This window comes from Micromonospora sp. NPDC004704 (assembly GCF_053601675.1).
In genome coordinates this window covers 286731-343422 of sequence record NZ_JBSGCD010000005.1, presented here as the reverse complement: position 1 = coordinate 343422, position 56692 = coordinate 286731, and the positions used below count along the sequence as shown (strand labels likewise).

Genomic DNA, 56692 nt, shown 5'->3' with positions numbered 1-56692 from the left:
GCGGCCGGATCGCTGGGCGCGTGCCGTACCCCGGCGAGCGCCCCGATCACCTGGGTCTCGCTGCCGGCGCCGGAAAGGGTGGTGACGCTGAACAGGCAGTCCTGCGCGGCGAGCTGGTTCACCACCTCGGTGCTGCGCGGCGCCACCCCGACGATGCCCCAGTCGCCACCTGCCCGCGCGATCGCCTCCTCGGTGTAGACCGCCTGGTGGGCCCGGTGGAACGCGCCGAGACCGAGGTGCACGATGCCGGCCGGAACCGTACCGGGCCGGACCAGCGGGCGGGCGGCGGATGGCAGCCGGCGCAGGGCACCGAGCCCCAGCGGCGACGCGCCGACGGTCACCGCCATGCCGGGCCGTCCGGGAAGCTGAACTCGGCGATCGAGGCGGGCTTGATCGTGGCGCTGTAACCGGGCAGCTCCGGCAGCAGGTAACGGCCCTCGCGGGTGCGTACCGGGTCCTCGAAGTGCTCGTGCAGGTGGTCGACGTACTCGACCATGCGGCCGTCGAGCGAGGTGCCGACCCGCAGGTAGTCGAAGATCGCCAGGTGTTGGACGTACTCGCAGAGGCCGACCCCACCGGCGTGCGGGCAGATCGGCACCCCGAACTTGGCGGCCATCAGGATCACCGAGAGGACCTCGTTGACCCCGCCGACCCGGCAGGCGTCGATCTGGCACACCCGGATCGCCTCGGCCTGGAGGAGCTGCTTGAAGATGACCCGGTTCGCCGCCACCTCGCCGGTGGCCACCCGTACCGGTGCCACCGCGCGGGCGATCCGGGCATGCCCGAGTACGTCGTCCGCGTGCGTCGGTTCCTCGATCCAGTACGGCTCCACCTCGGCCAGCCGCTCCATGTTGGCGATCGCCTCGTCCACGTCCCAGACCTGGTTGGCGTCCATCATCAGCAGCGCGTCCGGGCCGATCTCCTCCCGGATGATCCGGGCCCGCCGTACGTCGTCCTCGATTGGGCCGCCGACCTTCATCTTCATCGCCCGCCACCCGTCGGCGTACGCCGCCCGGGTCAGCGCCCGGACCTTCTCGTCCGGGTAACCGAGCCACCCGACCGACGTCGTGTACGACGGGAAGCCGCTCTCCTCCAGCTCGGCCAGCCGCTCCTTCAGCCCGACGAGTCCGTTGTCGAGGATGGCGGTGGCGTCGGCCGGGGTGATGGCGTCGCTGATGTGGTGGAAGTCGATGCTGGCGACAAGTTCCTCGGTCGGCATCTCGGCCAGCAGCCGCCACATCGGCTTGCCGGCGAGCTTGGCCCGCAGGTCCCAGACGGCGTTGACCAGGGCGCCGGTCGCCATGTGGATGACGCCCTTCTCCGGGCCGAGCCAGCGCAACTGCACGTCCGCGCTGAGCGAGCGCCAGAACGTCACCGGGTCCTCGAAGATCTCCTCCACCGTACGGCCGACCACGTGGTGGGCGAGCGCTCGGATGGCACCGCAGGTCAGCTCGTTGCCCCGACCGTTGGTGAAGGTGAAGCCGGCGCCGAAGACCCCGCTCGGGTCGTCGGTGCGCAGCTCGACGTAACTGGCCGAGTAGTCGCCCCGGTTGATCGCGTCCGAGCCGTCGCCGGCCGCCGCGGTCGGGAACCGTACGTCGTGCACCTCGGCGGCGGTGATGGTCACCGTCATTGCAGCTTCTCCCCGATCTTGAAGACCCGCTTGGGCAGGTGGTACGCCAGGTCGACGATCGTCTCGGCGGCCTCGTCCAACGGCAGCCGCTCCTCGGCGACGAGCCGGGCCAGGAACCCGGCGTCGATCCGGCGGGACACGTCGTGGCGTACCGGGATGGAGCAGAACGCACGGGTGTCGTCGACAAAACCGGCGGTGTTGTAGAAGCCTGCGCTCTCCGTGACCGCCTCGCGGAACCGGCGCAGCACCTCGGGCGAGTCCAGGAACCACCACGGCGCCCCGAGATAGAGCGCGGCGTAACCGCCGGCCAGCGGGGCCAGCTCGCGGGTGAAGGTGTACTCGTCCAGGGTGTAGACGACCAACCGCAGCCGGGGATCGTTGCCGTACGCGTCGAGCAGCGGGGTGAGGGCGTGCAGGTACTCGGTGGCCTGCGGGATGTCGCCGCCGACGTCGCGCCCGTGCCGGCCGTACAGCCAGCGGTTGTGGTTGCGTACGGCGCCGGGGTGCAGTTGCATCACCAGCCCGTCCTCGATCGACATCGCGGCGAACTCGACCAGCATGTGCGCCCGGAACGCCTCGGCGTCCTCTGGTGTGGCGGTGCCGAGCCGGCCCCGGTCGAACAGGGTGGCCGCCTCGGCCTGGCTCAACCGCAGGGTCAGCGCGGTCGGGTGACCGTGGTCGGACGAGGTCGCCCCGGCCGCGATGAACGCCTGCCGGCGCACCCGCAGGGCTTCGAGGTAACCGGCGTACGTCGCGGTGTCCGTACCGGCGACGCCGCCGAGGCGTTCGACGTTCTCGGCCCAGCCGTCGAACTCCATGTCGACCACGTTGTCCGGCCGGAACGTGGTGATCACCCGTCCGCCCGGTCCGCCCCAGCCGTCGGCGGCCAGCTTGGCGTGCCGGCCCAGGTCGTCCAGGGGCGACTCGGTGGTCGCCAGGGTCTCGATGTTGAACCGCTCGAACAGCGCCCGGGGGCGGAACTCCGGCTCGGCCAGCCGCGCCGCGATCTCGTCGTAGATCTCGTCGGCGGTCGCCGGCCCGAACGCGGTGGTGACCCCGAAGACCTGGCGGAACGTCTGCTCCAGCCAGAGCCGGGACGGGGTGCCCCGGTAGAGGTGCCAGTTCGCGGCGAACCGGCGCCAGATGGTCCGGCCGTCGGTCTCCACCGGCGCCCCGTCGACCGTGGGCACGCCCAGGTCGGCCGGGGGGATGCCCTGGCTGAGCAGCATCCGGGTCAGGTAGTGGTCAGGGACGATGATCAGCCGCGCGGGGTCGGGGAACGGAGCGTCCTCGGCGAGGATGGCCGGGTCGACGTGCCCGTGCGGGGAGATCAGCGGTTGGTCCTTCGCCAACGCGTACAGCTCCCGCGCGATCGCCCGTTGGGTGGGCTCGGCCGGGAGGAGCAGGTCGGCTCCTGGTAGTGGGGGCACGGAAGCGGGCTCCTCGTGATCAGGGAATGGTGAGCAGGTCGGCAACGCGGACCGGCTGGCCGGTCTCGAAGGAGCGGTTCGCCGCCAGGCCGGTGAGCAGCGCCAACGCGCCGTCGCGGGCGGTGGCACCACGGTCCATCGGGTCGGGGTGCCCACCGAAGAGCACCCCGGTCATCCGTACGTCGGCACCGCCGTGACCGGTACGGGTGTAGCCGGACACCGGCACCTGTCGGGCCTGCTCCCAGAACGGTCGGACGGTCAGCTTCGCCCACCCCTCCTCGATCGCGGCCTGTACGCCGTGCAGCGCGGCGCCCTTGAGTTCACCGGCCGCGTACGGGCTGACGAAGTCGCTCTCCACGACCTCCAGTTCCAGCCGCCCCTTGCTCCCGTTGACCATCACCCGGTAGCCCTCCCAGGGCGCGTACGCGGTCAGGTGGTAGGTCATGGTGGCACCGTTGGAGTACCTGGCCAGCACCGACATGTCGTCCTCGATGGTGACGCCGGGCGCGAAGACGTTCTGGTCCCGGTGGTAGCCGTCCTCGGCCTCCGCGTCCAGATAGAGCGCCCGCAGGCGGGGGTGGCTGGCCAGGTGCAGCGCGAACGGGTCACCGGCGGCGGCCGGGGAGCCGTGCGCCCGGTCGTAGTCGCGGGCGTACCCGTGGCGTTTGCCGTTCTCGCCGTAGAAGAAGAGCCGGCCGGAGGCGTAGACCTCCTCCGGCACCGCGTCCAGCCACCAGTTGACCAGGTCGAAGTGGTGGCTGGCCTTGTGCACCATCAGGCCGCCGGAGTTGGCCTTCTCCCGGTGCCAGCGCCGGAAGTAGTCGGCGCCGTGGCGGACGTCGAGCAGCCACTCGAAGTGGACCGAGCCGATCTCGCCGATCTCGCCGGCGGCGAGCACCTCGCGCACCTTCTCGTGCAACGGGTTGTAGCGGTAGTTGAACGCCACCGAAACCTTTCGGCCGGTGGTGGCCACCGCGTCGAGGATCCGCTGGCAGCGGGGCACGTCGATGGTCATCGGCTTCTCGGTGATGACGTCACGACCGGAGCGCAGCGCGGCCACGATGTACTCGTCGTGCACCCGGTCCACGGTGGTCACCAGGACCACGTCGACCCGTTCCTTCTCGAGCATGGTCGTGTAGTCGACGGCCAGGTACGTCGGCACCGAGTCGAAGCCGAGTTCCTCCAGCCACTCGTTGTGCGCGTCCATCCTGGCCTGGTTGACGTCGGCGAACGCGACCAGCTCGGCGGTCGCGGGGTGGTCGAGCACGAGCGCGCGGACGAACATCTCGGCCCGCGCGCCGGTGCCGACGACGGCGTAACGAAGTCGTTTTCCGGGTTCTGTGGACATCCCGCTCGGCCTCCGTGTGACTGCCAAAGGCCGGTGGTGGCCTCGGTGTGACTGCAAAGGTTTGCAGCCGAAGTAACCACGTGAGGACTCTCGTCGTCAACGATCGACAACAAACCGGCGTATTTTCTCCGGATTTACGAAGGTATGGCGGCATCGAAGGATGCTCGCCGCAACAAACCCGTAACCAAGACCCGTTGACACCGGAGCAACCGTTTGCATTAATTGGCGACACCCAATGTGATGACGAGCACAACCGTCGGCCACCGGACACCGGCCGGCGTGGAGAGCGAAGGGACTCGCGTGCCAGCCACCATCCGAGACGTCGCGCGTGCCTCCGGCGTGCACATCTCCACCGTGTCCCGCACGTTCTCCGCCCCGCACCTGGTCAACCCGGAGACCCGTCTCCGGGTGCTGGCCTGCGCCGAGCACCTCGGCTACCGACCCAACCGCGCGGCCCGCGCGCTGATCACCGGCCGTACGCACAACATCGGCCTGATCGTCGCCGACATCGCGAACCCGTTCTTCCCACCACTGATCAAGGCGGCCGAGAGCCAGGCCCGGCACCGCGACTACCACATCTTCGTGGCCGACACGAACGAGGACCCGGCCGCCGAGGAGGACCTGGTCCACGCGCTGGCCAAACAGGTCGACGGCATCCTGCTGTGCAGCCCCCGCATGAGCAACAGCCTGATCGAGCAGCTCAGCCGCGAGGTGCCGCTGGTCGTGATCAACCGTCAGGTGACCGGACTACCGGCGGTGGTGATGGACGTCGGACAGGGGGCCAGGCTGGCGATCGAGCACCTGACCGGGCTCGGACACCACAACCTCGCCCTGCTCGGCGGCCCCCGCGGATCCTGGACCAGCCGTGAGATCCGCCGGGCGGCCACCGCCGCCGCCCGCTCCGCCGACGCGGCGCTGACCGTACTCGGCCCCAACCCGCCCACCGAGGGTGGTGGCATCGCCAACGCGGAACAGGTCCGCCGGGCGGGCGTCACCGCTGTCCTCGCCTACAACGACCTGATGGCGATCGGCCTGATGGAAGGGCTCGACTCGCTCGGGATCCGGGTGCCCCAGGAGGTCAGCGTCGTCGGCATAGACGACATCGCGCTGAGCCGACTGGTCCGGCCGAAATTGACGACGGTGGCCACACCAACAGCGGCCGCCGGCCGGACGGCCGTCGACATGCTGCTCCAACACGACAGTGCTGCCGCCCATCGCAACCGGGGTGGCAACAGGACCGTCGCAGCAGACGACCGTCGTACCACCGCACAGGTAATGCTCCAGACCGAATTGGTCATCCGCGACTCGACGGGGCCCCGCCCACCGGCCGTTCCCGGCCGGACCAGCCCCGCGGCCACCACCACAACCGCTGACCCGGGCCCGCACAGCCCTGCGGACCCGGTCAACGCGGCCGCGGTCAACCCCGAAGCTGTCGCCTCCTAACGCCAAGGAGTGAGCGCACATGCACCCCGCAACACCCCCGATGGCGGACGAACGTGCCGCGCATGATCACCGTACCCCGTTCCCCCGTCGCGGCCTGATCCACCGTCTGGTGGCCGCCGCCATCGTCCTACCGCTCGTTTTCGGCACCGCGGCCTGCGGTGGCGACGAAGACGACGGTCCCGCCGCCCCGAACACACCGGTCGAGTTGTCGGTCTTCTGGTGGGGCGGTGAGGCGCGGGCCAAGCTCACCGAGGACGCCCTCGCCCTCTACACCAGCAAGCACCCCAACGTGACGTTCAAGAAGACCTGGCAGGCCAACCAGGGCTACTTCGACAAGCTGGCCACCCTCACCGCGAGCGGTGACGCGCCGGACATCTTCCAGATCGACGACAACTTCCTCACCGAGTACGCGTCGCGCAACGTCACCCTGGACCTGACCAAGTACAAGGACGACAAGAAGCTCGACGTCACCAAGCTCCCGGAGAGCCTCTGGCAGTACGGCGTCGTCGACGGCAAGCTGGCCGGCATCGCCGGCGGTGAGAACACCCAGGGGCTGGTCTACAACAAGACCCTGCTCCAGAAGCACAACCTGCCCGAGCCGACCACCGGCATGAGCTGGGCGGACTTCATCACCTGGGCGGAGAACGTCTCCAAGACGGCAAAGGTCCCCGGCACCATGGACCCGAGCGCCGACTACAAGGCGTTCTGGGTCTGGCTGCGCCAGCAGGGCAAGGACCTGTACAAGGGCAAGGAACTCGGCTTCACCGCCGACGACGTGACCAAGTGGTTCGACCTGTGGAAGGGCGCCCGCGAGCGCGGTGCCACCCCGACCGCCGACGTGATCCACGAGGGCAACGCCACCGACATCACCAAGCAGTTGGTGGTCACCGGCAAGGCCGCGACCTCGTTCGTCTGGGCGAACCAACTCCCCGAGCTGAAGAAGGCCACCAAGGACGATCTGGGCGTCGTCGCCTACCCCGGTGACCCGAGCGCACAGTGGGCACGGGCCTCGCTCTACTACTCGGTGGCCCGCAGCAGCGAACACAAGGACGTCGCGGTCGACGTACTGAACTTCCTGGTCAACGACCCGGAGGCGGGCAAGATTCTGGGCACCGACCGAGGGCTGCCGTCCAACCTGGACGTACGCAAGTCGGTCAGCGAAGGGGTCACCGACCCGGCGATGAAGCTCTCCATCGACGTGGAGACCGAGCTGGCCACCAAGTTCGGCCAGTCCCCCCAGGTGCCGCTCAAGGGACACAGCAAGATCCGGGCCGAGCTGATCAAGGCGGCCGAAGAGGTCCAGTACAACCGCCAGTCACCGTCACAGTCCGCCGGCGCGTTCCTGGAGATCTGCAAGAGCGCGATCGCCTGACGATCGGCGCACCACTCGGAGAGGAGCCGGCTCGTGGCGCTGACCACGGCGCCCAGCTCGACTCCGCGCGCCACCGGCCCCGTCCGGACCCCCGCTGACCAGCGCGGGTCCGGACGGATCTGGCAGCGCGAGGGTCTGGCCGGGTACGTTTTCCTGTCGCCGTGGTTGATCGGCCTGATGGCCATCACGGCGGTCCCCATGCTTCTGTCGCTCTACCTGAGCTTCACCAACTACGACATCCTCACCCCCTGGTCGGAGATCGAGTGGGTGGGGCTGGCCAACTACGAACGGATGTTCACCAGCGACGCGTCGTACTGGCACGCCGTGCAGGTGACGCTCTCGTTCGCGCTGATCGCCGTACCACTGAAGCTGGCCGCCGCCCTCGGCGTGGCACTGCTGCTCAACCGCGCCTGGCGCGGCGTCGGGCTGTTCCGCGGCCTGTTCTACCTGCCGTCGCTGCTCGGCGGCAGCGTGGCGCTGGCCATCGTCTGGGTCAGCATGTTCAACCGGGACGGTGCGTTCAACTCGTTCCTCAGCCTCTTCGGGATCGAGGGCAAGCCCTGGGTGAACGACCCGGAGTGGGCCCTGGAAACCCTGATGGTGCTGGCCATCTGGCAGTTCGGCGCACCGATGGTGATCTTCCTGGCCGGCCTCAAGCAGGTGCCGACCGAGCTGTACGAGGCCGCGTCGGTGGACGGGGCCGGCAAGGTCCGGCAGTTCCTCAGCGTCACCCTGCCGATGCTCTCACCGGTCATCTTCTTCAACCTGGTGCTCGAGACGATCAACGGCTTCCAGGGCTTCACCTCCGCGTTCGTGCTCAGCAACGGCACCGGTGGGCCGGTCGACTCCACCCTGATGTACACGCTCAACCTCTACATCAAGGGCTTCGTCGACCTGGAGATGGGCTACGCCTCGGCGATGGCCTGGGTCTTCCTCCTCGCCATCGCGGTGATCACGATCGTGCTGTTCAGCACCGGCCGGTTCTGGGTGCACTACTCCGACGGGGAGGGCCGCTGATGGTTACCCAGACCGAGGCCGTGGTCGCGACCCCGGCAACGGCGTCGACGCCGACCAGGCGCCCCAGCGGCACCGGCCGGCACCTCGGCCGCCTGCTCATCCTGGTCGCGATCCTCGCGGTCGTGCTCTACCCGCTGTTCTGGATGATCGGTACGTCGGTCAAGTCGCCCGAGGAGATCGTCAACAACATCGGGCTGCTGCCCCGGGAGTTCACCCCCGGCAACTACCCCGACGGCTGGAGCAACTTCGACGTCAGCTTCGGCCGGTTCTTCCTCAACAGCGCGATGGTCAGCCTGCTCACCGTGCTCGGCAACGCGGTCTCCTGCCTGCTCGCCGCGTACGCCTTCGCCCGGCTGAAGTTCCGGCTGCGCGGCTTCTGGTTCGCCATCATGATCGGGACCCTGCTCCTCCCCGGTCACGTGCTGATCGTGCCGCAGTACATCCTGTTCCGGACCTTCGACATGGTCGGTGGCCCGTGGCCGTACCTGCCGTTGGTGGTGCCGCAGTTCCTGGCCACCGAGGCGTTCTTCGTCTTCCTGATGGTCCAGTTCATCCGCGGCATCCCGCGCGAGTTGGACGAGGCGGCGAAGATCGACGGGGCCAGCCCGTTCGGCATCTTCCGGCACGTCATCCTGCCCCTGAGCCGCCCGGCCCTGGTCACCACGGCGATCTTCTCGTTCATCTGGACCTGGAACGACTTCTTCCGGCAACTGGTGTACCTCTCCGACCTGGAGGACTACACCGTGCCGGTGGCGCTCACCCTGTTCATCGACTCGACCAGCCAGAGCGCGGTCGGACCGATGTTCGCGATGTCCGTACTCTCCCTGCTACCGGTCTTCCTCTTCTTCGTGGCCTTCCAACGAATGCTGGTGGAGGGCCTGAACACCAGCGGCCTGAAAGGGTGAATCGGATGGGTGAGGTTGCTGGGCGCGGGGCGGGGTGGCCGGAGGAGCCGGGCGGGTCGGTGGCCCGGCGGCCGGACTGGCGCGACACTCTGCGCAACGCCAGTGACCTGGCCCTCGTCGGCATCCTCACCACGGTGGCCGCGCTGCCGGTGCTGACCGCGGGTGCCGCGGTCGCCACCGCCAGCGCGGCCGTGCACCACTGGAGCGAGAACGAGAGCTGGCCGGGATTCCGTACGGTCGTGCGCGGGTTCGTACGCGCCCTGCTGCCCGGTGCCCTCGCCACCCTGATCGCTGCCGGGGTCGCCGCCCTGTTCACGGTGAACCTGCTCGCCCTCGGCCGGGGTGTCGTTCCCGGTGGCCCGGCGCTGATCGTGGTCACCGTCCTGCTCGCCGGGGCGGTGACCGGATTCGCCGGGCTGACCGTGGTGCAACTCGGTCGGCAGGACGCGCAGGGTTGGCGGGAAGCCGTCCGGCAGGCCGGGCGGACTGCGGTAACCCGACCGGTCGTACCGATCGCGCTGACCGGGGTGCTCGGGCTAGTGGCCGTACTCTGCGGTCTGATCCTGCCGCTGATCACGCCGATCCTGGCCGGCTACACGCTGCTCGCCCTGCACGCGACCGTACGCCGGATCGAAGGATCGTCGTCCGCCAGCCGCTGAGCACCTGGCCACCACCGCCATCCCCGATTCGATCGATGCGGGAACCTGCGTCGCTCACTAGGCTGCCGGGCAGGCATTTATCAGCTCGGAGGCACGGGTCATGGCGCAACAGTCGGTTTCCACGTCGAACGCCCACGACCTGTCCGGACTCCGTAACTATCTGCTGGTGGCGGTCGCCCTCGGATTCCTCTTCGGCTGCTGGGCGGTGCAGGAGACCGCCATCGACCGGGCCCGTACCTGTCCGGAGAGCTGCCTGCGGCCGGAGGTCGCGCAGGTGGTCGGCACCGAGACGGTCCGCCCCCACCCCGGCGGCCGGGACGGCGAACCGACCCGCACCCGGCTCATCGTCGACGTACCGGGCGGAATCGGCCGGACCGAGATCTCGATCCCGTACGGCACCGTCGGGCCCGCTGCCACCGAGGTACCGGTACGCCTCTGGCGGAGCACGATCATCCAGGTCAACGGCACGGACGTGCATCCGGGCTGGCAGACCCCGACCCGGTTCGTGACCGTGATCCTGCTCTTCCCCGTCTTCGCCCTCTGCGCGTTGAAGCTCGCCATCCGGCTGGTGCTGCTGCTCGGTTCGCGCCGGCAGGAAGTCGGACCGGAGACGCCCACCGGAAGCCGGGGCGTACTGCGCGGCACCCTCGTGAGTGCGGTGGTCGCCGTCGGCTCGATGGTCGCGGTCGGCTCGATGGACGGCTACCCCGCCTGGTGGCCCGCGCTCGCGCTCGGCGCCGGCCTGCTCGTCTCGATGCTGTGCCTGCGCCGCGCCACCCAGCGCGCCGCCGCCACCGTCTGAGAGCTCCGACACCCCACCTCCTGCTGCTCCTCTCCGCGCAGGTCCTCTCCGCACCGGTCCTCTCCGCACCGGCCCTCTCCACGCTGGTCAAGGGCCCTTCCGTCACGCCCTGTCGACCTGCGGCCAGCCGGTGTAGCATTTCGCCGGACACTATGTCCGACGTACCGTCGGACAGCATGTCCGGCCCATCGGGGGGCAGCGGTGCGGTAGGCCCCGCGATCACGCTCGACCGAGCGAACAAACAGGGAGTACGGATGAAATACCGCCTTCTGGGGCGTACGGGGGTTTGGGTCTCGGAGATCTCGCTGGGAGCCATGACCTTCGGCGGCAAGGATCACCCGATCTTCAGCGGTCTGGGCGGTTTGCAGCAGGACGACGCGGACCGGATGGTCGGCACCGCCCTGGACGCCGGGGTGAACTTCATCGACACCGCCGACGTCTACAGCGAGGGCGAGTCCGAGGAGATGCTCGGACGGGCGCTCAAGCACCGCCGCCGTGATGTTGTCCTGGCCACGAAGCTGCACGCGCCGACCGGTCCGGGCCCCAACGACAACGGCCTGTCCCGACTGCACGTGATGCAGGCGCTGGAGGACAGCCTGCGCCGGCTGGGCACCGACCACATCGACCTCTACCAGATCCACAACTTCGACCACATCACCCCGTTCGAGGAGACGCTGAGCGCCCTCGACGACGCGGTCACCCAGGGCAAGGTCCGCTACATCGGCTGCGCCAACCTCGCCGCCTGGCAGATCAGCCGGGCGCTGGGGATCTCCGCCCTGCACGACCAGGCCAAGTTCGTCTCGGTCCAGTCCTACTACTCGCTGGTCGGACGGGACGCCGAGCGGGACCTGCTCCCGATGGTCGAGGCCGAAGGCCTGAGCATGACGGTGTGGAGCCCGCTCGCCGGTGGGTTCCTCGCCGGCAAGCAGGACCGCAACGGCACGGTGAACGACACCGGCTCGCGCCGGGCGCAGGAGGGCTTCGCCGACTTCACGCCCATCGACTACGAGCGTGGGCACGACGTGCTCGACGTCGTACGGGCCGTTGCCGCCCGGCACGAGGTGAGCTGCGCCCGGGTCGCACTCGCCTGGCTGCTGGCGCAGCGCGGAGTCACCAGCGTGGTTGTCGGTGCCCGGCGGCTGGACCAGCTCGAGGACAACATCGGTGCCAGCGAACTGACGCTCACCGAGCAGGATCTCGCCGAACTCGACAAGGTCAGCGCACTGCCTCCGGCGTACCCGAACTGGATCCAGACGGCGTTCGCCGGAGCCCGGATCCCCCGCTAGGCAGGAGCCCCGCGCCGATCTTGCACTTGTGGTGGCACACAAACCCGCATCAATGCCCCAATCTGGGCGCCACAAGTGCAAGATCGGCGGCGCGGGCGGGGGCGGCGCGGGCGGGGGTGGGGGTGGGGGGCGGCGCGGGCGGGGGCGCGGGGGTGGGGGTGATGGGCTAGTTCTTGACGAAGGTTCGGAACCGGAGGTCCGACTCGCCGGGGCAGACGATCACGGAGCTGTTCCAGGAGCAGGCCGAGGGCCGTACGCCCTTCAGCTCGCCCAGTTCGACCGGCTGGTTCGAGCTGACCCTTACGCCGGCAACGCTGACATCGGTGGAGGCGGAGGACGGCTCGTCGGCGAACAGCAGCAGGTTGCCGCCGTCGACCCGGACCGCGATCCCCTCCTTGCTGATCACCTGGGTGCCGTCGGGGCCGTAAACGGTGGTGGTGTCCAGGGTCCCGCTGCCGACCGCGACATGGTCACCCACCGGCAACAGCTCGTCGGCCTTGGCCGCCGGCTTGCGCCAGAGCTCTGCCTCCTCGGCCCCGTCGCCCTTGGCCGGAATCGACAGCAGCTCGGTCGTCTCGATGTCGAAGTTCTCCCGGTCCAACAGGCAGACCCGGTCCCGACCACAGGCAACCAACCGGTCCGGATAGTGCTGCGGGTCGGCGGTGTAGAGGCTCGTCGGCTCCCCCATCCGCTCCAGGTCGTACGCGGTGACCCGGTACGCCCCTTCCTTCGGCGCGATGTACAGCCGGCCGTCGTGCGCCACCACCAGGTCGGTGTAGTCCGCCGCGCCCTTCGCCGTCCTGAGCACCTTGCCGGTGTTCACGTCCATCACCCGCGCCGAGCGGTCCGCGCCGATCTGCACGATCTGCGGCTCCTTCCCGCCGACGGGCGCCTGCACACCGGCCAGACTGGCCGCCCCGCCCAGGTCCTCGGGGACGGTGACCGGATAGACCGAGGTCGGCGCCTTGCCGTACGTGTCCTTGGGGCTCGGTTCGTCCCACCGAGCCTTCCCGGTGCCCAGGTCGAGCCCGATCACCTGCTCGGACACCCGATCCACCAGCACCAGCGTCCGGTCGAAGTACAGCACCGAGTCGTCACCGTGGATGGTGCGCCGCCACCTCTGGTCCCCGTCGGCCGGGTCCAGCACCACCAACTCCCGCGACTGGGTGGCGCTGGACTCGTCGGTGAGCAGCACCAACCCACCCGGCAGGGCGGTGATCCCGTCCCACCGATCGGAGCTCACCTCCGTGGTCACCTGCCACGCCCGGGTGCCCGTGCCGGCCTTGGCGGCGATCACCTGCAGTCGCTTGTCCTCGCGCTCGTAGGCGACGTAGGCCCGGTCCCCACTCAGCGCCGTGTAGGTGTAGAACGGCCGCTCCTCCCCCAACGGGATGCTCTCGCCGATGTCCCGGAAAGGCTCGAACGCGATATCGGCATAGCCGTCCCGGGTGAAGTAGAGCACCGCCGCGGTGACCACCCCGGCAAGCGCGAGCACGGCGCCCGCACCGATCAGGACCGCGCGCCGCCCACGCAGCCAGGGCACCCGACCAACACCCCCGGTGTACGCCGAGCCGCCCGCCCGAGGATCACCCCCCGCGTACGCCGTCCCGCCCGCACCCGCCGCTCCCGATCCCCCCGCACCCGCTCCCGACACCGGCACAACCGAACCCACCACCGTCGGATCCGACGCGTTCGACCCCGCCACCGCCCCCACGGCCCCGGAACCAACACCCACCCCCACAACCGAAGCATCATCGGCCGCCGGATTCCCGCCCCCGACCGTGCCACCGCCCCCGACACCACTTCCGTTCCCGCTCCCGCCACCGCTCCCGTTCGCACTCCCGATCGCATTCACGCTCAGCTCGGCGAGGGCTCCCTCCGCCACCGGTAGCTCCGGCTGCTCCAGCACCGTCGGGGCCACACCCAACTCGGCGTGCAGCAAACGGGCCACCAACGGCACTCGGGACGACCCGCCGACCAGGAACAACCCGGCGAGCTGGTCCGGGCGCAGTCCACTGTGGCCGATCACCGAAGCGGCCTCGAAGACCGCGCGCCGCAGCAGCGGGGTCGCCAGCCGCTCCAGCTCGTCCCGGGTCAGGTGCACCGCCTGCTCCACCCTGGGCACTGCCACCGGCGCGACCGTCGTACGCGACAGCATCTCCTTCGCACCGCGTACGTCGTCCCACAACTGCCGCCGGTTGCGCCAACCGGTGGTGCTCTCCGGCTGCGACAACTGCCGCCACACCTCCGGCTGCGTGGCGCCGACCAGCCGACCGAGGTGCTCCACCAGCGCCGCGTCCAGGTCGAGCCCGCCCAGCTCCGGCAGCCCGCCCGAGCCGACCACGACAAACCGGGCTCGACCAAACTGGTCGAGCCCCTCGTTGCGTACCACCGCGATGTCGAGCGTCCCGCCGCCGAAGTCGAAGACACCGATCGCCGCACCCACCGGTACCGGACGCCGCAACACGTCGGCGAAGTATCGTGCCGCCGCCACCGGCTCCGCCACCAGCAGCGTGCCGCCACCACCGGCACCCGCCCCGCCGTCAACCGCCCGTACCGGTGGCCAACCCGCCCGAGCAACCGCCGTGGCCAGCGCACCCCGGCGCCGCGCACCCCAACTCGCCGGGTACGTCAACACCGCCGGCGGCAGGAAGCCGACCGCCTCGACCGCCGCCTGCGCCACCGCCCGGAGCAGCCCGCCGAGCAGGTCCACAGTGGCCACTTCGGCGTCACCGAGCAGAACACCCGGCTCGTCGATCCGCCGTTTCGGGTTCGGGTCGAAGCGTCCCGGATCCGCCTGGGCCAACCGCTGCGCGTCCCGCCCGACGTGCAACAGACCGGCACCGTCGAGAAAAACCCCGGACGGCATCACCGGCTGCCCGTCGAACAGCAGAGGCCGGGTACGCCCGTCCGGCCAACGCAGGACCGCGACAGTGTTGGACGTACCAAGGTCGACGCCGAGTGCGTAGCCGCCGTCCTGCCCTGCCATCTACCGACTCCTAGGGGCCCGAGAGGATTACCCGGCCCCGAATGCTACGGCCACCCCGCAGCCCCACCGCCCCACCCACCAGCAGCCCCCACCCACCGAGCAGCCCCCACCACCCCAGCCGCTGACCAGCCCCACCGCCCCGGCCAGCCACGAAAGGGTTGGGCCCGCCGTGACCGGCGAGGGGATCAAGCCTGACGGCCCTCGCCGGGCACGGCGGGCCCAACCCCACCGCACGCGCACACCAACCCCCGCCACGCAGAAAACGCACGGCGAGCCAAAACCAAGATCAGAGAGCAGCCCGCCGCCGAGCCACCTCAGCCAACGTCACCGCCGCCGCCACACTCGCATTCAACGACTCGACCTCGGACATCATCGGAATGCTCACCCGCAGATCACAGGTAGCCCCGACCAGCCGCGACAACCCGCGCCCCTCCGAGCCGACCACCACAACCAGCGGCCCGACCGCAGCCTCCAGGTCGTACAGGTCGGTCTCGCCGTCGGCGTCCAGCCCGACCACCATGAAGCCGGCCTCCTGGCACGCCTTCAACGACCGGGTCAGGTTGACCACCTGGCTCACCGGCACCCGGGCCGCAGCCCCGGCGCTGGTCCGCCACGCGGTCGCGGTGATGCCCGCGGCCCGGCGTTCCGGTACGAAGATCCCCTGGGCGCCGAACGCGGCCGCCGACCGGATCACCGCACCGAGGTTGCGCGGGTCGGTCACCCCGTCGAGCGCGACCAGCAGCGGCGCGGTCTGTTCGAGCGCCGCGGTCATCAGGTCGTCGAACGGCTGGTACGCGAACGGCGGCACCTGGATGCCGACGCCCTGGTGCAGAACCCCGCCGGTCATCCGGTCCAGCTCGGCCCGGCTGATCTCCAGGATCGCGATGCCCCGGTCGGCGGCGATCCGGACCAGTTCGTTCACCCGGTCGTCGATCTCGATGCCCTGCGCGATGTAGAGCGCGGTCGCGGGTACGTTCGCCCGCAGCGCCTCGACCACCGGGTTCCGCCCGACCAACAGCTCCGGTACGTCCTTGGCCGGGTTCGACTTGCGCCCCGGCGCGACCCGGGGTCCCCGGCTCGGCTGCTTCGCGCCACCCCGGCCACCGGCACCCCGGCCGGCGCTCGCGCCCCGGGTCGCCCCGGCCGCACGGCTGCCCCGACCGGTGCCGCCGCCACCGGCGCCCCAGGTGGTGTCCTTGCTGCCCGGCTGACCGATTTTCGGGGCGCGACCCTCCTCGGCCGCGGCCCGGCGCTCCTTGTCCTGCTTCCAGGCGGTGCGCTGCGGCAGCTGCTCGGTGCCCGAGTAGCCCTTGTGCCAGGGGCGTTCGTCGGCGGGCAGGGTACGGCCCCGGCCGGCGAGCGAGGCCCGGTTCTTGCCGCCGGATCCGGCGGGAGCGCCCTTCTTGGCGGTCACCCGCCGGCCACGCCGCTGTGAATTGCCGGCCATCAGTCCTGTTCTCCGATCGTCCAACGGGGTCCGTGGGGGGTGTCCTCGACCACAACACCAGCGTGCCTGAGCTGGTCGCGCACCCCGTCGGCGGCGGTCCAGTCCTTCCGGGCGCGGGCCTGCGTCCGCTGTTCGAGCGCCAGCGCCACCAGCGCGTCGACGACGTCCCGCAGCTCGCCGTCCTGCCCGTTACCGGCCCAGGCCGGATCGAGGGGGTCAACGCCGAGCAGGTCCAGCATCGTGCGGACCGCCACCAGCGTACTGCGGGTGGCGTTGTTGTCGCCTTCGGCCAGCGCGTTGTTGCCGTCACGGAGGGCGTCGTGCACCACGGCCAGGGCGGCCGAGGTGTTCAGGTCGTCGTCCATCGCGGCGGCGAAGGCGGCCGGTACGGCGCCCAGCTCGGCCGGGCCGACCCGCTCCATCGCCCGCTGGACGAAACCCTCGAGCCGGCGGTACGCGACCGCGGCCTCGCCCAGCGCCTCGTCGGAGTAGTCGATCCGGGACCGGTAGTGCGGCGACGCGAGGTAGTACCGCAGCTCCACCGGGCGTACACCGAGCGCGGTGACGTGCGCCAGGTCGAGCGCGTTCCCCAGCGACTTGCCCATCTTGGCGTCACCGAGGTTGAGCAGGCCGTGGTGCACCCAGTAGCGGGCGAACGGGAGCCCGGCCGAGCGGGACTGGGCCAGCTCGTTCTCGTGGTGCGGGAAGACCAGGTCGAGACCGCCGCCGTGGATGTCGAACTCGGCGCCGAGGTAGCGGCGGCACATCGCCGAGCACTCGATGTGCCAGCCGGGCCGCCCTCGCCCCCACGGAGACGGCCAGGAGGCATCTACCGGCTCTTCCGGTTTGATCCCCTTCCACAGGGCGAAGTCGCGGGGATCCCGCTTGCCCCGTTCGAGCTCGTCCGCCCCGGCCTGCACCGCCTCCAGCTGCTGGCCGGAGAGGAAGCCGTAGTCGGGGTCGGACTTCACGTCGAAATAGACGTCGCCCGAGTCGTCGCCGGCCGGATAGGCGTGCCCGTTGTCGATCAGTGTCTGGATCAGCTCGTGCATCTCCGGGATGTGCCCGGTCGCCCGAGGCTCGTACGTCGGCGGCGCCACGTTCAGCGTCCGGTACGTCTGCGCCAGGATCACCTCGTTGGCGTACGCGATCGCCCAGAACGGGCGGTCCTGCTCCCGGCACTTGACCAGCAACTTGTCGTCGATGTCGGTCAGGTTCCGGATGAAGGTCACGTCGAGACCGGCGTACGTCAGCCACCGGCGCAGGACGTCGTAGTTGACGCCGGAGCGAAGGTGGCCGATGTGGGGTGGGCCCTGGAGGGTGAGACCACACAGATAGACCCCCACCTTGCCGGGCTGCCGCGGGACGAAGTCCCGCACCGATCGGGTGGCGGTGTCATATAGGCGTAGCGTCACCGCACCAGGGTAACGGTCACCGGTTACGGCCGTTGTACGCGCGGCAGCCCTCAGCCGTGATCCGGGACCGGCATCGCCGTACGCTGCCTGGTGTGGAGGCGACGGGTCACGCGGGTGAGACGGCACAGACCCTGGACCGGGGCCTGCGTCTGCTGCACCTGGTCGCCGACGCACCCGGCGGATTGACGGTGACCGAGGCGGCGACCCGTCTCGGGGTGGGTCGGGCGGTGGTCTACCGACTGGTCGGCGCCCTCACCCAGCACGGCATGGTTCGGCGCGACTCCGCCGGGCGGCTGCGCCTCGGGGTCGGGGTCCTGCACCTGGCCCGTCGGGCCCAGCCACTGCTCGCCGAGGGCGCGCTGCCGGCCCTGCGCCGGCTGGCCGAACAGGCCGGCGCGACCGCCCACCTGACCGTGGTCGAGGGGGCCGAGGCGGTTGCCGTCGCGGTGGTCGAACCGAGCTGGACCTCGTTCCACGTGGCGTACCGCACCGGCTCGCGGCATCCGCTCGACCGGGGGGCCGCCGGGCAGGCGATCATCGCCGGGCGCGCCGGGCAGCCCGAGCCGGTCGCCACCACCGGCGAACTGCAACCCGGGGCGTACGGGGTGGCCGCGCCGGTCCTCGGCGTACCGGGGCTGGAGGCGAGCGTCGGGGTGGTGGCCCTCGCCCCGTTGGACGTGCTCACCGTTGGCGAGCAGGTACGCACCGCCGCCCACGCCATCGGCCGGGCCCTCGCCTGAAGGGCCCTGCGCTCAGGGGTGGGTCATCCGGAGGACGTCCAGGGCGTCGTCGAGCTGCTGTTCGGTGAGCTTGCCGGCCTCGACGTGGCCACGGGCGAGCACCACCGCCTTGATGGTGGACTCGCTGGCCAGCGCCTCCTTGGCGATCGAGGCCGCCTCGTCGTACCCGAGGTAGCGGTTGAGCGGGGTGACCACCGACGGCGAGCCCTCCGCGTACGCCAGGGCAACCTCAGCGTTCGCGACCAGGCCGGCCACGCAGCGGTCGGCCAGCAACCGGCTCACGGCGGCCAGCAGGCGGATGGACTCCAGCAGGTTGCGGCCCATCACCGGGAGCATCACGTTGAGTTCGAAGTCGCCCTGCGAGCCGGCGAAGCCGACCGTGGCGTCGTTGCCGATCACCTGGGCGCTGACCTGGCGGACCGCCTCGCAGACCACCGGGTTGACCTTGCCCGGCATGATCGACGAACCGGGCTGGAGGTCGGGGATCCGCAGCTCGCGCAGGCCGGCGCGGGGGCCGGAGCCCATCCACCGGATGTCATTGGCGATCTTGTAGAGGCCGACCGCGATCGTCCGGAGCTGGCCGGAGGTCTCCACCAGCGCGTCCCGCGCACCCTGCGCCTCGAAGTGGTTGCTCGCCTCGGTCACCGGTACGCCGGTCTGCTCGCGCAGCTTCGCGATCACCGCCGGGGCGAAACCGGCCGGGGTGTTGATCCCGGTGCCGACCGCGGTCCCGCCGAGCGGCAGCTCGGCCAGCCGGGGCAGCACCGACTCCATCCGGTCGGCGCCGTACGCGACCTGGGTCGCGTAGCCGGAGAACTCCTGCCCGAGGGTGACCGGGGTGGCGTCCATCAGGTGCGTACGCCCGGCCTTCACCACCGTCGCGAACTCCTCCACCTTGGAACGCAGGGTCAGTTCGAGGTGCCGCAGCGCCGGGATCAGGTCCTGGATCACCGACTGGGTGGCCGCCAGGTGGATCGACGACGGGAAGACGTCGTTGCTGGACTGGGAGGCGTTCACGTCGTCGTTCGGGTGCACGTCGCGGCCCAGCTCACGGGTGGCCAGGGTGGCGATCACCTCGTTGGCGTTCATGTTCGACGAGGTGCCGGACCCGGTCTGGAACACGTCCACCGGGAACTGGTCGTCGTAACCGCCGTCGGCGACGTGCGCCGCCGCGGTCGCGATCGCCGCCGCCACGTCCGAGTCGATCACGCCGAGTTCGGCGTTGACCTGGGCCGCCGCGCCCTTGATCTGGGCCAGGGCGCGGATGTGCGCCGGTTCCAGCCCACGTCCGGAGATGGGGAAGTTCTGCACCGCCCGCTGGGTCTGTGCCCGCCACAACGCGTCGGCGGGGACCTCGACCTCGCCCATCGTGTCCCGCTCGACCCGGTAGCCCGCTGTCCCTGATGTGCTCACGTGTTCCATCCTGCCGCGCCTCGCGCCGACGCGCAGATGATCCCCGTCACCGGCCGCCGACGGGTTGCAGGTCCGGCTCGCAGGCGGCCATCCCGGCCCGCGCCAGCGCCCGCCCGGCCGGATAGTCCAGGGCGGTCGCCGACGCCAGCGCCCGCTCGTACAGGGGAAGCGGGCTGACCCGGTCACCCGTGTCCCACACCGCTCGGGCCAACTCGAGCTGGCAGTCGACCAGCACCCGGGTCACGCCGAACCCCTGCAGGAGCCGCAGGGCCTCGTGCAGTACGCCGACCGCCTCCTCACCACGGCCGAGCCCGCGCAGGGTCAGCCCGATGCTGTGCCGGATCTCCCCCTCGGTGAGCCGGTCGTCGGTGGCGACGGCACGCCGCAGGGCGGCGGTGAGCAGCCGGAGGGCGGGACGGTGGTGGCCCAGGCGGGCCCGGGTGTGGCCGATGTTGCACAGCGCCGTGGTCAGGTTCCGGTCGGTGCCGTACACCCGGGCCAGGAAGAGGCTCTGTCGCGCCAACGGCAGCGCCTCGGTCAGCCGGCCCATCTGGAGGTAGAGGTCGCTGAGCCCCTGCGGGAGGCGGAGCAGGGTGAGCCTCTCGCTGCTCCACTCCACCGCGGCCAGCCGCACGTACCGCTCCGACTCCTCGAACTTGCCCATGTGGGTGAGCACACCGGCCAGGTTCGACCGGACCCGGGCGACCCCGACCAGGTCCCCGTGCGCCTCGTGCACCGGCAACGCCGCTTCGAGCTCACGTTTCGCCGCCGCCCACTGCCCGGCCCCGTAGTAGCCCGACGCGGCCTGTACGCGAAGCAACGCGACCAGGTTCGGATCGCCGAGCCGTTGCGCCGAGATGATCGCCTGCTGGTGGGTGTCGATCACGTCGTCGTGGTAGCCGCGCAGGTAGAGGTAGAACCAGAGGGCCCGGGCGAGGGCGCAGGCGTACGCGTCGTGCTGTTGGGCCATCGCGTACCGGACGGCACGGACCACGGTGGCCCGCTCCGGCTCCAACCGGTCCAGCGCGCCCTCGCCCGGGGCGGGCAGCAGGTCCGGGCGCAGTGGGGTGGCGGGCTCGTATCCGGTCAGCGGCACGGTCAACGGTTCCATCGGCCGGGTCACCCGGGCGACCAGGTGGAACAGGTGGTCCAACAGCCCGATCCCGGCGGTACGCCGTACCTCCGGCGGATCGGTGGCGACCAGGTTCGCCGCGTACTGGCGCATCAGGTCGTGGAACCGGAACCGTCCAGCGGCCGGCTCTTCGAGCAGGTGCCCGTCCACCAGGCTGTCGAGCAGGTCCCGCGCGGCCAGCAGGGTGCCGCCGGTGAGCGCCGCCGCAGCCGCCGCGTCGAACGACTCACCCGGATGCAGGGCCAGCAGCCGGAGCATCCGCTGGGCCGACGCGGGCAACTGGACGTACGACAGGGTGAAGGCACCCGCCACCGTCCGCTCCTCGGCCGCCAGCTCGGTCAGCACCGCCCCGTCGTCGGCGAGCCGGTCGACCAGGTCCGTGACCGTCCACCGGGGCCGGTGGGCCAGCCGGGCACCGGCCAGCCGGATCGCCAGGGGCAGGTACCCGCACCTGCGGACCACCTCGGCGGCGGCGGCCGGTTCGGCCCGTACCCGCTCCGGGCCGGCGATCCGGGCCAGCAGCTCCACCGCCTCGTCGGGGTCGAAGACCGGCAACGGGTACGGCTGCACCCCGTCCAGCCCGACCAGTCGCCGCCGCGTGGTCACCAGCACCAGACACCCGGCACCCGCCGGCAGCAGCGGACCCACCTGCTGCGCGCTGGCCGCGTTGTCGAGCACGATCACCGCCCGCCGCCGGGAAAGCTCGGTACGCCACCGCCCCAGCCGCTCCTCGAAGTCCACCGGGATCCGCTCGCTGCCGACGCCCAACTGCCGCAGCAGGGTCACCAGGGCGGCGCCCGGGTCGACCGGGCTCCGCTCGCTGTGCCCGTGCAGGTCGAGGAAGAGGTGGGCGTCGGGGTAGTTCGCGGCCAGCGAGGTGGCCAGGTGCACCGCGAGCGCGGTCTTCCCGCTCCCGGCCATCCCCTCGACCAGCACCACCACCGGCTTGTCCGGATCGGCGGTCCCGATCGCCTGCCGGACCCGGCCGAGCAGTTCCGCCCGCCCGGTGAAGTCCGCCACGTCCCGGGGCAGGCACCGGGCCGGCGTCGCCTCGTCGCCGTCGTCGGCCACCCGGTCGGGCAGCTCACCGGCGAGGATCCGGCGGTGCAGCTCACGCAGCTCGGCACCGGGATCGATGCCCAGCTCCTCGGCCAGTGCCCGCCGGGCGTCCCGGTAAACGGCGAGTGCCTCCGCCTGCCGGCCGACCCCGCAGAGGGCACGCATCAGTTGGCTGCGCAGCCGCTCCCGAAGCGGGTGCCGGGCCACCAGGTCGGTCAGCTCGCCGATCAGTTCACCGTCGCGCCCGAGCCGCAGCTCGACCTCCACGCACTCCTCGGTCACCACGGTCCGCTCCTCGTCCAGCGCGACCGCCGCCCGGCGTACGCCGGCACCGGAGATCCCGCCGAGGGCGGGTCCCCGCCAGAGTGCCAACGCGTCCCGGAAGTGCTGCCGGGCGTCGGGCAGCCGCCCCTCGGCGACCTCCACCCGCCCGGCGTCGACCAGACGGGTGAACGCCTGTGCGTCCGACTCGACCGTGCCGGGCCGGAAGCCGTACCCGACCGGGTCGGTGACGATGACGTCGTTGCCCATGCCGGCCTCGGTGAACAGTCGGCGCAGCCGGGACACGCAGGTCTGCAACTGGGCCCGGGAGGTGGCTGGTGGGTCGTCGCCCCAGACCGCGTCCACGAGTTCGTCGACCGGTACGGTCCGGCCGGCTCGCAGCAGCAGCATCGTGAGCACCGTCCGGTCCCGACCCGCGGTGACCGTTATTCCACCGTCCACTTCCAGCGGACCCAGGATTCCGAAGCGCATTCCCCGCCCTCGTGCGACCAGCGATGACCGAAGCCTAACCCGGCCGGCACAGCCCGTTATGGCCCGGCGATAGCGGTCCGGAAGCGATTCGAGAGCGGCCCGGTGCACGATGCGCAGCGGGTTCCCGACGATCGTCGGTCTGCCCTGATCGGGGGCGGTGCACCCGTCGTCGTTGGGCGGCGGGTGCACCGGGCGGTCGTACCGGTGGTCAGCGGGCTTGGTCACCCTCACGACCGCCTCAGCCAGCTCGGGACTCAGGCGGCGTTGATGATGTTCAAGACCTTCCGTGCCGCGAAGACCCGTCCATACCTGCGGCCCGTGCGTTCTTCCAGAATGCTCAGCTGGACAAGGCGTCTGATCGCCGTGTTCGCAGCCTGGTAGGAGACCCCGTACCTTTCGGCGGTGGGCGTGGCCGTGATCAACGGATACCCGAGCAGGTCCTCGACGATTCGTACGGCCACACCCCGGACGTCAGCATCGAGCAGCTGGGTCAGCGCCTCATCCCGCCAGTCGTGCAAAGCGTCGATTTTTTCCACACCGCGAACCGCCTGCGCACGTACGGCCTCGCAGAAGAATCGGATCCAGGGTTCGAAGTCGCCGGTGGCACTGACAGCGAGCAGGTGGTCCTGGTATTGGCGCCTTCTGGCTTCGAGCCAGGGAGACAGATTCAGCACCGGCACGCGCAACTCGCCGCGATAAGCCAGTTGCAGGACGCACACCAGGCGTCCGAGCCGACCGTTACCGTCGTTGAAGGGATGCAGCGTCTCGAACTGGTAGTGACCGAGCGCCATCTTGATCACCAAGGGAATCGTATCCTCGGCCATCAGCCACGCGGCCCAGGCGTCGATCCCGGCGCGTAGTTGGTCGCCCGGAGGCGACGGCACGAACCGCGCGTCGTCCACTCGGCCACCGCCCGCGCCGATAAATACCTGGGTTGTTCGAATCCGGCCCGCGTCGTGCGTATCCCCACGTGTTCCTCGCACGACCATCTTCTGTAGCTGCTCAAGCATGCCAACCGTAATGGGCTTGTCCTTGATCCACTCGAACGCCAGCTCTGCAGCCTCGACGTAGTTGTGGACCTCCGCGACCGACGCGGTGAGCTGGTTGCGGTTGAGGAAGTCGGCCTCGAGTACGTCATCGAGCGCCGCATAGGTGCCTTCGAGCGCCGACGTACTGACAGCCTCCTGTCGGATTGCCGGACGGGCAAGGAGTCCGGGGTTGGGCAGCCGGAAGGCGGCCTGGTCAAGGCGGGCTACCGCGACCGCCGCGTCGGTGACTGCCAGGTACGTCTCCTGCCCCAGGTCGAACCTGCTCGGCAACGGATCGGGGATGAAGGCCGAGCAGTCGTAATCTTCGCGGAAGCGAGCGTCCCAGCCCGTAATCCGGACAAGTGACCCGACAGGTGACGAACGGAACACAGCTTCGTCCATGATTTGAAGTAAACCACAAAAAACTTGAAAACCATGCCTGCCTTTTCAAGCGCAGACGGATACGCAACCCAAGATTCCAAGTTTCCTGTCCGCGACATGAAATCACACGGAAGAAATTCAACCACTCTACGTAACGTCAGTACGCCGACAACCTCCTGCCGAGCCGGCCGGTCGCCGCGGTCAGCGGCGGCCGACGGTCAGGACCGGCTTGGTGACCTCGGCGAAGAAGTCGTTGCCCTTGTCGTCGACGACGATGAAGGCCGGGAAGTCCTCGACCTCGATCCGCCAGATCGCCTCCATGCCCAGCTCCGGGTACTCCAGCACCTCGACCCGCTTGATGCAGTCCTGCGCGAGCCGGGCGGCCGGTCCGCCGATCGAGCCGAGGTAGAAGCCACCGTGTTCGTGGCAGGAGCGGGTGACCTGGCCGGACCGGTTGCCCTTGGCGAGCATCACCTGCGAGCCGCCGGCCGCCTGGAACTTCTCCACGTACGCGTCCATCCGGCCGGCGGTGGTCGGACCGAACGAGCCGGAGGCGTAACCCTCGGGGGTCTTGGCCGGGCCGGCGTAGTAGACCGCGTGGTCGCGCAGGTACTGCGGCATCGGCTCGCCCGCGTCCAGCCGCTCGGCGATCTTCGCGTGCGCGATGTCCCGGGCCACCACCAGCGGGCCGGTGAGCGAGAGCCGGGTCTTGACCGGGTACTTCGACAGCTCGGCCCGGATCTCGTCCATCGGCCGGTTGAGGTCGATCCGGACCACCTCGGCACCGGCGTCGAGCTGGGTGTCGGTCACCTCGGGCAGGAAACGCGCCGGGTCGGTCTCCAGCCGCTCCAGCCAGACACCGGACGGGGTGATCTTCGCCACCGCCTGCCGGTCGGCGGAGCACGAGACGGCGATCGCCACCGGGCAGGAGGCGCCGTGCCGGGGCAGCCGGACCACGCGTACGTCGTGGCAGAAGTAGCGGCCACCGAACTGGGCGCCGATGCCGAACTGGCGGGTCAGCTCCAGCACCTCCGCCTCCAGCTCCAGGTCACGGAACCCGTGCGCGAGCATCGACCCCTCGGTGGGCAGCGCGTCCAGGTACTTCGCCGAGGCCAGCTTCGCGGTCTTCAGGGCGTACTCGGCGGAGGTGCCGCCGATCACGATCGCCAGGTGGTACGGCGGGCAGGCGGCGGTCCCGATCAGCCGGAGCTTCTCCTCCAGGAACTGCATCATCCTGGTCGGATTGAGCAGCGCCTTGGTCTCCTGGTAGAGGTACGACTTGTTGGCCGAGCCACCGCCCTTGGCCATGAACAGGAACTTGTACGCGTCCGGGTGCCCGTCCGGGTCCTCGGCGTAGATTTCCACCTGGGCGGGCAGGTTGCTGCCGGTGTTGCGTTCGTCCCACATGGTGAGCGGGGCGAGCTGGGAGTAGCGCAGGTTCAACCGGGTGTACGCCTGGTAGACCCCGCGCGACACCGCCTCGTGGTCGGACCCGTCGGTGAGTACGTGCCGGCCGCGCTTGCCCATCACGATCGCGGTGCCGGTGTCCTGGCACATCGGCAGCACCCCGCCGGCCGCGATGTTGGCGTTGCGCAGCAGGTCGAGCGCGACGAACCGGTCGTTCGGGGAGGCGGCGGGGTCCTCGATGATGGCCCGGAGCTGGGCCAGGTGCGCGGGGCGCAGGTAGTGCGCGATGTCGTGCATCGCCTCGGCGGTCAGCGCGGTCAGCGCGGCGGGCTCCACGGTGAGGAAACGCCGGCCACCCGGCCCGTGTACCACGTCGACACCCTCGTCGGTGATCAGCCGGTATTCGGTCTGGTCGGCACCGACGGGGAGCAAGGGAGCGTAGGAGAACGCGGCGGCACTGCTCATGAGCGGAAAGCCTAGGCCAGCCGACCGGAACCGTCCTAGCCGCCGGGTCGGTCCCGCATCGTCCCCGGCCTCCGCAGCGCTGTGCGAGGGCGTGGCGCCGCTCAACCGTCCTTGCCGGAGTCGGCGGGACGGCACTGCTCCATCTTCGGCCCGCCGCAGGTAGGCCCGACGTCACCCGGACCGGCGTCCGGTCCCGGGGAGGTGCCGGGGGCGCCGGGACCCGGCCCCGGTACACCGGCCGCCGTGCTGAATTGGACATAACCGATGTCCCGACCGTCGCCGATCACCATCCCGGCCGGGCCGACCGCGAGCACCTTCGCCGACGTGGCGAGGGTGAGCAGCTCACTTCCGCGCAGCGGGTCGAGGGCGATCACCCGGTTCGGTTTCTCGTCGACGAGTACGGCCGCGGAGCGGGTCAGGGTCGCGGCGCCCTCGGGGCTCAGGGGACGGTTCCAGCGGGGGGCGTCGCGGCCCAGTTCACGGCCGATGACGGTCTGCCGGTCGGCCGACCGGACCAGCGCGTACCGGTCGTCGACGGAAAGTAGTTTCTCGCCTTCGGCGCCGGACCAGAGGACCCGTCCGTCGTACCCGTCGAGGATCGTCTCGCGCCCGTCCGGGCCGACACCCACCAGTACGCTCTGCCCGCCCTGCGGATCCTCCCGCTGTACGCACCCGCCCGCGTTCGCGGTGCGCAGGTTGATCCCGGAGCGGCGCCACACCTCCTGCCCGGTGATCGGGTCCCGGGCCAGTACGGTGAAGTAGCAGCTACCGTCCTCGGCGCGGGCCTCGATCCGGAGCATCCGCCCGCCGACGACCACCAGCCGGTCGGCCCGACCGGGCTGTACGTCGCGCAGGACCCGCCCGGTGGCGGTGTCCACGATGTGCACCCGGCCGTCGACGGGGAAGCCGAGCAGGGACGGCATCGTCTCCGGGCCGCTCGCGTCGTCGGCGACGAGTTTGGTGGTCAGCCGTCGGGTGCCGAGGACCTCCGGGTTGTCGGCGAAGAGTCCGGTGCCGACGCCGGGCAGGAACGCGGTCCAGACCGGTTTGGTGCCGCGCGGGTCCCACCGGCTCAGGGTGCACTCGCGCGGCTCGGAGCAGCGGACGTCGAGCAGCGCGTTGCGGTAGGTCCAGACTCCGCTGGCCTTGGTGTCGCGGCGGCGTACCGCGCCGGTTTCGGGGTCGATCAGCTCGTACCCCTTCTCCAGCAGTTTGCCGGTCGCGACGACCGGGTCGGTCTCGCCGCCGGCGACCGCGGCCCAGTCGGCCTTGCGTTCCCAGAGCTTGCCGCCGGTGGCCAGGCTGCGGGATTCCACGAAGGTGCGTTGCTCGACCACGACGGTGCTGCCGGCGATGGTGACGCTCTTGGGCGTGCCGCCGACGCGCTGCTGCCAGACCACGTCCGGTTCGGAGAGTGGCTGGCTGCGGTTGATCCAGGACACCAGGTTGGGGAAGGGGTTCCAGACCCCGGTGGCCGAGAGCACGATGACCGCGACCAGCATGAAGGCGAGGAACCACTTCGCGCTCCGCCCGGCGCTCCCCTTCGCCATCCGGCTACCGTAGCGACGCGGGAGGGGCAAACGCGGGACGCTCGCCGCCCGTGTCGTCCTGACTTAACGATTTATCAGGGCATTCACCGCGACTTCCCGTCGGCCGCCGGCCCCCCGGCCGCCGCCGAGCGGACCAGCGGAAGCATCCGGTACGGGATCTGCTCGGCCAGGGCGATGATCGTCGAGGCACGGGCGATCCCCTCGTACGAGACGATCTGGTCGATCACCCGCTGGAGGTCGGTGTTGGACCGGGCGACGATCCGGCAGAGCATGTCGCCGGATCCGGTGATCGTGTGTGCCTCCAGCACCTCGGGGATCTGCCGCAGGTGGGCCGCCACCGGATCGTGGCCGTGCCGCTGGCTGATCTCGAGGGTGACGAAGGAGGTCACCCCGAACCCGATCGCGGCCGGGGCCAACTCCGGGCCGAACCCCCTGATCACCCCCCGGGCCAGCAGCTTGTCGAGCCGGGCCTGCACCGTGCCCCGGGCCACCCGCAGTCGGCGGGAGCATTCGAGGACCCCGATCCGCGGCTCGGCGGCGAGCAGGTCGATCAGTCTGGCGTCCAGCCGGTCGAGCTGGACATCCTGTACAGCGGTCACGGTGGTTGACCATACCGAATGTGCAAGCTGACCAGCCGAAAACGTGACGGTTGCTCACCCAGGTACCGGGACGAGATCCTCGCCACAGGACGGCTGCTCATCGGCGGGCGCCGGCACGGAGGGAGTCGTGACCATGACCCAGGCGATCGATCGGCCATCGACCGACATCCAGGACGTCGACGTCGACGTGCTGGTCGGCGCGGTCGACCACGACATCTCGGCCGACCCCTTCCCGGTACGCGGCATCGACCACATCCAGTTCCTGGTCGGCAACGCGAAGCAGGCCGCGCACTACTACTCCACCGCCTTCGGCATGACCTGTGTCGCGTACCGGGGTCCGGAGCAGGGCTTCCGGGACCACGCCGAGTACGTGCTGACCAGCGGCTCGGCCCGGTTCGTGCTGACCGGCGCGGTGCACGCGAACGCGCCCGGCTCGGACCACGTGGCCAAGCACAGTGACGGGATCCAGGACATCGCCCTGGAGGTACCGGACGTGGACACCGCGTACGGGTACGCGCTCACCCAGGGCGCGACCGCGATCGTCGCCCCGTATGAGGTGACCGACCAGTACGGCACGGTCCGGATGGCGAGCATCGCCACGTACGGCGACACCCGGCACACCCTGGTCGACCGGTCGAAGTACACCGGACCGTTCCTGCCCGGGTTCGTGGCCCGCGGACCGATCGTGAACCGGCAGCCGATGATCGACGCGGGGGTGCAGCCGAAGCGGTTCTTCCAGGCCGTCGACCACGTGGTGGGCAACGTCGAGCTGGGCCGGATGGACGAGTGGGTGGAGTTCTACCGGCGGGTCATGGGCTTCACCAACATGGCCGAGTTCGTCGGGGACGACATCGCGACCGACTATTCGGCGCTGATGTCGAAGGTGGTCGCGAGCGGGACCCGCAAGGTCAAGTTCCCGCTGAACGAGCCGGCGATGGCCCGGAAGAAGTCGCAGATCGACGAGTACCTGGAGTTCTACGGCGGCCCCGGCGCGCAGCACATCGCGGTCGCCACGAACGACATCCTGGCCAGCGTGGACGCGATGCGGGCGGCCGGGGTGGAGTTCCTGGACACCCCGGACTCGTACTACGACGACCCGGAGCTGCGGGACCGGATCGGCAACGTACGCGCGCCGATCGAGGAGCTGAAGGCCCGCAAGATCCTGGTCGACCGGGACGAGGACGGCTACCTGTTGCAGATCTTCACCAAGCCGGTCCAGGACCGGCCGACGGTCTTCTTCGAGCTGATCGAGCGGCACGGCTCGCTCGGCTTCGGCAAGGGCAACTTCAAGGCGTTGTTCCAGGCGATCGAGCGGGAGCAGGAAGCACGCGGGAACCTGTAACACTGTCCGCGTGACCGCCCCGCCCCCACCCTCGTCGCCGCCGCCCGGCGGGACCCCCACCCCCAACCCCCAGGGACAGGTCCCGCCGGGCGGCCACATCCCGGCACAGGCCGGGCCGCCGCCCGGCCTGTGGTACGGCACACCGCCCCCCGGCCCGTACGGACAGCCCCGGCCGGCCGTACCGCCGCTCTACCGGCCGGGGTATCCGACCCCGCCACCGGTGAGTCCGGCCGGTCAGCCGTTGGCCGAGTTCTCCGACCGGTTCCTGGCCGGGCTGATCGACTACGGGATCTACTTCCTGGTCAGCATGGTCCTCGCGGTGCCCGTGATGATCTACTACTTCACCCGGGTGCTGCCGGACCTGTTCGAGACGAACCCGGACGGCACCCTGGTCGAGTCGGACTTCCTCGCGGTCCTCGGGCCGATCCTGCTGATGGAGCTCGCCCTGTTCGTGGTCCTGCTCGCGCTGGCGTACGTCTACCACGTCGAGATGATGTTCCGGACCGGTCAGACGGTCGGGAAGCGGATCATGAAAATCCGGGTGGTGCCGCTGGACCCGAACGCCACCCTCACCCGTGGTGCCGCGGTGAAGCGCTACCTGGTGCAGTTCCTGGCCGGCTCGCTCGTACCGCTCCTGATCTACCTCGACGTGCTCTGGCAACTGTGGGACAAGCCGTACCAACAGTGCCTCCACGACAAGGCCGCCCGGACGGCAGTCGTTAAGGTTCCCAGGGTGAACGAACTGAGGTTGGCGCCATGACGGTGCAACCGGGCTGGTACACCGACCCCGCCGAGCCGAACACCCAGCGCTACTGGGACGGCGGCGGCTGGATCGGTGCGCCACTGCCCGCCGACGCCACCCCGCCGCCGGGTCCGCCGCCCGCCGAGCCGGAGCCGCCGACCAGCCCGGCGCCCGGCACGCCGGCAACGGGCGCGCCCGGTTCACCCGGCGGAACCGGGACGACCACCACCGCCACCCCGACGGCGCGCCCGACGAGCGGCCTGCCGGGCGTACCCGGATCACCGGTCCAGCCCGGTCCGCCCGGCGCGCCACCGGTGAACGGCGTACCGTCGTGGCCCGGCGCGGTCGGTCCGCCCTCGCCCGGCCAGGGCGGTCCGGTGCCGCCGGCCTGGGGGTACCCGCCCTCCGTGTTCCCGGTTTTCCAGGAGCCACGGCCGCACGGCAAGGCGCTGGCACCGCTCGGTGCCCGGCTCGCCGCCCGCCTGATCGACATCGGCGCCGTCCTGCTGCTCAACGTCCTGGTCAACGGCTGGTTCGTCTGGCGGTACGTGGAGGAGATCGGCCCGGTCTACCGGGAGATCGTCCGCCGGTCGGTGGCCGGCAACTCCTCCACCGAGGGTCTGCCCCCGGTCAGCGCACAGGCCGACTGGCTGCTCCTGGTCATCCTGGTGATCGCCGCCGCGCTCTGGTTCGCGTACGAGGTGCCGTCGGTGGCGAACACCGGACAGACCTTCGGCAAGCGCGTACTCCGCCTCAAGGTCGTTTCGCTCGGCACCGACGAGAAGCTCGGTTTCGGTCGCTCCGCCCGCCGGTGGAACACGCTCGGCCTGCCGACCTTCTTCTGGTACTGCTGCGGTCTCGGTTTCCTGCTGCAACTCGTCGACTGTGCCTTCGTGCTCTTCGACCGACCGCTGCGCCAGGCCCTGCACGACAAACGCGCGCAGACCGTCGTCGTACGGCTCGACCGGTCGGTCGACACCCCGTCCCCGCCGCCCACGGCAGACCGTGGCGACACCCCAGGAGGTCCCACGTCATGACCGGCCGCGACCCCAGCCAGCCGAACCGGCTGACCCGAGCCGACCTGGCCGGGCTGCCGAACTACGTACCCGGACGCAGCCCCGCCGACCTGGCCCGTGAACTCGGCCTGCCCGAGGCGATCAAGCTGGCCAGCAACGAGGTGCCGTACGGCCCGCTGCCGGGTGTGGTGGAGGCGGTCGCCGAGGCGGCTGCCGGTATGCACCGCTACCCCGACCTGGCGGCGGTGGCCCTGCGGGACGCCCTGGCCGAGCACTACGACGTGGCGGCGGACCGGATCGCGACCGGCTGCGGTTCGGTGGCACTCGCCGAGCACCTGGTACGGGTGACCAGCCTGCCGGGCGACGAGGTGGTCTACTCCTGGCGGTCGTTCGAGGCGTACCCGATCATCGCGGCGACCAGCGCGGCGACCAGCGTACGGGTGCCGAACACCAGCGTGCACGGGCACGACCTGGCGGCGATCGCCGGCGCGATCACCGACCGGACCCGGCTGATCTTCGTCTGCAACCCGAACAACCCGACCGGCACCAGCCTGCGCCGGGCCGAGCTGGACCGGTTCCTGGACGCGGTTCCGGACGACGTCCTGGTGGTGTTCGACGAGGCGTACCGGGAGTTCGTCACCGATCCGGACGTCCCGGACGCGCTGGTCACGTACGGCGACCGGCCGAACGTGGTGATCCTGCGGACGCTGTCCAAGGCGTGGGGCCTGGCCGGGCTGCGGATCGGTTTCCTGGTCGCGCACCCGGAGGTGGCCGCCGCGGTCCGCAAGGTGGTCACCCCGTTCTCCAGCAGCATCGTCGCCCAGGCCGGGGCGCTCGCCGCGCTCGCACAGGCCGAGGAGGTACGCCGCCGCTGCGCGCTGGTGGTGGCCGAGCGGGACCGGGTGACCGAGTCGCTGCGCAAGCTGCTGCCGGAGGTGCCGGAGAGCCAGGCGAACTTCGTCTGGCTGCCGCTGTCCGGGGCGCCGGGGCAGGGTGACCGGGCGGTGGAGTTCGCCCGCGCCTGCGAGTCCCGGGGCGTGATCGTCCGCCCGTTCCCCGGCGAGGGCGTACGGGTCACCATCGGTACGCCGACCGAAAACGACGCCTTCCTCGCGGTGGCCGAAACGGCCCTCTGAGCCTCAGGCAGCGGTTCTTCCATTTGGTCCGTTTTAGGAGTATAAGAGCGCGATCTGGCTTATGTTTTCGAAGTGTCGCGTGGCGCCTCACCTGGGCCCCACGACCGAATCGACACTTCATGGAAGCTGAGGCAAGAGCCGTGCGCATTGGCAAAATTCTTCTCGTCGGCACCGCTGCCATCGCGGCCGTAGGGCTCGCCGCAGCACCTGCTGCTGCGGCACCCGAGGCTGACACCGTGGTCACCTTCGACATCGAAGCCGGCACCCTGGACATCGTCGCGCCCGCCGCCGCGGACCTCGGCGGCGGTGCGCCCGACACCGACATCACCGGCCCGATCGGCCCGGTCACCGTCACCGACTCCCGCGCCTCGGCCGACGCGTCCTGGGAGGTCACCGTGACCTCGACCGACTTCACCACCGGCGGAGCCACCGCCTCCGAGACGATCCTGGCCTCCGAGGTCGACTACTGGTCGGGCCCGGCCACGGCGACCACGGGCGACGGCACGTTCACTCCCGGCCAGGCCACCGCCCTCCTCGCGGAACCACTGGACAACGTCGCGCCGCTGATCGCGTTCAGCCACGTCGGCGGTACCGGTAACAACACCGCCACCTGGAACCCGACCCTGATCGTCCACGCACCGCTGGACAGCCAGGCCGGTACCTACACCGGGACGGTGACGCATTCGGTGGCGTAGCCGCCGGAGCCGGTCGGCACAGCACGTGTCCCTGGCCCTGCTCTGCCTCGCTGGCCTGGGCCTTCCCGCCCAGGCCAGCGCGGCTGAGCCGGACCCCGATCTGGAAAGAATCGGCATCCAGTTGCTGGAGGGGCCCGCCGACCGCCGCGCGGATCCACGCGCCCGGCGCTACATCGTGGACCACCTGCCGCCCGGCACGGTCATCCATCGACAGATGCTGGTGGCGAACAACACCGACGAACGGCAGGAGATCGATCTCTACCCGGCGGCGGCGTCCGTGTCGGTGTCCCGGTTCCAGTTCGGGGAGGGACGCACCGCCAACGAACTGTCCTCCTGGATCTCGCTGGACCGCGAAGCGGTGGAGCTGGACCCCGGTGAGGACGCCCGGTTCCGGGCCACCATCACCGTGCCGCCGGCGGCGTCGAAGGGCGAACGGTACGCGGTGATCTGGGCCTCGATCTCCTCGGCGACCGATCCCGGGGCGAACGTCAACAAGATCCACAGGGTGGGTGTCCGGACCTATCTCGACATCGGGATCGGCGGCGAGGCCCCGTCCAGTTTCAGCATCGGTGATCTGGTCCCGGCGCGGGACACCCTCGGCGTGCCCTCGGTACGCATGGCCGTGAAGAACACCGGTGAACGCGCGCTGGACCTGACCGGCTCGGTCACCCTCTCCGACGGCCCCGCCGGCATGCGAGCCGGCCCGTTCGACGTGGTCGCGGGCACCACTCTGGCACCGGGCGAGTCCGGAACCGTACTCGCGGCCTTCCCCCGAGAGATTCCCAACGGACCCTGGCAGATCGACATCAACCTGGAAAGCGGCCTGGTCAAGGAGAGTACTTCCGGAAGGATCACCTTCCCGGATCCGGGCAAGGTCGGCAAGCCGAGTTCGCCCCTGAGCCGCTTTGACTCGCCGTGGGTCCTGGCCGCCGGGTCACTGGCGGGCCTGATCCTGATCGCCGTACTGGTGTTCCTGATCCGCCGTTCCCGACGCCGTCGGGCCGAGGTGTCGGTCTAGCCCGACCGGAGACCCCTGGCCGCCGGCGCGAATCAACTGGCGGCCAGGATCACCGGCTGCGGCGCCGCGTAGAACTGCGCGTCGGCCGCGTCCGGGGGCGCCGCCTGCGCCAGCCGCTCCACCGCGACGAACCCGTCCGCCGCGTACGCGAAACCGGGCCGCCAGGGCACGACCTCGTCACCGGCGACAAGCGGGAAACTCGACCGCTGCGCCCCGGTGGTCGAGTTCAGAGTGATCAACTCGTGCCCGTCGGTGAGCAGGTGCACCAGCCCCGGCTGTACGGCGACGATCCGCATCGGCCCCGGCCCGGTACGCCGCCACAACTCGGTCCCTTCCCGGACCGAGCGGGCCACCAGTTCGTTCCCGCTCGGGGTGAGCGCCACGTCTCCTTCGAGCACCACCTCGGTCGGATCGAGCAGCGGCATCGGGGTCGGCTCGCCCCGGTCCACCAGCCAACCTCGGCTGTTGCCGGCACTGGTGGTCCGCAGCGCCGGACAGTTCGAGCCGCCGTTGCCGCAGCCGACCGGCACCACCGTCAACTCCGGACCGGCGTCCTCCGGCCGCCACCGGTTCACCAGCCGACCGGTCTCCACGTCGTGGAACTCCGCCACCTGGGGCGACGCGCAGGCGTCGACGGTGACGAGTTGACCGGCGGTGGTGGTGAGCGCCCCGGCCCGGCAGGAGCCGTCGATGTCGACCCGCCACAACTCGTGCCCGTCACCCAGGTCCAGACCGCGCAGCCCGGACCCGCCGATCACCACCAGTACGGCGCGCCCGCCGCTGCCGGTGGCCGGGATCAGTCCGGCGGGGGTGTAGACGGTGCTGGCCCCGGTGCGGCGCCCGTCGTACCCGTGTCCGGGTGGTGGCCCGTCGGCCCGCCACCGGATCCGGCCGGTACGGGCGTCCAGCGCGACCAGGTCGCCGTCCGACCAGCGGCTGACCACGGTGGTCCCGCTGGCCACGATGCCGATCAGCTCGGCCGGCCAGCGCCGGTAGGACCAGTACGGCGTGCGCCGGGTCCGGGCGTCGACCGGCTCGTCGGCGCGGATCTGGCGGGTGGTGGCGTAGACCCGCAGCCGGCCGTCCACGATCAGCGGGGCGGACGCGAGCGTGCCGACCACCCCGGTCGCCGCCCGCACCGGGGCCGGATAGTCGGCGCGGGCGGGGGTGAGCACCTCGGCGGGGGCGAGCACGCGGAAGGTGACCACGGCTGCCGCCGCGACGACCAGCACCGCCACCAGCGCGACCACTGCCGGCCGGCGCCGGCCCCACACGCGGCCCCGCGATCGCATCCAGTACCTCCGCTGGGCACCCTACCGAGACAGCCCCGACGTGCGGCTGGCAGGTCAGGCGGCAGCAGCCGGGTCACCGCGATGATCATGATTGGTTGAGGTGACCACGGCGGCCAGGTCGGCGAGGTCACGACGCAACGCGCCCTCGACGGTACGGGCGGCAAGTCCGCCGAACACCAGCGCGAGCAGGCGCGCGTACGGTGCCGTGACCGCGCCCTCCTGCACCACGCTGACCGCGGTCCAGCCACCGCGCCGCCGCCGACGCCGTCCCTGCACCGGAGTGAAGGTGTACGCGGTCCGGTAGTCGACGCCTACGCCGGACGAGCTGACAGTGAGCCGGTGCGGTGGGCTGAACTCCTCCACCCGGAACTCCTCCAGCAACTCGGTGCCGTCCGGCAGATGGTGACTCTCCCGCCAGACCGTGCCGACCCGCGTCGGACCGGGGGTGAGCACCTCGATCCCGCTGATCGTGGAGAGCCAGTCGGATCGGCCGGGCAGGTCGGTGAAGACCCGCCACAACTCCTCGGCGGACGCCTGCACCAGCCGGGTCACCGCTACCGTCGCCATCACACCTCCCGAACCTCCACCGTACGGGGGGTGACCGACCATTAACGCGAACATTCGCGGAAGGCGACGAGAACGTGACCCGAGTGACGATCGAACCCGCCGCGCTCGGATCCGGAAGCCGTCCCCGCTAGGGTTCGGACCGGCACGAACTGTTGCGAGGTGCCCCGCGCGAGCGGGGAGAATCGGGAAGCCGGTGTGATTCCGGCACGGGCCCGCCGCGGTGACCGGGGAGCTGCCACCCACGCGTACGAGACGCAGCCACTGGCCCTGAAAAGGGCTGGGAAGGCGGGTGACCAGCGCAGATCCGGAAGTCGAAGACCGGCCTCGCTGTCACCAGCCCCTCTGTGGGGGCGCGAGCGCAGCGGGAGCCTGCCTTGGACACCGATCTCTACGACGTCATCCACCGTCGCCGGGACGTACGCGCCCAGTTCACCGGTGCCCCGATCCCGGACGAGGTGCTGCACCGCGTCCTGACGGCGGCGCACGCCGCGCCGAGTGTGGGGCTGTCCCAGCCCTGGGACTTCGTCCTGGTCCGGGATCCGGACCTGCGGCAGGAGTTCCACCGGCACGTGGAGCGCGAGCGGGACACCTTCGCGTCCACTCTGGACGCCGACGCCGCCGAACGTTTCGCCCGGATCAAAATCGACGGCGTACGCGAGTCGACCCTGTCGATCGTGGTCACGTACGACCCGGAGCGGGGTGGACCGGCCGTGCTCGGTCGGCACGCGATCGCCGACGCCGGTCTCTACTCGGTCTGCCTGGCGATCCAGAACCTGTGGCTGGCCGCCAGTGCCGAGCGGCTCGGGGTCGGCTGGGTGTCGTTCTACCGGGAGCCGTTCCTGCGTGAGCTGCTCGGCATCCCCGCCACCATCCGCCCGGTCGCCTGGCTCTGCCTCGGCCCGGTGACCCACTTCGAGCAGACCCCCGACCTGGAACGACACGGCTGGCGTCAACGCCGCCCGTTGTCGGCCGCGATCCACCAGGACCGCTGGCGTCCCTCCGTCTGATCCTCTCCGGGCCTTGCCTCCACTGGGGACCCGCCCGCATACTTTGCATTGCAGAGTAAATCACTGTTGCAGAGTTGAGGAGGGGCCATGGGCCCGGTTGACACGGGGGAAGCCGAACGGACACTGGTCGAACTGAGGCGACTACGCCGACGCACCCATGCCCGCACCCACGCCGGGGCCTGGCTACCGGCAGCGGGTGTAGCGGCCCTGCTGCTGCTGAGCATCACCCTCTACCGCTACCCGTTCGAGCCGGCGTACGCGATCACCGCCGAGTACCCGTACTGGGCCGGGCTGCCTGACCAGCAGCGCAGCGCGCTCGCGTCGTACCTGTTCTGGTTCCTCGGCACGCCGCTGCTGATCGCGGCAACCGCAGCCTGGTACCGGTGGCGCTCCCGCCAACTGGGGCTCCGGGTGGCCTGGTGGCCGTTCGCGGGAACCGCCCTGGGCGTCCTGGTGCTGCTCGCGATACTCGCGGCGGTGCCGAAGGGCCCGCCGTCCGACGACCTGATCGCCGACTCCGGCTTCTGGTGGCAGGGACTGCTGACCCCGCTGGTGCCGATCGCGTTCGCCGTACTCGCGCTGGCCTGGGGCGAACGCAGTCGCACCCTCGCGGCGACCGGAGTGTGGATCATCCTGCTGGCAAGCTGGCTGTGCGGGACCTTCCCGCTGGGGCGCCTCCCGGCCTGGGTGTTCGTGCTGCTCGACGGCAACCCGGACGCGCTCGGTGGCCAACTGGCCCTCCGACCGGGCCACTATCTTGTGCTGATGGCACTGCCGCTGGTCATCTTCGCCGCCGTACGCGCCCGGCGGTCCCGGAGGTATGCCGGTGAGTGACCCGCAGGCGCCGCATCCGTCGCTAGCGCTGGACGACACCGTCCACCAACGCGTACGCCTGGGCATCCTCACCGTGCTCAGCGCGACCCAGGAGTGCAAGTTCGCCACCCTGCGGGACGAACTCGGGCTCACCGACGGCAACCTGAACCGGCACCTGCGGATCCTGGAACAGGCCGAGTTGTTGCAGGTGATTAAGGGTTACGAGGCGCGCCGCCCCTGTACCTGGCTCCGGCTCACCCGGCAGGGGCGGGCCGCCCTACGGGCAGAGGTCGCCGCCCTGGAACAACTCGTCAGCCGAATCCGCAGCGCCCCGGACCCCACCGACCCCGGCACGATCAACTCGGACGCGGGCTCCACCGGCCCGGCACAATCCTGAGACCGCCTGCGCTGTGCAGGGCCTTTCACAGCGGATTGGCAAAGTTTCACTCAAACCCCCGGTTTGCCTGTCACAGCTAAACGTGGGTTTGTCGGCAAACTTCCACTGTCCAGAGACGCGTCCCGACACAAGGGCACCTGAGCCCACTACAAGACGTACGTCGAGGATCCGGAGCTGCAAGTTCCCCAGCAGGCGGCAGCAGCACGCGTACGGGCAACCATGATCATTGCGCGCTGAGCTGTTCTCATGACCACTCACAGAACAGCTCAGCGCGCGTGGATCATCGTCACCCACCCTCAGCGCCGGAAAGCACCGGACTTCGCACCGGCGACGAACGCCACCCAACCCGCCGGCTCCACCACCAGCACCGGCCCAGCCAGATCCTTCGAATCACGCACCCCAACTACGCCCACCAGGTTGTCCGCCACCTCAACACACTGACCTTGGTCGTTTGAACGGCTGCTCTTGCGCCAACGGGCATCCGAAAGATCGATCACGACTCACTCCCTGCCGAGACGTCGAAGCATGTCAGTTGGCGCGGCATACGGCAGTCAAACGATGATCGTTGCGCTCTGAGCCGTTCTCCCGACCACCCGCAGAACAGCTCAGCGCGCGTGGATCACCATCGCCCACCCTCAGCGCCGGAACGCACCGGACTTCGCACCGGCAACGAACGCCACCCAGCCCGCCGGCTCCACCATTAGCACCGGCCCAGCCACGTCCTTCGAGTCACGCACCCCGACAACCCCCACCAGGTTGTCCGCCACCTCAACGCAGTCGCCCTGGCTGTTGGAGCGGCTGCTCTTACGCCACCGGGCACCGACCAGATTACTCATGACTCGTATCCCTTCGCGGTGCCGAGAAGGAGGTCCCGGGTAGCGGCCTCGTCCAAGGATGCCGACAGTAGATCATCGAATGCCCAAGTGTATCGATCCGCTTCGGTCGGCTTGTCGAGGAATAGTGCGCCGGTGAAACCTTCCACGTAGACGGTGGTCGGTTCCTGGCGGCGGGCGAAGTCCAGGATGGTGAACGCGCCGGTGGAGATCACACCACCATGCAGACCGGCCTCGAACGGCACGATCCTGATCGACACGTTTGGCAGCTCGCTCGCCTCTGCCACCCGACGCAGTTGACCAGCCATGATGGCCGGACTGCCGACCGGGCGCAGGATCACCGACTGGTCGAGCACGATCGTGAAGTCCGGCGCCTGCGGGTCGAGCCGGGTCAGCAGCCGCGCCCGGCGCAGACGCACGGCGACGCGTCCCTCAATCTCGTCTCTGGGCACACCGCCAATGTCCTTGGCAAAGATCGCCGTTGCATACTCGCGGGTCTGTAGCACACCCGGAATCAACCCCGTCTGGTAACAACGCAGCGCGGTGGCCGCTTCTTCGAGACCGACATAGATCTCGAACCAGGGTGGCAGGTCGGCGTAGTCGTGCCACCAGCCCTTGGACTTGGTGTGCGGGGCGATGGCGGTGAGGGCGGTGGTGGTCTGCTCGTCGGCGCCGTACAGCTCGCACATGGCCTTCACGTCGAGCGCGCGTACGGCCAGTTCGCCGCCTTCGAGACGCCACAGCTTGGTGACCGACCACTCCAGCGCGCGGGCGGCATCCACCTGCGGGATGCGGGCCTCGTGTTCGCGTAGTCGACGCAGTTCCCGGCCGAGCTGTCGACGTGGGACGGTCGACCCGACAACGGACTCCGGCATGGTGCTCCCCCCGGCCTGTGCACCGTCCACTCGTCCGGTCGTGCTGTCGGCAAAGACGATGCGCACTCGCCCGATGTCGGGCCTCGGCTATTCGTACCTATCTCTACCACATCCCGTGGTGACCATTGCGTCACCGAAACGGATCGAGGAAGACTCAGGTTGTCCCGATAATCAACCGAAACACGCCCGAACCGGGCGCGATTCGCCATGCCCGACTACCGGGCGGGCGGGTCTGGAGGCGAGATGCGCACAGCCCTGGCCGGCCAGTCCGATCCCGAGGATCCGGACCCGCAACAGCAGCCGTCCCCGCCCGACAACCAGTCCGACCGTCACGACGAGAACGACAGTCCGGCGTCCGACCCGTCGAGCCGTCGTCGCGGGATCAACCGGGGACCCGGCTGGCCGAGGCGGCGCATATGATCATCTTCTCGCGGCATCTCTGGCCCGTGCTCATAGGCCGATCGCACCGCATCATCGACGCGCACCGCGACAACCGGATGTGTGACCGATGCGCCGCCCCCGGCGACTGCCACCTTCTCCGTGGTGCGCGGGTCGAGATCGGCACCTTCGACCCACCCCCGGGTACGCCGGTCCGGCTCCTGCCCGGCGAATGGTCGCACTGCGCCGGTCGCGATCCCGGCGAGACCGTCGACCTGCACGTCCTCAGGGTGCACATCGATCGAGCCCATTCCAACGACCAGGAGGTCTGGGTCACCGGGCATCTGCCGGAGTGTTCCTGGCAGTCCGCCGAGCGGCACCCACCGTGTGTCGAACTCCTCGCCCGGGTGGAGGCCCTGCTCCGCGAGGCGAGAACTCGGGCGAGGGCCCGGTGAGCCGCAACCTTGAGCCGATCACGGTGGCGACGCTTCAGATGGCGGCGGGTCTGACGATCCGCCAGCACCAACCCGGCGGCAACACCTGGAATCCGGGCACCTGCTGGCAGTGCACGCCCACCGGGTGCCCGCAACTCGCCTGGGCACACGAGGTGCGCGACGGCGGCGCAGCCGCTTATCCCGTACCGGCGAGGTCTTGATCTTGTCTGGCGCTGGCGGCAACCGGCGCCGGACGCAAAAGGGCGGCCCCGGCCAGTCACGGAATGGGCGGGGCCGCCCGAAAACCAGACGTTGCGGTTGGTCTGAATCAGCCGTCGAAGGCGCCGGATCGTGCCGCGCCGACGAACGCGGACCAGTCGTTCGGGCTGAAGGCCAGCACCGGGCCGGTGACGTCCTTGGAGTCGCGGACACCCACGACGTCGGCCATGTTGTCGGCCACCTCCACACACCAGCCCTGGTCGTTCGAGCGGGTGCTCTTACGCCACGTCGCGCGCGCGAGATCGATCTGCATTTTATACCCCTTTGGTCCACGTTTATGCACATATTTGTGCACAAGCCGGTATTCTTACACGGCGCAGAGTGCGACACGCGTTACCGACTGCAACATGCCGGAGAACAGCGGCAGCCCTACGGACCTCGTGTGCGATGGGCGCAACGGACAGCGCACCTCGTCCGTTCCACAATCGATGGACGAGCGCTGTCGCTCCGACCGTCGGTGCGAGTTCGACTCGCTATAGCCGGGCTGGCGCGATCCGGAAGGGGTTACCGCCGGGCGGGAGTGACGGTGCCGGTTACCTCGCCGAGGGCGAGCGGGCGGCCGTCCGGGCCGGGTGCGGTGGCGGTGATGGTGATGGTGTCGCCGTCTTCGAGGAAGGTACGGGTGGTGCCGTCGGTCAGCTTCAACGGCTCGCTGCCGCCCCAGCTCAGCTCCAGGAACGACCCGACCTGGTCACGGCGCTCGCCCGACACCGTTCCCGAGGCGTAGAGGTCGCCGGGGCGTACGGAGGCGCCGTTGACGGTCAGGTGGGCCAACTGCTGGGCCGGGGTCCAGTACATCCCGGCGAACGGTGGCTCGGTCACCCGGCTGCCGTTCCAGTCCACGGCCAGACGCAGGTCGAGGCCGAGGTGCGGGTCGTCGCGGAGGTAGTCGAGAACCGGCGGGTCCTGCTCCGGCGCCGGCACCCAGGCGTGCGCCAGCGCGTCCAGGGGCACCACCCAGGGCGAGATCGAGGTGGCGAACGACTTGCCCAGGAACGGACCGAGGGGGCGGTACTCCCAGTTCTGCAGGTCCCGTGCGGACCAGTCGTTGAGCAGTACGACCCCGAAGACGTACTCGGCGAAGTCCTCGACCGGGACCCGGTCGCCGAGGGCGGACGGGAGGCCCACCACGAAACCGACCTCGGCCTCGATGTCGAGCCGGATCGAGGGGCCGTACACCGGACCGTCCGGAGTGGAGCGTTGCCCGCAGGGGCGGACGATCGGCGTACCGGAGACGACCACCGTGCCGGCCCGCCCGTGGTAGCCGATCGGCAGGTGCTTCCAGTTCGGCAGCAGCGGCGGCTCACCGGGACGGAAGATCTGCCCGACGTTGCTCGCGTGCTGCTCGGAGGAGTAGAAGTCGACGTAGTCGCCGACCTCGAACGGCAGCACCATGGTCACCTCGGCGAGCGGGACCAGCAGCGGTGCCACCGCCGCCCGGTGCCCGGTCTCGGTGAGCAGTTCCACGATCCGCTGCCGTACGGTGCCCCACTGGGCGTGCCCGAGGGCCATGAACCCGTTGAGCGACGGCTCGCGCAGCGCACCGCCGGCCAGGATCAGCCCGGCCGCCTCCGCGCCGTCGAGGTCGAGGACAAATTCCCCGATCCGTACGCCGATCCGCCGCGCCCCCTCGTCGCTGCGTACGAACACGCCGTACGGCAGGTTGTGCACGTCGTACGGCGAACCCGCCGCACCCTCGACCCAGCTCACTCGGTCTCCCCCTGGTTCATCAGCCCCAGTCGGGCCAGGTCGGTCAGTGGTTCGTCGATGCTGCACGAGCCGAAGCCGCACCAGAGCGGCCGGGCCCCGTCGCGGCGGATCCGGGCCGGTTCGACCAGGCGCAGCGGGTCGCCGCTGGCGAGCAGTTCGGCGATCTCGGCCACCTCGGCGTCCTCGGCCGCAGCCAGGGTCGCGACCAGTACGTTGACGAAACCGTGGTGTGTGAAGCCGGTCTCCGGGTCGGTGTGCCGCAGTGCGTGGTGCAGCCCGGCGGTGAGCTTGAACGGCAGGTCCCGGTCCCGGCAGGCGCGGATGACGGCGGCCAGTTCGACCGGGCTGGGGAAGAGTTCGGCGGCGAGCCCTCCGGTACGGAACTTCGCCGCGACCGGTACGCCGTCCGTCCGTGCCTGCGCGATCCGGTCCAGGGCGGCGAGCAGCCCCCAGGTGAGCGGGACCTCGGCGTAGAGGTCCATCCCCGGCAGTTCGGTGCCGAGTGCGAGGAGTTCGGTCAGTCCGGGCTGCGGGTCCTCGCCGCGCTTGGCGACCGCCGCTTCGAGTTGCCGGGGGACCAGCCGGGGGTCGGCCGCCGCGAGCAGGCCGGACAGGCGGTGGATCGGCACGTCTGCGATCACACCGACCTCGATCCGCTCGTCCGGATTCAGGAGGGCGGGCAGGTGGACCAGTGCCGAGGCCGGGACGAGCAGGGGGCCGACGAGGTCGGCGTACCAGGCGGTCCGGTGCTCTCGGTGGGCGATGACGGCGTCGTGCAGCGACGCGCTGCCGGGCGGGAAGACGGCCGCGTCGTCGACCAGGCCGGCGAAGAGCCGGGGCACCTGCGTTGACACGAACAGAGAACTTACGGGACGCTACGACTAACGGACAACAGCGTCCGATTATCGGACACGGTCGGCCGCTGAATGGGACAAATGCGGAGGTCAAAGTGCCTTACTACCGCAGCGTCGGTGAGCTGCCCCGTAAACGCCACACCCAGTTCCGCCAACCCGACGGCAGCCTGTACGCCGAGGAGCTGATGGGCCAGGAGGGTTTCTCCTCCGACTCGTCGCTGCTCTACCACCGCTACCCGCCGACCGCGATCGTGGCCGCCGAGGAGTTCACCCCGCCCGCCTGGTCCAGGCTGCCGAACCTGCCGCTCAAGCCCCGCCACCTGCGTACGCACAAGCTCGACGCGGGCGGGGCGGACCCCGTACTGGGTCGGCAGCACCTGCTCGCCAACGACGACGTACGCATCTCGTACGTGGTCGCCGACCGGCCGTCCCCGCTCTACCGCAACGCCATCGGCGACGAGTGCCTGTACGTCGAGTCCGGCGCGGCCCGGATCGAGTCGACCTTCGGTGTGCTCGGGGTGACCGCCGGCGACTACGTGATCATCCCGACGTCGGTGATCCACCGGATCGTGCCGGTCGCCCCCGAGCCGCTGCGCCTGCTCACCGTCGAGGCGACCGGGCACATCGGCCCGCCCAAGCGTTACCTCTCCGCCCGGGGCCAGTTCCTGGAGCACTCCCCCTACTGCGAACGCGACGTACGCGGCCCCGCCGACCCGTTCCTGGTCGACGAGGAGGACGTCGAGGTGTACGTCCAACACCGGCGCGGCTGGACCCGGTACGTCTACGCCAACCACCCGTTCGACGTGGTCGGCTGGGACGGGCACCTCTACCCGTGGGCCTTCTCCATCCACGACTTCGAGCCGATCACCGGCCGGGTGCACCAACCGCCGCCGGTCCACCAGACCTTCCAGGGCCCGAACTTCGTCATCTGCTCGTTCGTCCCCCGCAAGGTGGACTACCACCCGCTGGCGATCCCGGTGCCGTACAACCACCACAACACCGACTCGGACGAGATGCTGTTCTACACCGGCGGGAACTACGAGGCCCGGCGCGGCTCCGGCATCGAACAGGGCTCCATCTCGCTGCACCCGGCCGGCTTCACCCACGGCCCCCAGCCCGGCGCGGCGGAACGCTCCATCGGCGTCGACCACTTCGACGAACTGGCCGTCATGGTCGACACCTTCCGCCCGCTCGACCTCTGCGAACCCGGCGTGAGCGTCGAGGATCCCGGTTACGCCTGGACCTGGGCCCGCCGTACGGTCTGACCCCGGTCCGACCCGAGATCCGCACCCTTCCACGGAAAGCGTGCCCGTCCGCGCGGGAGTGGGCACGCTTTCCCTGAAAGGGTGCGGGTCTCGGCAGCACCGAAGGGGCGCCGGCCCCGGCGGCTGAGCCTCAGCTCGGGGCAGGACCGTAGCGGCGCAGCACCGCCAGTTCCGCCACCGAGGCGGCGGCGATGGCCAGGACCAGCGGCCACGGGGAGCCGACCAGGGCGTAGAGCAGGATCAGCGCGGGCGCGGCCAGGGACGCGTACACCGCCAGGGCCAGGGTCCGGTCCCGGGGCAGCAGCTCGGGCAGGATCGTCCGGACCAGGCCGGGCACGGCCGAGGCGAACCGCCACAGCAGCACCCCGCCGACGATCGCCAGCAGCGCCGCCCAGACCCTCGACCCGCCACCGCTGCCGGTGGCCATGAACGCCACCAGCACCGCCGCCACGATCGAGTAACCGGCCCCGTAGAGGACCAGCCGGAGCAGGCTCTCGCCGACCGATCGGGGGCTGTTCGTGCGTACCGGGGTGACCGCGACGGTGGCGGCCACCTCCTCCAGCGCCCACACGTACCGGCGCCGCTCCAGGCGGCTCTGCCCCACGTCGTTGCGGGCCTCGGCCAGCTCCGGATCGAGGTCCAACGCCTCCCGGTAGGCCCGCTCGGCGATGTCGAACAGGTTCAGCCGGGCGGCGACCATGCCGAGGACGAGGTGCGCCTGCGCCTCGCGGGGGGCCAGCTCGACCCCACGCCAGGCCGCGTTCAGCGCCGGCTGGCCGTTGCGCGCATCGGCCAGGATCGCGGCGGCGCTGCGCTGGGCGTACGCGTCCGCGGGTCCCCGGCGCAGCAGCTCGTCGGCGACCTCGGCGGCCTCCTTGAACCGGCGCAGGTCGACCAGGGCCAGCCCCCGGGCGACCAGTGGGGCCGCCCAGTCCGGTGCGGCACCGGGTACGGCCGCCGTCGCGGTGGACACGGCAACCGCGGTGTCGGCGGCGGTCAGCGCCTCCTCGGGGCGTTCCGCCGCCAACTGGACTCGGGCGAGCATCGTCCACGCCCGTACGCTCGCCTGGTCGAGGGTGATGGCGTAGCCCAATTCGGCCACGGCGTCGTCGTACCGGCCGAGTTCGGCCATGAGGTCGGCCCGCTGAAGGTAGTCGTCGGCGGAGGCGTGCTGTTCGGGTGCGGCGTCGCTGGACACCGCCCGAGCCTAGACGGGCCGGACGAACACGCCTCGGCGGGAATGGATGGCCGGGACCGTCAACGGGAGTGGATCAGGGCCACCGCGAGCCCGGCCAGCCCCTCGGCCCGGCCGGTCAGCCCGAGGCCGTCGGTGGTGGTACCGGAGACCGACACCGGGGCGCTGACCGCCTCGGCCAGCACCCGCTGGGCCTCGTCGCGCCGGGGACCGATCTTCGGCCGTACGCCGATCACCTGGATCGACACGTTGCCGATCTCGAAACCGGCGGCCCGTACCCGGCGGGCGGTCTCGGCGAGCAGGACCACCCCGGCCGCGCCTGCCCACTCGGGCCGGTCGGTGCCGAAGTTGGCGCCGAGGTCGCCCAGCATGGCGGCGGAGAGCAGCGCGTCGCAGGCGGCGTGTGCGGCCACGTCACCGTCGGAGTGCCCGGCCAGCCCGTCGACGCCGGGCCAGTGCAGGCCCGCCACCCAGCAGGCCCGGCCAGCTTCGAAGGCGTGTACGTCGGTGCCGATGCCGACCCGGGGAACGATCACCGGGACAGGGTACCGATCGGCCGGACCGGGACCGGTCAGGCGGCGCCCGGCTGGCTCTGCAACAGGTGCTCCGCCAGGGCCAGGTCGAACGGCTGGGTGATCTTCATGGCGTACGGGGATCCGGGCACGCAGGTGACGCGTACGCCCTGCTTCTCCACCAGCCCGGCATCGTCGGTGAGCGAGTCGACGGCGGCGGCGTGCGCGGCGGCCAGCACCTCCCGGCGGAAGCCCTGCGGGGTCTGTACGGCCCGCAACGCGGACCGGTCCACGGTCCCGAGCACCAGACCCTCGGCGTCGACCTCCTTGACCGTGTCGATCACCGGGAGCACCGGGATGGCGGCGTCGTGCCCGGCCCGGATCGTCGCCGCGACCGACTCGACCAGCACCGGTGGGATTAGTGCCCGCGCCGCGTCGTGCACCAGCACGATCGACGGCCCGTCCGGTACGGCGGCCAGGGCGGCGGCGACCGATGCCTGTCGGGTGGCGCCACCGACAACCACGGTCAGTTCGGCGATCGGTGCCAGCAGCCGGCGCACCGACTCGACCTCGGCGGGCGGCGCGGCAACCACGATCGTGTGTACGGAAGGCGCACTCGCGATCCGACGAACCGCGTGCACCAGCAGCGGCTCCCCGGCGAGCAGCCGGAGCGCCTTCGGAGCGCCGGGCCCCAGTCGTACGCCGGCACCCGCCGCAGGAACGAGGACCGCGACGTCACCGCGCGGATTGAGCTGCGCGGTCACGTCGCGGTCCTCGTCTTCTCTGCGAATCCATGAGAGGGATTCAGGCGGATCATCCCTGCTCGGGTGTTACGCCTCGGTGAGCACCTTGTCGAGGAGGTTCTCCGCCTCGTCCTTGGTGCTCTTCTCGGCGAGCGCGACCTCGCCGACCAGGATGTCGCGGGCCTTGGCGAGCATCCGCTTCTCGCCCGCCGACAGGCCCCGCTCCCGCTCCCGGCGCCAAAGGTCGCGAACAACCTCCGCCACCTTCAGGGGGTTTCCGGAAGCCAGCTTTTCCAGATTCGCCTTGTAACGCCGCGACCAGTTGGTCGGTTCCTCCGTGTGAGGAGCCCGGAGGACATCGAAGACCTTGCCCAGGCCCTCTTCGCCAACCACTTCGCGGACGCCGACGATCTCGGCATTCTCAGCGGGCACCCGGACCGTCAGGTCACCCTGAGCGACCCTGAGGACGAGGTACTGCTTTGGCTCGCCCTTGATGACCCGAGTCTCGATTGCCTCGATGAGTGCGGCCCCGTGGTGGGGGTAAACAACGGTCTCGCCGACACTGAAAACCATAGGTTCGAAACCCCTTTCGCTGTGTCTAGGGTAACACGCTCAGGCACCGATGTCCCACCTCAGTCCTGACCATTAGCGCAGCTCAGAGGCCCTGTGAGAGGTCTTTCTTCCGCTTGACAGGCCGCCAGACCACGAGTTCCACCACGCTCCGTAACCTCCGGATCACCGGCCGGCGAGGCTAGTCGGAAGAATCGGATGTAGGGCGTTCCGGTGGTTCAATCATATCTCTCCCCCTTAGGGGGCGCCGGAGACTAGCGGTAAGGGCCCCCGTACGGGACGCTGGACGAGGAGCCCGATCCATTATCACGTGACCGGCCAGGGGGCACGATGGGCACGCCGGGAAACAGCGAGGGTTGGCCGGAAAACGGCGGACCGCCGGACGGCCTGCCCGACCTGCCGCCGGACTGGGGTCCGATCGTCATCCCCGACGACCCCGCCGAACTGGCCGCCGAGGCGGCACTGGTCCGCCGTGAGCTGCGCCAGCGGGCCCGGCGGTCGACCTGGCGGCGACGCCTCGGACTCGGCTCCACCCGCCGCCTCAGCGCGGTCCGGCTCACCCTGCTGATCATGCCGCTGGCGCTGATCGCCGCGCTCGGCAGCCTCTTCGCCGTCGTCTGGCCCGGCCAGCAACGCCAACCCGCCGCCCCGCGCACCAGCACCGGCGGCAGCCCCGGCCGTACGCTGCCCGCCCTCGCCACCCTGCCCGCGCTCGACCTGGTCGACTCGAACGCCGCCCCGGTCGCCCTGCGCGGGCTCCTCCCCGCGGTCATCCTGCTCACCGACAGTTGCGCCTGCGCCGACCAGGTACGCGCCGCAGCCTCGGCGGCACCCGCCGGGGTCACGGTGGTCGTGGTGACCAGCGGCCGGTCCCAACCCAGCCCGCTGCCGAGCGCGCCACCGGTGGGCGGTGCACCGCTGCGCGCGCTGGCCGACCCGGCCGCCGAACTGCGCGGCGCCATCCAGGTGGAACCACAACCCGGCGTCGCGACGGCCGTACTGGTCGACCGTTTCGGCGAGATCGTCCGGGTCCTGCCCACGCTGACCTCGCCCGCCGACTACCAGGCGAACCTGCCCGTACTCACCCGACGCTGAGGCCGACCCCGGTGGGTTCGCCCTGCCCGGAGCGGGTCAGGACAGGGCGAGCAACTGGATCGCCACCTCGGCCCGTCCCGGCTGCGGGCGCGATCGGGACACCTGGATGACCATCCGCGCGTCGGCCGCGGTCACCTCGGTACTGGTGAACCCGTCCCCGCAGACCAGCGCCGTCTCGGTCTTCCCCGTACGGATGCCGTCGACCCTGATGGTCAGCTCGCCCGGACCGGTGCAGACGTACTGCAACAGGTAGCGCCCACCGGGCTCGACCGGGACCGGCCAGTCGGTGCTGGTCCCCTCGTGCACCGAGAACAGGTCCCGTCGCACCGTCCCGGGGAACTCCGGCAGCACGTTGCCGGCGTCGGGCACCACCACCTCCCCGGTCTCCGGATCGATCAGGAAGAACAGGTCGGACGGCCCCACCGACGGCACCACCTGCGGTACGACCGGCGGTTCGGCGACCGACACGGCCGGCGCGGGCGCTGCGGCAACCCACCACCAGCCCCCGACCGCCAGCACCGCCGCCGTTCCCAGGGCCAGCAGGAGACCGGTACCCCGGTCACCCCTCGCCGGTACGGCGCTCCTGCCACCGCTGGTCGGGTCGGCGCTGGTCGGGTCGGCGGTCGTGCCGCCGGTTGTGCCGGTCAGCACGGCGCGGAGAACTCGAGCAGGGTCGCGTACAGGGTGAGACCGGGGCCGAACGCGAGCATCACCACCAGGCGCGGCGGCACGGGCATGGACCGCAGCCGGTCGAGGATCAGCAACACCGTGGGCGACGAGCAGTTCCCGTGCTCGGCCAGGGTCGCCCTGGAGTCCGCCAGCGCCTCCGGACCCAGGCCCAGCTCCCGCTCCACCACGCTCAGGATCCGCGGACCACCCGGATGCACCGCCCACCCGTCCACGTCGGCGATGGCCAGCCCGTGCCGGGCCAGCAGGTCCTCCACCAGGGCACGGACGTGCACCGCGAGCACCTGCGGCACCCTCGGGGACAGCCCCATCCGGAATCCGGTGTCGGTGACGTCCCAGGTCATGTGGTCGGCCGTCGACGTGTCCGTCACCGCGACAACCTCGCGGACCGCGTACCCGGGGCGCCCGGCCGGGACGAGCACCGTGGCCACCGCCGCGTCCGAGAAGAGCGCGTGCGAGACGATCTGCTGGGTGTCCACCCGGGCCGACGACGGTTGGATGTGCAGGCTGGTCAGCTCGGCGCAGAGCAGCAGCGCCGGCCGCCCACGGGCGGCCACGAAGTCACTCACCGCGCCGAGCCCGGGCAGCGCCGCGTAACAGCCCATGTGCCCGATGAACAGCCGCTGGGTCGCGGTGGACATGCCCATGTCCCGGGCCAGCAGGATGTCCAGGCCCGGGGTGACGTACCCGGTGCAGGAACAGACCGCGAACAGGCCCACGTCACCGGCGGCGAGCCCGGCGTCGGTCAACGCCCGGCCGACCGCCTCCTTGCCCAGCGGCAACGCCTCCACCAGGTAACGGCGCATCCGCCGCTCGGTCGGCCAGGTCGAGACGTCCTCCAGCAGCGGGTTCACCGCCGCCTGCCGGGTCACCACCCCCGAGTTCGCGAAGATCCGCTCGGCCAGGGCGCGGGTCGTACCGCCGAAGTGCTCGGCGAAGAACCCCGTCCAGAGGTCGCTCTGCGTCGCCCGGGCCGGCAGGGCGACCCCCAGGCCGGCGATCACCGGCAACCCGCTCGTACCGCCGCCGCTCACCATCGGGGTGCCGACCCGTCCCGGTCCGGGTCCCCGCCGATCGCCGCCACACCGAGCCAGTCGGCGCAGACGTCGGAGGTCGCCGGATGCAGCGAGCCGCAGCGGGCGTCGCGGTACAGCCGTTCCAGCGGATGGCCCCGCCGGGTCGCGGAGGTCCCCGCCGCCTCCAGCATCGACGCGGCCACCTCCGCCGCCGTGGTCCCGGCGAGCAGCTTGGCCCGCCACACCCAGCGGTTGGTGTCCGCGTCACCGGGCTCGGAATCCACCCGGCGGGCCGCCTCCGCCACCACCAGCTCGGCCGCGGCCACCGCCGCGTCCGCCCGACCGATCCGGGCCCGGATCGCCGGCAGCTCGCCCAGGTTGCGGGCGTTGACGTGCGCGACCGCCGCGTCCACCGCCGCCCGGGCCACCCCCACGTAGACCGCCGCGTAACTCGCCACCAGCCAGTGCGGCATCAACTGGGCCACCACCAGGGCCAGGCCCTCGACCCCGCCGAGCAGGCGGTCCGCCGGCACCGTCACGTCCAGGTGCAGGTCGTGCGAGGCGGTCGCGCGCATGCCGAGCGAATCCCAGGTCGGCTCGACCCGCAGCCCGTCCACCGACGCCGGCACCAGGAACTGCGACACCACCGACTGGTCGGCCACGCTCCGGGCCGCGACCAGGTACGCGTCCGCGTGCCCGGCACCGGAGCAGAACGTCTTCGCGCCCTTGATGTGGAAACCGCCGTCCACCGGCTCGTACACCGTGGAGAGTTGGGACAGCCGGGCCCCGGCACCCCGTTCGCTCATCGCGACTCCGTACCAGGCTCCGGCCGCCGCCTCGGCCAGCAGCCGGTCCCGCGCCGCCAACGCCTCGTCCGGTACGCCGAGCGCCTCGGCGAGTTCCTCGGTCACCGCGCCGAGCGCACCGGTCACCGACGCGTGCATGTTGAACACCAGTGCGGTCGCACCGTTGCCCCGGCCGAGTTCGGTGGCGACCGCGGCGTACTCGGCGAAGCGGGCGCCCATGCCGCCCAGCGTCGCCGGCACCATCAGCCCGAACAGGCCCGCATCCCGGAGATCCACGAAATCCTCAACGGGAAACGTGCCCTCGCGGTCATGCTCGGCCGCTCGCGCGGCCAACCGTGGCGCCAACCGGCGCGCGGCTCCGAGCGCGTCCACCGCCATACCTGCCCCCTCCTGCACGTCACCCGTACCGCCGGCTACCGCCTGCCCACCCGTGCTCCGAACACCTACCCGTTCTTCACCCCGCGGCCCTGGTAGAGGACCGCGGTCGAGCGGGTCGGCACGATCCGGGCCGTACCCCAGCCCCGGCCCACCCGCCCGATCACGCCGCCGCCCCCGCGATCGACCGCACCTCCGACCGACCGTCCGACCGCCGTGCCGGCGCCGTTGGCCGACTGGTGGGCCAGCCAGCGCAGCAGGCCCGGCACCGCGGGACGGATCCCGCGCAGCCGCAGCGCCACGCCGTGCCGGGCGCACTCGGCGACCAGCGCCCGCGCGTCGACGAACAACCGGGGGTCGTGGATCCCCCGGGGCACCCCGCGCACCCGCTCCGCGAGCGTCACCGCCACCAGCCGGCTGATCGCCGTGTCGTTGAGCGTGTCCAGCACCAGCGTCCCGCCCGGACGGAGCACCCGACACGCCTCGGCCACCGCCGCCCGCCAGTCCGGTACGTGTTCCAGCAGCTCACCCGCTGCCACCACGTCGGCGCACCGGTCCCTCAGCGGCAGCGCGGTGGCGTCGCCGTTGACCGTGACCACACCGTGCCCGGCCGCCTGGGCGAGCGCCGAACGAGTCAGGTCCACCCCGACGTGCCGGTAACCGTGCCCGGCCACGTGCGGGGCGAGCAGACCGGCACCGCAGCCCATGTCGACCAGAACCGCCCCGGCGCGGGTCGCCGTCGGAACCAGTTGTGCCCGTGCCTGCGCCAGCCAGTGCAGCATCGCGAAGACACCATCCGGCCGCCACCACTCGTCGGCCAGATCGTCGTACTGTCGTGGATCATTACGCGGCCGGACCGGGATCCCGGCACGCGCCGTCTCGACGTCGCCCACCTCGGGATCCTCACTCGCCATGGCGTTGAGCCTGGCACGACTCGCCGGTAACGAACAGACTTCTTCTATGTCGCAAATGGTGTTGGGGCTGGTCCGGGCGAGTCACCCCGAGCCGGCGGTCGCCGTGACCGGCGTGTCGGCGCTGCTCGCCTGGGGGGTCGGACACCGGCCCGGCGGCATCGTGGCGGTGGCCGCGACCGTGCTGGCGACCCAACTGGCGGTCGGCTGGCTCAACGACCGGCTCGACGCGGACCGGGACGCCGCCGTCGGCCGGACCGACAAGCCCCTGGCCAACGGGACGCTCGACCGCCGCCTGGTGCTGCTGTGCGGGCTCGCCGCCGCGCTCGCCACCCCGGCGCTGGGTCTGCTGCTCAACCCGACCGCGGCGGTGGCGATCAGCGTGGCGCTGCTCTCCGCCCTGCTCTACAACTGGCCGCTCAAGTTCACCCCGGTCTCCGTGCTGCCGTACGCGGTCTCGTTCGGCACCCTGCCGGCGTTTGTCGTACTCGCCCTGCCGGGGTCGCCCGCCCCGCCCGGTTGGCTGGTCGGGGCGGGAGCGCTGCTCGGCGCCGGTGCACACTTCGCGAACGTGCTGCCGGATCTTGACGACGACGCCCGTACCGGGGTGCGCGGGCTGCCGCACCGGATCGGCCCGGCCGGCTCGCGGGTGGCCGCCGCCGTACTGCTGCTGAGCGCGACCGCGGTGCTCGTCTTCGGCCCGTCCGGACCGCCGTCGTGGGCGGGGCTCGCGGCGATCGCGGCCGCCGCCGTGGTCCTTCCCTCCGGCTGGTACGCCAGCCGCTCGGCCGGCCGTCGGGGCGAGCGGGCGATCGGTGTGTTCCGGGCGGTGATGCTGGTGGCCGTGATCGACGTGGTGCTCCTGGTTGCCAGCGGACGGGTGGTGTAGGCGGGTTCTGGCTGGTCAGTGCCGTACGCACCGGTTAACCGGGTCGGCGTACGGGACGGGACGACACCCCACTACCCTGGAGGCCGGTCTGCGCGGGTATGGCCACCGCGCCCGGTGTCAGCTGGGCGCGGATCGCAACGAGGAGGACCGACGTGACGCGCTCGATCAGGCGACCCCGGCGGGCCGTACTGCTGCTGGGTGGTGCGGCGATCGCTGCCGCTCTGCTGCTCTCCGGGTGCGGGACGGGTCAGATCGCCGAGACCGCGGCCATGCGGCCGACCGTCTCCGGAGTGAACACCCAGACGGCGGACGATGCCTTCAAGCTGCGCAACCTCGCGGTCGTCTACAAGGACACCAAGGGCTACCCGGCCGGTTCGGACGCGCCGCTCGAGGTCACCATCTACAACGACTCGGCGAAACCGGTGACGGTGTCGGTCACCACCACCAGCGCCCAGGGCGTGGTCCTCGGCGGCAAGCTCGCCCCGAGCCCGCAGCCCAGCGCGTCGAGTGCCTCGCCGTCGGCGCCGGCCTCGCCCTCCGGCTCGCCCAGCGGGAGCCCGTCCGGGTCCCCGAGCGGCAGCCCGTCGGGTTCGCCCAGCGGCAGCCCGTCGGGGGCCGCCAGCGGTTCCCCCACGCCGAGCGCCGCCGCGACCAGCCAGGCGCCGATCAACCAGCCGGCGAAGATCGACATCCCGGCACACGAGTACGTCGTCCTGAGCCCCACCAGCGGCAGCTTCCTGCAGCTCGCCGGGCTCCACGAGGCGCTGCGGCCGGGACAGTCGGTGGAACTGGTCTTCGACTTCGGCGGTCAGCAGATCCAGACGCCCGCCCCGGTCGCGATCCCGCTGACGGCCGCCCCGCCGGCCACCCCGATTGTCGGTGGCGACGGCCACGAGGGCTGATCTCACCGAACAGCGAGGCCGGCGAAGGCCGGTGCACCACAAGATCTCCGAACCGGGCCGGCGTGGCAGTGACCACGACCGGCCCGTTTCGTCGTACGGATTGGCTAACGTCGCGGGGTGACCCCGCCCCCCGCTCCCCGCGCGACCCCCACGCGCTCCCGAGCCACGGCCCGTGAGCCCCGGCCCGCCTACCAGTGCGACGCCTGCGGGCACCAGCCGCCCAAGTGGGTCGGCCGGTGCCCCGAGTGCGGCGAGTGGGGAGCGGTGATCGAGACCGTCACCGGACCGACGGTCGCCGGCCGGGTGGTCAGCTCCCGCGTGCCGGGTGAGCCGGCCCGACCGATCGCGACCATCAGCGCCGCCCCGGCCAAGGCCCGACCGACCGGCATCGGCGAGCTGGACCGGGTCCTCGGCGGCGGCCTGGTCCCCGGCGCGGTGGTGCTGCTCGCTGGTGAGCCCGGTGTCGGCAAGTCCACCCTCCTGCTCGACGTGGCGCAGCAGTGGGCCACCGTCGCCGGCAGCCCGTCCCTGGTCGTCAGCGGTGAGGAGTCGGTCAGCCAGGTCCGGTTGCGGGCCGAGCGGATGGGCACCCTGCACGAACAGCTCTACCTGGCCGCGGAGAACGACCTCGGGGCGGTGCTCGGCCACCTCGACGCGGTCAAGCCCGGCCTGCTGGTGCTCGACTCGGTGCAGACCATCGCCACCCAGGCCAGCGACGGGGTGCCGGGCGGGGTGACCCAGGTCCGGGCGGTCACCGCCGCCCTGGTGTCGGTCGCCAAGGAACGCGGCGTCGCCGTCGTACTGGTGGGACACGTCACCAAGGACGGCCAGGTCGCCGGCCCACGGGTGCTGGAGCACCTGGTCGACGTGGTGCTGCACTTCGAGGGCGACAAGCACTCCTCCCTGCGGATGGTGCGCGGGGTGAAGAACCGGTTCGGTGCCGCCGACGAGGTCGGCTGCTTCGAGATGCACGAGGGTGGGATCAGCAGCCTGGCCGACCCGTCCGGGCTGTTCCTCACCCGCTACACCGAGCCGGTGCCCGGCACCTGTGTGACGGTCGCGATGGAGGGGCGGCGGGCCCTGCTGACCGAGGTGCAGGCCCTGATCGGCGCCACCGTCGCCGGCTCGCCCCGGCGTACGGTCTCCGGCCTCGACTCGGCCCGGCTGGCCATGGTGCTCGCCGTGCTGCAACGCCGTACGGAGCGACTGACCCTGCACGACCGGGAGGTCTTCGCCGCCACCGTGGGCGGGATCCGGGTGGTCGAGCCGGCCGCCGACCTGGCGGTGGCGCTCGCCGTCGCGTCCGGTGGGCTCAACCTCGCCATCGCCCCGAACCTGGTGGCGATCGGGGAGGTCGGCCTCACCGGCGAGGTCCGCCGGGTCGGCGCGGTGCCCCGGCGGCTGGCCGAAGCGGCCCGGTTGGGCTTCCGCTTCGCCCTGGTACCGCAGGGCTGCGGACCCGAATCGACCGGAGTGAGCCAGGAGAACATGCGGGTATTGGAGGTCACCGACGTACGATCGGCCCTGCAGCAGGCCGCGCGGGTGTCGGCCGAGTGACCGGAAAGTCCCTGATAAATCCTGGTACGACCGAATGTGACGAAACCCCGGATGGTCGGCGCCGCAATGGCGCGGACCCCGATCGCGGCGAAGGGAACGGGCGCAGTGGCACATCACAGTAACCGCGGCAGCACCGAGTGCATGCCGGTCCGTAGACTGTCCGGGTGCCGACCGACCGCGACGCGAGCAGAAGCGCTGGCGCGAGTGCCCCGGCCAACGGCAGCGCCGTGGGTTCACTGGCACGCACCATCAGCGCGGGGGTGACCGTGAACGTACCCGGAACCACCGGTGACCCGCTGCGCGCCAATCTCGCGCTGATGGCGCCGGGCACCGCCCTGCGCGACGGACTGGAGCGCATCCTGCGCGGCCGTACCGGCGCGTTGATCGTGCTCGGCTACGACAAGGTCGTCGAGACCCTCTGCACCGGTGGCTTCCCGCTCGACGTCGAGTTCTCCGCGACCCGCGTCCGCGAACTGTGCAAGATGGACGGTGCGGTGGTGCTCTCCAG

55 protein-coding genes and 1 riboswitch (2 of these 56 only partly in view) are annotated in these 56692 nt (G+C 70.9%); of the genes, 26 read left to right on the top strand and 29 right to left on the bottom strand.

The genetic code is table 11. The features are described from left to right. The 4 genes in view from ACWEFB_RS09770 to ACWEFB_RS09755 are tightly spaced (at most 19 nt apart) and all read right to left on the bottom strand, a layout consistent with a single transcriptional unit that may run on beyond the window. Positions 1–347, bottom strand: partial view of a mannitol dehydrogenase family protein gene (locus ACWEFB_RS09770; protein WP_452283971.1) — the start only. 1180 nt of this gene lie to the left of the window's left edge; only the first 347 of its 1527 coding nucleotides appear in the window; it begins with the start codon at positions 345–347; the stop codon falls past the left edge of the window. Next, positions 338–1633 (bottom strand): enolase C-terminal domain-like protein, encoded by a 1296-nt coding sequence (locus ACWEFB_RS09765; RefSeq protein ID WP_452283969.1) that lies wholly within the window; start codon positions 1631–1633, stop codon positions 338–340. The genes ACWEFB_RS09770 and ACWEFB_RS09765 overlap by 10 nt, the downstream gene beginning before the upstream one ends. After that, positions 1630–3063 (bottom strand): glucuronate isomerase, encoded by a 1434-nt coding sequence (uxaC, locus tag ACWEFB_RS09760; RefSeq protein WP_452283967.1) that lies wholly within the window; start codon positions 3061–3063, stop codon positions 1630–1632. The genes ACWEFB_RS09765 and uxaC overlap by 4 nt, the downstream gene beginning before the upstream one ends. 19 nt (positions 3064–3082) lie before the next feature. Further along, entirely contained in the window at positions 3083–4411 is a 1329-nt protein-coding gene (locus tag ACWEFB_RS09755) for a Gfo/Idh/MocA family protein (RefSeq protein ID WP_326562229.1), read from the bottom strand. A 300-nt stretch (positions 4412–4711) separates the two neighbouring features. Here ACWEFB_RS09755 and ACWEFB_RS09750 point away from each other — a divergent pair, with 300 nt between their 5' ends. The 7 genes from ACWEFB_RS09750 to ACWEFB_RS09720 all read left to right on the top strand — a co-directional run bounded on the left by ACWEFB_RS09750 (position 4712) and on the right by ACWEFB_RS09720 (position 11895). Then, positions 4712–5854: a LacI family DNA-binding transcriptional regulator gene (locus tag ACWEFB_RS09750; protein ID WP_326562228.1), complete on the top strand. Its 1143-nt coding sequence runs from the start codon at positions 4712–4714 to the stop codon at positions 5852–5854. A 19-nt stretch (positions 5855–5873) separates the two neighbouring features. Further along, positions 5874–7226, top strand: a complete 1353-nt coding sequence (locus ACWEFB_RS09745; RefSeq protein WP_452283965.1) for an ABC transporter substrate-binding protein — start codon at positions 5874–5876, stop codon at positions 7224–7226. Between the two features lie 33 nt (positions 7227–7259). Further along, positions 7260–8243 carry a carbohydrate ABC transporter permease gene (locus ACWEFB_RS09740; protein WP_326562226.1) on the top strand — a complete coding sequence of 328 codons (984 nt, stop codon included), beginning with the start codon at positions 7260–7262 and terminating at the stop codon, positions 8241–8243. Further along, the gene (locus ACWEFB_RS09735) at positions 8243–9148 is read left to right on the top strand and encodes a carbohydrate ABC transporter permease (protein WP_452283962.1); all 906 of its coding nucleotides are present in this window, start codon (positions 8243–8245) and stop codon (positions 9146–9148) included. Before ACWEFB_RS09740 ends, ACWEFB_RS09735 begins: the two co-directional genes overlap by 1 nt. A gap of 5 nt (positions 9149–9153) precedes the next feature. Then, the gene (locus tag ACWEFB_RS09730) at positions 9154–9807 is read left to right on the top strand and encodes a DUF624 domain-containing protein (protein ID WP_452283960.1); all 654 of its coding nucleotides are present in this window, start codon (positions 9154–9156) and stop codon (positions 9805–9807) included. Positions 9808–9907: 100 nt separating this feature from the next. Next, complete coding sequence (locus tag ACWEFB_RS09725; protein WP_452283957.1) at positions 9908–10609, top strand: hypothetical protein; 702 nt, start codon at positions 9908–9910, stop codon at positions 10607–10609. Positions 10610–10863: 254 nt separating this feature from the next. Further along, on the top strand, positions 10864–11895 hold the full coding sequence (locus tag ACWEFB_RS09720; protein WP_452283955.1) for an aldo/keto reductase: 1032 nt from the start codon (positions 10864–10866) through the stop codon (positions 11893–11895). A 166-nt stretch (positions 11896–12061) separates the two neighbouring features. Here the strand turns inward: ACWEFB_RS09720 and ACWEFB_RS09715 are convergent, their stop codons facing one another. From ACWEFB_RS09715 to cysS, 3 genes are all read right to left on the bottom strand, one after another. Continuing rightward, positions 12062–14884 (bottom strand): Hsp70 family protein, encoded by a 2823-nt coding sequence (locus ACWEFB_RS09715; RefSeq protein WP_452283953.1) that lies wholly within the window; start codon positions 14882–14884, stop codon positions 12062–12064. Positions 14885–15170: 286 nt separating this feature from the next. Beyond that, entirely contained in the window at positions 15171–16331 is a 1161-nt protein-coding gene (rlmB, locus tag ACWEFB_RS09710; protein WP_452283951.1) for a 23S rRNA (guanosine(2251)-2'-O)-methyltransferase RlmB, read from the bottom strand. Then, the gene (gene cysS / locus ACWEFB_RS09705) at positions 16331–17746 is read right to left on the bottom strand and encodes a cysteine--tRNA ligase (protein ID WP_452283949.1); all 1416 of its coding nucleotides are present in this window, start codon (positions 17744–17746) and stop codon (positions 16331–16333) included. Before cysS ends, rlmB begins: the two co-directional genes overlap by 1 nt. A gap of 92 nt (positions 17747–17838) precedes the next feature. Between cysS and ACWEFB_RS09700 the strand changes: the two genes are divergently transcribed. Beyond that, positions 17839–18486 (top strand): helix-turn-helix domain-containing protein, encoded by a 648-nt coding sequence (locus ACWEFB_RS09700; RefSeq protein WP_452283947.1) that lies wholly within the window; start codon positions 17839–17841, stop codon positions 18484–18486. A 12-nt stretch (positions 18487–18498) separates the two neighbouring features. Here the strand turns inward: ACWEFB_RS09700 and ACWEFB_RS09695 are convergent, their stop codons facing one another. The 6 genes from ACWEFB_RS09695 to ACWEFB_RS09670 form a co-directional block, all read right to left on the bottom strand. Beyond that, positions 18499–19908, bottom strand: coding sequence for a class II fumarate hydratase (locus ACWEFB_RS09695; RefSeq protein ID WP_452283945.1), 1410 nt, complete (start codon positions 19906–19908; stop codon positions 18499–18501). Between the two features lie 37 nt (positions 19909–19945). After that, the gene (locus ACWEFB_RS09690) at positions 19946–22843 is read right to left on the bottom strand and encodes a BTAD domain-containing putative transcriptional regulator (RefSeq protein WP_452283943.1); all 2898 of its coding nucleotides are present in this window, start codon (positions 22841–22843) and stop codon (positions 19946–19948) included. Between the two features lie 254 nt (positions 22844–23097). Beyond that, complete coding sequence (locus tag ACWEFB_RS09685) at positions 23098–24273, bottom strand: Fic family protein (protein WP_452283941.1); 1176 nt, start codon at positions 24271–24273, stop codon at positions 23098–23100. 180 nt (positions 24274–24453) lie between these two features. Next, positions 24454–26124 (bottom strand): fumarate hydratase, encoded by a 1671-nt coding sequence (locus ACWEFB_RS09680; RefSeq protein WP_452283940.1) that lies wholly within the window; start codon positions 26122–26124, stop codon positions 24454–24456. Positions 26125–26225: 101 nt separating this feature from the next. Continuing rightward, complete coding sequence (locus ACWEFB_RS09675; protein ID WP_452283938.1) at positions 26226–27674, bottom strand: hypothetical protein; 1449 nt, start codon at positions 27672–27674, stop codon at positions 26226–26228. A gap of 83 nt (positions 27675–27757) precedes the next feature. Continuing rightward, a complete protein-coding gene (locus ACWEFB_RS09670; protein WP_452283936.1) occupies positions 27758–28273 on the bottom strand; it encodes an Lrp/AsnC family transcriptional regulator in 516 nt (171 codons plus the stop codon). A gap of 133 nt (positions 28274–28406) precedes the next feature. Between ACWEFB_RS09670 and hppD the strand changes: the two genes are divergently transcribed. The 6 genes from hppD (at position 28407) to ACWEFB_RS09640 (ending at position 34222) form a co-directional block, all read left to right on the top strand. After that, positions 28407–29615, top strand: a complete 1209-nt coding sequence (gene hppD, locus ACWEFB_RS09665) for a 4-hydroxyphenylpyruvate dioxygenase (protein WP_452284070.1) — start codon at positions 28407–28409, stop codon at positions 29613–29615. Between the two features lie 10 nt (positions 29616–29625). Next, complete coding sequence (locus tag ACWEFB_RS09660) at positions 29626–30375, top strand: RDD family protein (protein ID WP_452283934.1); 750 nt, start codon at positions 29626–29628, stop codon at positions 30373–30375. Next, positions 30372–31394, top strand: coding sequence for an RDD family protein (locus ACWEFB_RS09655; protein WP_452283932.1), 1023 nt, complete (start codon positions 30372–30374; stop codon positions 31392–31394). Before ACWEFB_RS09660 ends, ACWEFB_RS09655 begins: the two co-directional genes overlap by 4 nt. Next, the gene (gene hisC, locus ACWEFB_RS09650; protein WP_452283930.1) at positions 31391–32509 is read left to right on the top strand and encodes a histidinol-phosphate transaminase; all 1119 of its coding nucleotides are present in this window, start codon (positions 31391–31393) and stop codon (positions 32507–32509) included. The genes ACWEFB_RS09655 and hisC overlap by 4 nt, the downstream gene beginning before the upstream one ends. Before the next feature lie 140 nt (positions 32510–32649). Next, positions 32650–33204 carry a hypothetical protein gene (locus ACWEFB_RS09645; protein WP_452283928.1) on the top strand — a complete coding sequence of 185 codons (555 nt, stop codon included), beginning with the start codon at positions 32650–32652 and terminating at the stop codon, positions 33202–33204. A gap of 25 nt (positions 33205–33229) precedes the next feature. Continuing rightward, positions 33230–34222: a hypothetical protein gene (locus ACWEFB_RS09640; RefSeq protein ID WP_452283926.1), complete on the top strand. Its 993-nt coding sequence runs from the start codon at positions 33230–33232 to the stop codon at positions 34220–34222. 32 nt (positions 34223–34254) lie between these two features. On the opposite strand, the gene ACWEFB_RS09635 is transcribed toward ACWEFB_RS09640, so the two are convergent. Both ACWEFB_RS09635 and ACWEFB_RS09630 read right to left on the bottom strand, forming a co-directional pair. Further along, the gene (locus ACWEFB_RS09635; RefSeq protein ID WP_452283924.1) at positions 34255–35514 is read right to left on the bottom strand and encodes an outer membrane protein assembly factor BamB family protein; all 1260 of its coding nucleotides are present in this window, start codon (positions 35512–35514) and stop codon (positions 34255–34257) included. A 54-nt stretch (positions 35515–35568) separates the two neighbouring features. Further along, positions 35569–36081: an SRPBCC family protein gene (locus ACWEFB_RS09630; RefSeq protein WP_452283922.1), complete on the bottom strand. Its 513-nt coding sequence runs from the start codon at positions 36079–36081 to the stop codon at positions 35569–35571. Positions 36082–36224: 143 nt separating this feature from the next. Then, positions 36225–36422: riboswitch (cobalamin riboswitch) on the top strand. A 33-nt stretch (positions 36423–36455) separates the two neighbouring features. Between ACWEFB_RS09630 and bluB the strand changes: the two genes are divergently transcribed. From bluB to ACWEFB_RS09615, 3 genes are all read left to right on the top strand, one after another. After that, entirely contained in the window at positions 36456–37088 is a 633-nt protein-coding gene (gene bluB / locus ACWEFB_RS09625) for a 5,6-dimethylbenzimidazole synthase (protein ID WP_452283920.1), read from the top strand. Between the two features lie 87 nt (positions 37089–37175). Continuing rightward, the gene (locus ACWEFB_RS09620; RefSeq protein ID WP_452283918.1) at positions 37176–37922 is read left to right on the top strand and encodes a hypothetical protein; all 747 of its coding nucleotides are present in this window, start codon (positions 37176–37178) and stop codon (positions 37920–37922) included. After that, positions 37915–38298: a winged helix-turn-helix domain-containing protein gene (locus ACWEFB_RS09615; protein ID WP_452283916.1), complete on the top strand. Its 384-nt coding sequence runs from the start codon at positions 37915–37917 to the stop codon at positions 38296–38298. Before ACWEFB_RS09620 ends, ACWEFB_RS09615 begins: the two co-directional genes overlap by 8 nt. 296 nt (positions 38299–38594) lie before the next feature. Here the strand turns inward: ACWEFB_RS09615 and ACWEFB_RS09610 are convergent, their stop codons facing one another. The 3 genes from ACWEFB_RS09610 to ACWEFB_RS09600 all read right to left on the bottom strand — a co-directional run bounded on the left by ACWEFB_RS09610 (position 38595) and on the right by ACWEFB_RS09600 (position 40072). Further along, positions 38595–38795 (bottom strand): DUF397 domain-containing protein, encoded by a 201-nt coding sequence (locus tag ACWEFB_RS09610; RefSeq protein ID WP_452283914.1) that lies wholly within the window; start codon positions 38793–38795, stop codon positions 38595–38597. Positions 38796–38933: 138 nt separating this feature from the next. Beyond that, the gene (locus tag ACWEFB_RS09605) at positions 38934–39134 is read right to left on the bottom strand and encodes a DUF397 domain-containing protein (protein ID WP_452283912.1); all 201 of its coding nucleotides are present in this window, start codon (positions 39132–39134) and stop codon (positions 38934–38936) included. Next, the gene (locus ACWEFB_RS09600; protein ID WP_452283910.1) at positions 39131–40072 is read right to left on the bottom strand and encodes a helix-turn-helix domain-containing protein; all 942 of its coding nucleotides are present in this window, start codon (positions 40070–40072) and stop codon (positions 39131–39133) included. Before ACWEFB_RS09600 ends, ACWEFB_RS09605 begins: the two co-directional genes overlap by 4 nt. Before the next feature lie 177 nt (positions 40073–40249). On the opposite strand from ACWEFB_RS09600, the gene ACWEFB_RS09595 reads away from it, so the two are divergent. From ACWEFB_RS09595 to ACWEFB_RS09585, 3 genes are read left to right on the top strand one after another with little or no spacing between them, the layout of a single operon-like run. Further along, complete coding sequence (locus ACWEFB_RS09595) at positions 40250–40426, top strand: hypothetical protein (RefSeq protein ID WP_452283908.1); 177 nt, start codon at positions 40250–40252, stop codon at positions 40424–40426. Continuing rightward, on the top strand, positions 40423–40839 hold the full coding sequence (locus ACWEFB_RS09590; RefSeq protein ID WP_452283906.1) for a hypothetical protein: 417 nt from the start codon (positions 40423–40425) through the stop codon (positions 40837–40839). Before ACWEFB_RS09595 ends, ACWEFB_RS09590 begins: the two co-directional genes overlap by 4 nt. Next, positions 40836–41039: a hypothetical protein gene (locus tag ACWEFB_RS09585; protein ID WP_452283904.1), complete on the top strand. Its 204-nt coding sequence runs from the start codon at positions 40836–40838 to the stop codon at positions 41037–41039. The genes ACWEFB_RS09590 and ACWEFB_RS09585 overlap by 4 nt, the downstream gene beginning before the upstream one ends. A 107-nt stretch (positions 41040–41146) precedes the next feature. Here ACWEFB_RS09585 and ACWEFB_RS09580 read toward each other — a convergent pair whose 3' ends face one another. The 3 genes from ACWEFB_RS09580 to ACWEFB_RS09570 form a co-directional block, all read right to left on the bottom strand. Further along, entirely contained in the window at positions 41147–41350 is a 204-nt protein-coding gene (locus ACWEFB_RS09580; RefSeq protein WP_452283902.1) for a DUF397 domain-containing protein, read from the bottom strand. A gap of 251 nt (positions 41351–41601) precedes the next feature. Further along, positions 41602–42807: a fumarylacetoacetase gene (gene fahA, locus ACWEFB_RS09575; RefSeq protein WP_452283900.1), complete on the bottom strand. Its 1206-nt coding sequence runs from the start codon at positions 42805–42807 to the stop codon at positions 41602–41604. Continuing rightward, positions 42804–43661: a hypothetical protein gene (locus ACWEFB_RS09570; protein ID WP_452283898.1), complete on the bottom strand. Its 858-nt coding sequence runs from the start codon at positions 43659–43661 to the stop codon at positions 42804–42806. Before ACWEFB_RS09570 ends, fahA begins: the two co-directional genes overlap by 4 nt. A 95-nt stretch (positions 43662–43756) precedes the next feature. On the opposite strand from ACWEFB_RS09570, the gene ACWEFB_RS09565 reads away from it, so the two are divergent. Beyond that, the gene (locus ACWEFB_RS09565; RefSeq protein WP_452283896.1) at positions 43757–44926 is read left to right on the top strand and encodes a homogentisate 1,2-dioxygenase; all 1170 of its coding nucleotides are present in this window, start codon (positions 43757–43759) and stop codon (positions 44924–44926) included. Between the two features lie 130 nt (positions 44927–45056). On the opposite strand, the gene ACWEFB_RS09560 is transcribed toward ACWEFB_RS09565, so the two are convergent. From ACWEFB_RS09560 to ACWEFB_RS09545, 4 genes are all read right to left on the bottom strand, one after another. Beyond that, the gene (locus tag ACWEFB_RS09560; protein WP_452283894.1) at positions 45057–46124 is read right to left on the bottom strand and encodes a tetratricopeptide repeat protein; all 1068 of its coding nucleotides are present in this window, start codon (positions 46122–46124) and stop codon (positions 45057–45059) included. Positions 46125–46183: 59 nt separating this feature from the next. Continuing rightward, complete coding sequence (gene ispF / locus ACWEFB_RS09555) at positions 46184–46657, bottom strand: 2-C-methyl-D-erythritol 2,4-cyclodiphosphate synthase (protein WP_452283892.1); 474 nt, start codon at positions 46655–46657, stop codon at positions 46184–46186. A 35-nt stretch (positions 46658–46692) separates the two neighbouring features. Next, positions 46693–47397, bottom strand: coding sequence for a 2-C-methyl-D-erythritol 4-phosphate cytidylyltransferase (ispD, locus tag ACWEFB_RS09550; RefSeq protein WP_326562194.1), 705 nt, complete (start codon positions 47395–47397; stop codon positions 46693–46695). A gap of 66 nt (positions 47398–47463) precedes the next feature. Next, entirely contained in the window at positions 47464–47949 is a 486-nt protein-coding gene (locus tag ACWEFB_RS09545; protein ID WP_121157498.1) for a CarD family transcriptional regulator, read from the bottom strand. 327 nt (positions 47950–48276) lie between these two features. Between ACWEFB_RS09545 and ACWEFB_RS09540 the strand changes: the two genes are divergently transcribed. Beyond that, positions 48277–49041 carry a hypothetical protein gene (locus ACWEFB_RS09540; protein ID WP_326562193.1) on the top strand — a complete coding sequence of 255 codons (765 nt, stop codon included), beginning with the start codon at positions 48277–48279 and terminating at the stop codon, positions 49039–49041. A 36-nt stretch (positions 49042–49077) separates the two neighbouring features. Here the strand turns inward: ACWEFB_RS09540 and ACWEFB_RS09535 are convergent, their stop codons facing one another. The 4 genes from ACWEFB_RS09535 to ACWEFB_RS09520 all read right to left on the bottom strand — a co-directional run bounded on the left by ACWEFB_RS09535 (position 49078) and on the right by ACWEFB_RS09520 (position 52839). After that, a complete protein-coding gene (locus ACWEFB_RS09535; protein ID WP_452283889.1) occupies positions 49078–49692 on the bottom strand; it encodes a hypothetical protein in 615 nt (204 codons plus the stop codon). Continuing rightward, positions 49686–50765, bottom strand: a complete 1080-nt coding sequence (locus tag ACWEFB_RS09530; protein ID WP_452283887.1) for a type III polyketide synthase — start codon at positions 50763–50765, stop codon at positions 49686–49688. Before ACWEFB_RS09530 ends, ACWEFB_RS09535 begins: the two co-directional genes overlap by 7 nt. Further along, positions 50759–51928: an acyl-CoA dehydrogenase family protein gene (locus ACWEFB_RS09525; protein ID WP_326562190.1), complete on the bottom strand. Its 1170-nt coding sequence runs from the start codon at positions 51926–51928 to the stop codon at positions 50759–50761. The genes ACWEFB_RS09530 and ACWEFB_RS09525 overlap by 7 nt, the downstream gene beginning before the upstream one ends. Positions 51929–51993: 65 nt before the next feature. Beyond that, positions 51994–52839 (bottom strand): methyltransferase domain-containing protein, encoded by an 846-nt coding sequence (locus tag ACWEFB_RS09520; protein ID WP_452283885.1) that lies wholly within the window; start codon positions 52837–52839, stop codon positions 51994–51996. On the opposite strand from ACWEFB_RS09520, the gene ACWEFB_RS09515 reads away from it, so the two are divergent. The 4 genes from ACWEFB_RS09515 to disA all read left to right on the top strand — a co-directional run. Then, entirely contained in the window at positions 52838–53725 is an 888-nt protein-coding gene (locus ACWEFB_RS09515; protein WP_452283883.1) for a UbiA family prenyltransferase, read from the top strand. The two genes, ACWEFB_RS09520 and ACWEFB_RS09515, sit on opposite strands and share 2 nt — an antisense overlap. Positions 53726–53877: 152 nt before the next feature. Then, positions 53878–54627: a hypothetical protein gene (locus ACWEFB_RS09510; RefSeq protein ID WP_452283881.1), complete on the top strand. Its 750-nt coding sequence runs from the start codon at positions 53878–53880 to the stop codon at positions 54625–54627. Between the two features lie 117 nt (positions 54628–54744). Next, on the top strand, positions 54745–56184 hold the full coding sequence (gene radA, locus ACWEFB_RS09505; protein ID WP_326562186.1) for a DNA repair protein RadA: 1440 nt from the start codon (positions 54745–54747) through the stop codon (positions 56182–56184). A gap of 164 nt (positions 56185–56348) precedes the next feature. Beyond that, positions 56349–56692 carry the beginning of a DNA integrity scanning diadenylate cyclase DisA gene (disA, locus tag ACWEFB_RS09500; protein ID WP_326562185.1) on the top strand. The gene runs 841 nt beyond the window's last position, so only the first 344 of its 1185 coding nucleotides appear in the window; it begins with the start codon at positions 56349–56351; its stop codon lies off the right edge, out of view.

Bases quoted from the DNA above. Each gene is read 5' to 3' on its own strand.
- ACWEFB_RS09655 (WP_452283932.1), top strand. From the start codon at position 30,372: ATGACGGTGCAACCGGGCTGGTACACCGACCCCGCCGAGCCGAACACC.
- ACWEFB_RS09580 (WP_452283902.1), bottom strand. From the start codon at position 41,350: ATGCAGATCGATCTCGCGCGCGCGACGTGGCGTAAGAGCACCCGCTCG.
- ACWEFB_RS09695 (WP_452283945.1), bottom strand. From the start codon at position 19,908: ATGGAACACGTGAGCACATCAGGGACAGCGGGCTACCGGGTCGAGCGG.
- ACWEFB_RS09635 (WP_452283924.1), bottom strand. From the start codon at position 35,514: ATGCGATCGCGGGGCCGCGTGTGGGGCCGGCGCCGGCCGGCAGTGGTC.
- rlmB (WP_452283951.1), bottom strand. From the start codon at position 16,331: ATGGCCGGCAATTCACAGCGGCGTGGCCGGCGGGTGACCGCCAAGAAG.
- ACWEFB_RS09735 (WP_452283962.1), top strand. From the start codon at position 8,243: ATGGTTACCCAGACCGAGGCCGTGGTCGCGACCCCGGCAACGGCGTCG.
- ACWEFB_RS09545 (WP_121157498.1), bottom strand. From the start codon at position 47,949: ATGGTTTTCAGTGTCGGCGAGACCGTTGTTTACCCCCACCACGGGGCC.
- ACWEFB_RS09715 (WP_452283953.1), bottom strand. From the start codon at position 14,884: ATGGCAGGGCAGGACGGCGGCTACGCACTCGGCGTCGACCTTGGTACG.
- ACWEFB_RS09690 (WP_452283943.1), bottom strand. From the start codon at position 22,843: ATGCGCTTCGGAATCCTGGGTCCGCTGGAAGTGGACGGTGGAATAACG.
- ACWEFB_RS09590 (WP_452283906.1), top strand. From the start codon at position 40,423: ATGATCATCTTCTCGCGGCATCTCTGGCCCGTGCTCATAGGCCGATCG.
- ACWEFB_RS09605 (WP_452283912.1), bottom strand. From the start codon at position 39,134: ATGAGTAATCTGGTCGGTGCCCGGTGGCGTAAGAGCAGCCGCTCCAAC.
- ACWEFB_RS09675 (WP_452283938.1), bottom strand. From the start codon at position 27,674: ATGGCGAAGGGGAGCGCCGGGCGGAGCGCGAAGTGGTTCCTCGCCTTC.
- ACWEFB_RS09630 (WP_452283922.1), bottom strand. From the start codon at position 36,081: ATGGCGACGGTAGCGGTGACCCGGCTGGTGCAGGCGTCCGCCGAGGAG.
- hppD (WP_452284070.1), top strand. From the start codon at position 28,407: ATGACCCAGGCGATCGATCGGCCATCGACCGACATCCAGGACGTCGAC.
- ACWEFB_RS09515 (WP_452283883.1), top strand. From the start codon at position 52,838: ATGGCGTTGAGCCTGGCACGACTCGCCGGTAACGAACAGACTTCTTCT.
- ACWEFB_RS09730 (WP_452283960.1), top strand. From the start codon at position 9,154: ATGGGTGAGGTTGCTGGGCGCGGGGCGGGGTGGCCGGAGGAGCCGGGC.
- ACWEFB_RS09720 (WP_452283955.1), top strand. From the start codon at position 10,864: ATGAAATACCGCCTTCTGGGGCGTACGGGGGTTTGGGTCTCGGAGATC.
- ACWEFB_RS09520 (WP_452283885.1), bottom strand. From the start codon at position 52,839: ATGGCGAGTGAGGATCCCGAGGTGGGCGACGTCGAGACGGCGCGTGCC.
- ACWEFB_RS09755 (WP_326562229.1), bottom strand. From the start codon at position 4,411: ATGTCCACAGAACCCGGAAAACGACTTCGTTACGCCGTCGTCGGCACC.
- ACWEFB_RS09620 (WP_452283918.1), top strand. From the start codon at position 37,176: ATGGGCCCGGTTGACACGGGGGAAGCCGAACGGACACTGGTCGAACTG.
- ACWEFB_RS09525 (WP_326562190.1), bottom strand. From the start codon at position 51,928: ATGGCGGTGGACGCGCTCGGAGCCGCGCGCCGGTTGGCGCCACGGTTG.
- ACWEFB_RS09685 (WP_452283941.1), bottom strand. From the start codon at position 24,273: ATGGACGAAGCTGTGTTCCGTTCGTCACCTGTCGGGTCACTTGTCCGG.
- ACWEFB_RS09725 (WP_452283957.1), top strand. From the start codon at position 9,908: ATGGCGCAACAGTCGGTTTCCACGTCGAACGCCCACGACCTGTCCGGA.
- ACWEFB_RS09540 (WP_326562193.1), top strand. From the start codon at position 48,277: ATGGGCACGCCGGGAAACAGCGAGGGTTGGCCGGAAAACGGCGGACCG.
- ACWEFB_RS09765 (WP_452283969.1), bottom strand. From the start codon at position 1,633: ATGACGGTGACCATCACCGCCGCCGAGGTGCACGACGTACGGTTCCCG.
- ACWEFB_RS09680 (WP_452283940.1), bottom strand. From the start codon at position 26,124: ATGAGCAGTGCCGCCGCGTTCTCCTACGCTCCCTTGCTCCCCGTCGGT.
- ACWEFB_RS09745 (WP_452283965.1), top strand. From the start codon at position 5,874: ATGCACCCCGCAACACCCCCGATGGCGGACGAACGTGCCGCGCATGAT.
- ACWEFB_RS09530 (WP_452283887.1), bottom strand. From the start codon at position 50,765: ATGGTGAGCGGCGGCGGTACGAGCGGGTTGCCGGTGATCGCCGGCCTG.
- ACWEFB_RS09595 (WP_452283908.1), top strand. From the start codon at position 40,250: ATGCGCACAGCCCTGGCCGGCCAGTCCGATCCCGAGGATCCGGACCCG.
- hisC (WP_452283930.1), top strand. From the start codon at position 31,391: ATGACCGGCCGCGACCCCAGCCAGCCGAACCGGCTGACCCGAGCCGAC.